The 57,671-nt window shown below is 37.1% G+C and carries 45 protein-coding genes (1 of these 45 running past the window's edge); 33 read left to right on the forward strand and 12 right to left on the reverse strand.

What is annotated here, in order from left to right:
- The first annotated feature begins 686 nt into the window (after nucleotides 1-686).
- The 3 genes from V6255_RS03330 to V6255_RS03340 all read left to right on the forward strand — a co-directional run bounded on the left by V6255_RS03330 (nucleotide 687) and on the right by V6255_RS03340 (nucleotide 5,258).
- Complete coding sequence (locus tag V6255_RS03330; RefSeq protein WP_341626870.1) at nucleotides 687-1,541, forward strand: hypothetical protein; 855 nt, start codon at nucleotides 687-689, stop codon at nucleotides 1,539-1,541.
- Nucleotides 1,541-4,051 carry a hypothetical protein gene (locus V6255_RS03335; protein WP_341626871.1) on the forward strand — a complete coding sequence of 837 codons (2,511 nt, stop codon included), beginning with the start codon at nucleotides 1,541-1,543 and terminating at the stop codon, nucleotides 4,049-4,051. The genes V6255_RS03330 and V6255_RS03335 overlap by 1 nt, the downstream gene beginning before the upstream one ends.
- A gap of 187 nt (nucleotides 4,052-4,238) precedes the next feature.
- Entirely contained in the window at nucleotides 4,239-5,258 is a 1,020-nt protein-coding gene (locus V6255_RS03340) for a hypothetical protein (RefSeq protein WP_341626872.1), read from the forward strand.
- Nucleotides 5,259-5,576: 318 nt separating this feature from the next.
- On the opposite strand, the gene V6255_RS03345 is transcribed toward V6255_RS03340, so the two are convergent.
- From V6255_RS03345 to V6255_RS03360, 4 genes are all read right to left on the reverse strand, one after another.
- The gene (locus tag V6255_RS03345) at nucleotides 5,577-6,737 is read right to left on the reverse strand and encodes an MFS transporter (protein ID WP_341626873.1); all 1,161 of its coding nucleotides are present in this window, start codon (nucleotides 6,735-6,737) and stop codon (nucleotides 5,577-5,579) included.
- A gap of 576 nt (nucleotides 6,738-7,313) precedes the next feature.
- Nucleotides 7,314-8,210, reverse strand: a complete 897-nt coding sequence (locus V6255_RS03350; RefSeq protein ID WP_341626874.1) for a hypothetical protein — start codon at nucleotides 8,208-8,210, stop codon at nucleotides 7,314-7,316.
- 8 nt (nucleotides 8,211-8,218) lie between these two features.
- Nucleotides 8,219-9,202 (reverse strand): DGQHR domain-containing protein, encoded by a 984-nt coding sequence (locus tag V6255_RS03355; protein WP_341626875.1) that lies wholly within the window; start codon nucleotides 9,200-9,202, stop codon nucleotides 8,219-8,221.
- 387 nt (nucleotides 9,203-9,589) lie between these two features.
- Nucleotides 9,590-9,787 (reverse strand): hypothetical protein, encoded by a 198-nt coding sequence (locus tag V6255_RS03360; protein ID WP_341626876.1) that lies wholly within the window; start codon nucleotides 9,785-9,787, stop codon nucleotides 9,590-9,592.
- Nucleotides 9,788-10,269: 482 nt separating this feature from the next.
- Between V6255_RS03360 and V6255_RS03365 the strand changes: the two genes are divergently transcribed.
- Entirely contained in the window at nucleotides 10,270-10,902 is a 633-nt protein-coding gene (locus V6255_RS03365; protein ID WP_341626877.1) for a hypothetical protein, read from the forward strand.
- Between the two features lie 1,256 nt (nucleotides 10,903-12,158).
- On the opposite strand, the gene ubiG is transcribed toward V6255_RS03365, so the two are convergent.
- Nucleotides 12,159-12,866, reverse strand: a complete 708-nt coding sequence (gene ubiG, locus V6255_RS03370) for a bifunctional 2-polyprenyl-6-hydroxyphenol methylase/3-demethylubiquinol 3-O-methyltransferase UbiG (protein WP_341626957.1) — start codon at nucleotides 12,864-12,866, stop codon at nucleotides 12,159-12,161.
- A 408-nt stretch (nucleotides 12,867-13,274) separates the two neighbouring features.
- Here ubiG and gyrA point away from each other — a divergent pair, with 408 nt between their 5' ends.
- The 12 genes from gyrA (at nucleotide 13,275) to tldD (ending at nucleotide 31,784) form a co-directional block, all read left to right on the forward strand.
- Nucleotides 13,275-16,019, forward strand: a complete 2,745-nt coding sequence (gene gyrA, locus V6255_RS03375; protein WP_341626878.1) for a DNA topoisomerase (ATP-hydrolyzing) subunit A — start codon at nucleotides 13,275-13,277, stop codon at nucleotides 16,017-16,019.
- 89 nt (nucleotides 16,020-16,108) lie between these two features.
- A complete protein-coding gene (gene serC, locus V6255_RS03380; RefSeq protein WP_025562444.1) occupies nucleotides 16,109-17,197 on the forward strand; it encodes a 3-phosphoserine/phosphohydroxythreonine transaminase in 1,089 nt (362 codons plus the stop codon).
- A 95-nt stretch (nucleotides 17,198-17,292) separates the two neighbouring features.
- Nucleotides 17,293-18,444 carry a histidinol-phosphate transaminase gene (gene hisC, locus V6255_RS03385; RefSeq protein WP_341626879.1) on the forward strand — a complete coding sequence of 384 codons (1,152 nt, stop codon included), beginning with the start codon at nucleotides 17,293-17,295 and terminating at the stop codon, nucleotides 18,442-18,444.
- 14 nt (nucleotides 18,445-18,458) lie between these two features.
- Nucleotides 18,459-19,751, forward strand: coding sequence for a 3-phosphoshikimate 1-carboxyvinyltransferase (gene aroA, locus V6255_RS03390; protein ID WP_341626880.1), 1,293 nt, complete (start codon nucleotides 18,459-18,461; stop codon nucleotides 19,749-19,751).
- 1,019 nt (nucleotides 19,752-20,770) lie between these two features.
- Nucleotides 20,771-21,808 (forward strand): rod shape-determining protein, encoded by a 1,038-nt coding sequence (locus V6255_RS03395; RefSeq protein ID WP_137297282.1) that lies wholly within the window; start codon nucleotides 20,771-20,773, stop codon nucleotides 21,806-21,808.
- A gap of 50 nt (nucleotides 21,809-21,858) precedes the next feature.
- A complete protein-coding gene (mreC, locus tag V6255_RS03400; protein ID WP_160060996.1) occupies nucleotides 21,859-22,740 on the forward strand; it encodes a rod shape-determining protein MreC in 882 nt (293 codons plus the stop codon).
- A complete protein-coding gene (gene mreD, locus V6255_RS03405; RefSeq protein WP_341626881.1) occupies nucleotides 22,724-23,206 on the forward strand; it encodes a rod shape-determining protein MreD in 483 nt (160 codons plus the stop codon). Before mreC ends, mreD begins: the two co-directional genes overlap by 17 nt.
- A complete protein-coding gene (locus V6255_RS03410; RefSeq protein WP_341626882.1) occupies nucleotides 23,206-23,775 on the forward strand; it encodes a Maf family protein in 570 nt (189 codons plus the stop codon). The genes mreD and V6255_RS03410 overlap by 1 nt, the downstream gene beginning before the upstream one ends.
- A gap of 1 nt (nucleotide 23,776) precedes the next feature.
- Nucleotides 23,777-25,249: a ribonuclease G gene (gene rng, locus V6255_RS03415; RefSeq protein ID WP_341626883.1), complete on the forward strand. Its 1,473-nt coding sequence runs from the start codon at nucleotides 23,777-23,779 to the stop codon at nucleotides 25,247-25,249.
- Between the two features lie 193 nt (nucleotides 25,250-25,442).
- Complete coding sequence (locus tag V6255_RS03420; protein ID WP_341626884.1) at nucleotides 25,443-29,423, forward strand: YhdP family protein; 3,981 nt, start codon at nucleotides 25,443-25,445, stop codon at nucleotides 29,421-29,423.
- Nucleotides 29,413-30,324 carry a carbon-nitrogen hydrolase family protein gene (locus V6255_RS03425; RefSeq protein ID WP_341626885.1) on the forward strand — a complete coding sequence of 304 codons (912 nt, stop codon included), beginning with the start codon at nucleotides 29,413-29,415 and terminating at the stop codon, nucleotides 30,322-30,324. Before V6255_RS03420 ends, V6255_RS03425 begins: the two co-directional genes overlap by 11 nt.
- Before the next feature lie 14 nt (nucleotides 30,325-30,338).
- Nucleotides 30,339-31,784: a metalloprotease TldD gene (tldD, locus tag V6255_RS03430; protein WP_341626886.1), complete on the forward strand. Its 1,446-nt coding sequence runs from the start codon at nucleotides 30,339-30,341 to the stop codon at nucleotides 31,782-31,784.
- 193 nt (nucleotides 31,785-31,977) lie between these two features.
- On the opposite strand, the gene yjgA is transcribed toward tldD, so the two are convergent.
- Nucleotides 31,978-32,487, reverse strand: a complete 510-nt coding sequence (yjgA, locus tag V6255_RS03435; protein ID WP_137297290.1) for a ribosome biogenesis factor YjgA — start codon at nucleotides 32,485-32,487, stop codon at nucleotides 31,978-31,980.
- Nucleotides 32,488-32,612: 125 nt separating this feature from the next.
- On the opposite strand from yjgA, the gene pmbA reads away from it, so the two are divergent.
- Nucleotides 32,613-33,938, forward strand: coding sequence for a metalloprotease PmbA (gene pmbA / locus V6255_RS03440; RefSeq protein ID WP_341626887.1), 1,326 nt, complete (start codon nucleotides 32,613-32,615; stop codon nucleotides 33,936-33,938).
- Between the two features lie 119 nt (nucleotides 33,939-34,057).
- Here pmbA and V6255_RS03445 read toward each other — a convergent pair whose 3' ends face one another.
- The 5 genes from V6255_RS03445 to rsfS are packed head-to-tail and all read right to left on the reverse strand — an operon-like array spanning nucleotide 34,058 to nucleotide 38,699.
- On the reverse strand, nucleotides 34,058-34,903 hold the full coding sequence (locus tag V6255_RS03445) for a septal ring lytic transglycosylase RlpA family protein (RefSeq protein WP_341626888.1): 846 nt from the start codon (nucleotides 34,901-34,903) through the stop codon (nucleotides 34,058-34,060).
- 4 nt (nucleotides 34,904-34,907) lie between these two features.
- On the reverse strand, nucleotides 34,908-36,011 hold the full coding sequence (gene rodA / locus V6255_RS03450) for a rod shape-determining protein RodA (RefSeq protein WP_341626889.1): 1,104 nt from the start codon (nucleotides 36,009-36,011) through the stop codon (nucleotides 34,908-34,910).
- A 2-nt stretch (nucleotides 36,012-36,013) separates the two neighbouring features.
- Nucleotides 36,014-37,900 (reverse strand): penicillin-binding protein 2, encoded by a 1,887-nt coding sequence (gene mrdA, locus V6255_RS03455; RefSeq protein ID WP_341626890.1) that lies wholly within the window; start codon nucleotides 37,898-37,900, stop codon nucleotides 36,014-36,016.
- 2 nt (nucleotides 37,901-37,902) lie between these two features.
- Entirely contained in the window at nucleotides 37,903-38,373 is a 471-nt protein-coding gene (gene rlmH / locus V6255_RS03460) for a 23S rRNA (pseudouridine(1915)-N(3))-methyltransferase RlmH (protein WP_137297295.1), read from the reverse strand.
- Nucleotides 38,373-38,699, reverse strand: a complete 327-nt coding sequence (rsfS, locus tag V6255_RS03465; protein ID WP_137297296.1) for a ribosome silencing factor — start codon at nucleotides 38,697-38,699, stop codon at nucleotides 38,373-38,375. Before rsfS ends, rlmH begins: the two co-directional genes overlap by 1 nt.
- Nucleotides 38,700-38,997: 298 nt before the next feature.
- Here rsfS and mraZ point away from each other — a divergent pair, with 298 nt between their 5' ends.
- The 16 genes from mraZ (at nucleotide 38,998) to lpxC (ending at nucleotide 57,337) form a co-directional block, all read left to right on the forward strand.
- A complete protein-coding gene (mraZ, locus tag V6255_RS03470) occupies nucleotides 38,998-39,459 on the forward strand; it encodes a division/cell wall cluster transcriptional repressor MraZ (protein WP_341626891.1) in 462 nt (153 codons plus the stop codon).
- The gene (gene rsmH, locus V6255_RS03475; RefSeq protein WP_341626892.1) at nucleotides 39,459-40,406 is read left to right on the forward strand and encodes a 16S rRNA (cytosine(1402)-N(4))-methyltransferase RsmH; all 948 of its coding nucleotides are present in this window, start codon (nucleotides 39,459-39,461) and stop codon (nucleotides 40,404-40,406) included. Before mraZ ends, rsmH begins: the two co-directional genes overlap by 1 nt.
- A complete protein-coding gene (gene ftsL, locus V6255_RS03480; RefSeq protein WP_341626893.1) occupies nucleotides 40,407-40,721 on the forward strand; it encodes a cell division protein FtsL in 315 nt (104 codons plus the stop codon).
- Nucleotides 40,718-42,547 carry a peptidoglycan D,D-transpeptidase FtsI family protein gene (locus V6255_RS03485; protein WP_341626894.1) on the forward strand — a complete coding sequence of 610 codons (1,830 nt, stop codon included), beginning with the start codon at nucleotides 40,718-40,720 and terminating at the stop codon, nucleotides 42,545-42,547. The genes ftsL and V6255_RS03485 overlap by 4 nt, the downstream gene beginning before the upstream one ends.
- A complete protein-coding gene (gene murE / locus V6255_RS03490) occupies nucleotides 42,547-44,133 on the forward strand; it encodes a UDP-N-acetylmuramoyl-L-alanyl-D-glutamate--2,6-diaminopimelate ligase (RefSeq protein WP_341626895.1) in 1,587 nt (528 codons plus the stop codon). The genes V6255_RS03485 and murE overlap by 1 nt, the downstream gene beginning before the upstream one ends.
- On the forward strand, nucleotides 44,130-45,635 hold the full coding sequence (locus tag V6255_RS03495; protein ID WP_341626896.1) for a UDP-N-acetylmuramoyl-tripeptide--D-alanyl-D-alanine ligase: 1,506 nt from the start codon (nucleotides 44,130-44,132) through the stop codon (nucleotides 45,633-45,635). Before murE ends, V6255_RS03495 begins: the two co-directional genes overlap by 4 nt.
- 48 nt (nucleotides 45,636-45,683) lie before the next feature.
- Nucleotides 45,684-46,766, forward strand: coding sequence for a phospho-N-acetylmuramoyl-pentapeptide-transferase (gene mraY, locus V6255_RS03500; RefSeq protein ID WP_160061014.1), 1,083 nt, complete (start codon nucleotides 45,684-45,686; stop codon nucleotides 46,764-46,766).
- A 1-nt stretch (nucleotide 46,767) separates the two neighbouring features.
- Nucleotides 46,768-48,096: a UDP-N-acetylmuramoyl-L-alanine--D-glutamate ligase gene (gene murD / locus V6255_RS03505; RefSeq protein WP_341626897.1), complete on the forward strand. Its 1,329-nt coding sequence runs from the start codon at nucleotides 46,768-46,770 to the stop codon at nucleotides 48,094-48,096.
- A gap of 2 nt (nucleotides 48,097-48,098) precedes the next feature.
- Entirely contained in the window at nucleotides 48,099-49,358 is a 1,260-nt protein-coding gene (ftsW, locus tag V6255_RS03510) for a putative lipid II flippase FtsW (protein ID WP_341626898.1), read from the forward strand.
- Nucleotides 49,351-50,418 carry an undecaprenyldiphospho-muramoylpentapeptide beta-N-acetylglucosaminyltransferase gene (murG, locus tag V6255_RS03515; protein ID WP_341626899.1) on the forward strand — a complete coding sequence of 356 codons (1,068 nt, stop codon included), beginning with the start codon at nucleotides 49,351-49,353 and terminating at the stop codon, nucleotides 50,416-50,418. Before ftsW ends, murG begins: the two co-directional genes overlap by 8 nt.
- 35 nt (nucleotides 50,419-50,453) lie before the next feature.
- Nucleotides 50,454-51,914 (forward strand): UDP-N-acetylmuramate--L-alanine ligase, encoded by a 1,461-nt coding sequence (murC, locus tag V6255_RS03520; RefSeq protein ID WP_341626900.1) that lies wholly within the window; start codon nucleotides 50,454-50,456, stop codon nucleotides 51,912-51,914.
- Nucleotides 51,914-52,834 (forward strand): D-alanine--D-alanine ligase, encoded by a 921-nt coding sequence (locus V6255_RS03525; RefSeq protein ID WP_341626901.1) that lies wholly within the window; start codon nucleotides 51,914-51,916, stop codon nucleotides 52,832-52,834. Before murC ends, V6255_RS03525 begins: the two co-directional genes overlap by 1 nt.
- A 3-nt stretch (nucleotides 52,835-52,837) precedes the next feature.
- A complete protein-coding gene (locus tag V6255_RS03530; RefSeq protein ID WP_341626902.1) occupies nucleotides 52,838-53,581 on the forward strand; it encodes a cell division protein FtsQ/DivIB in 744 nt (247 codons plus the stop codon).
- A 207-nt stretch (nucleotides 53,582-53,788) separates the two neighbouring features.
- Entirely contained in the window at nucleotides 53,789-55,033 is a 1,245-nt protein-coding gene (ftsA, locus tag V6255_RS03535; RefSeq protein WP_160061021.1) for a cell division protein FtsA, read from the forward strand.
- 70 nt (nucleotides 55,034-55,103) lie between these two features.
- Complete coding sequence (ftsZ, locus tag V6255_RS03540) at nucleotides 55,104-56,321, forward strand: cell division protein FtsZ (protein WP_425355901.1); 1,218 nt, start codon at nucleotides 55,104-55,106, stop codon at nucleotides 56,319-56,321.
- Nucleotides 56,322-56,407: 86 nt separating this feature from the next.
- Nucleotides 56,408-57,337, forward strand: a complete 930-nt coding sequence (lpxC, locus tag V6255_RS03545; RefSeq protein WP_341626904.1) for a UDP-3-O-acyl-N-acetylglucosamine deacetylase — start codon at nucleotides 56,408-56,410, stop codon at nucleotides 57,335-57,337.
- A gap of 179 nt (nucleotides 57,338-57,516) precedes the next feature.
- Here the strand turns inward: lpxC and V6255_RS03550 are convergent, their stop codons facing one another.
- A protein-coding gene (locus V6255_RS03550; RefSeq protein WP_341626905.1) for a DciA family protein crosses the window boundary here: on the reverse strand, nucleotides 57,517-57,671 show its 3' end. 379 nt of this gene lie beyond the right edge of the window; only the last 155 of its 534 coding nucleotides appear in the window; the start codon falls outside the window, past its right edge; its stop codon occupies nucleotides 57,517-57,519.

Below are 57,671 nucleotides of genomic sequence, written 5' to 3' on the forward strand. Positions count from 1 at the left end.
TTGTCGCAGCCACATTGGGTAAGAGATTATCGTAACTGATTGATATTTATTAATTTAATGAGTGGGTGTCCAGATCTATTACAGATCTATTACAGATCTATTAGAGGAACTTGTCGCAGCCACATTGGGTAAGAGATTATCGTAACTGATTGATATTTATTAATTCAATGAGTGGGTGTCCAGATCTATTATTGTAACTAAGGTTTTTGAGGTGCATTGGAGGCATTGTCGAGTGAGCTATCTTAGTTGAAAATGAAAAAGTAGATAAGCCATGTCATTAAATCTAAAAGAAACCGAAAATCAAATTGAGTTAAATTTTATTGTAACTATCTGATTTAGCTTATTTAAATTTGTGGGTGCCCAGTGTTTTTTAATGCAAAATGAAAGACTTGACCCCGTTGGTTTTTTTGCTGTGTCATTTCTGTGTCCAGCACTTTCACATGTGGCATGTTGCGAGTTAAAGCCGAGGAAAGATATAGCATGGTATCTCGTGGTATAAAATTGTATTATACTGAAATGCATATTCTATCTATAATGAATAAAATCCCACTCATGAAATTATATTCTTCTCATATTTATTTTAAGTAATAGATACATCTTTTTAATAAATGTTGTTTATTTCCAATGGTTTATTTTTGGTGTGGTGCAGAGTGTAATTATCAAAATAAAAGCAACAGGTATAAGTAATGACTACTGAAGAAGGGTTATGTAAAAGTTGTAATACACCTTTTAATAATTCCCGGACTTTGTGTGATGTTTGTCAATCTGATATAGGATTCCCAAATGTTAGAGCAGCTATAAAAAATCAAAAATTGTTGGATGATAGATTTAAACTAGTTATGGCTTCTATAAATTCTAGGCAACTTGAAGTAACAGCAAATAATTATAAAAATGCAGTAAATGATGCATCCGTTGTTATTGCTCGTTCAATGACTTCATTATTGCCTATGATTGATAATAGCAACGTGTTGTTATCTACTTTCCATCATCAAGTTGCAAGTAATGCGAGACTGGCTGAAAATAATGAGTTTGATCCAAAAAGGGAGGCTGTTGAATCGTTACTTCATCCTTTTTATTATAAAGATGTTCATTATGCGGCTCTTTCACTCGATAGTGTCGGAATAAAGTACTATGGTGATGTTCATATTCAGTTTAAAGATAATTTAATCAAGCATAGAACTTCATTTTTCGAAGAAAATCCTTTCAATTTTGTGAAAAAGCATAAAATAATAGTAGGGGAAAATATCCCTGGTGGTTATAGTGCTACTTGGGAAGAAAAATGGAAATTAGCTTTATGTAAATCTCATGCAAATTTAACATCAGATTTAAAAAGTAATGATGATTTTAAAAATATTTTAGTTGTAGAGTGTGAAAAAAATCCTGATTTTATAGAAGCTCATATTTTTGGGACTATTCATGTTGCTTGTATAAATAAGGTGACGATGTTTAGTGATGCTGACAAAACATCAATGCTATTATTTAATGCGAACAAAAGTAAATTTTCTACGTTGAATATAGATACAGAAGTTAGAGGTATGTAATGGAAGCTTATGTTTCAGGTTCAGCTGGCCTTGCTGCAATAGTAGTCGGAAACCATGCCAAGCTATATAAAGTTAATAGTACTGAGGTAATTGATGTAACTATCAATATCGTTCACCAACTTTTTTCATCTAATGATGATGTACTTGTCTTAAAAAATACTAATAAAAGTCAAACTATTAAAAAGCTTTATACTGAAAAAAATAAAGCAGACTGTTTGATTTTATTTTTATCTCTTTTGGATGATATGATTGATTTTGAATCTAAATATCCTTTAATTGAACACCTCAATGATATTTTTGACAAAGATCTCGAAGCTTATGATTATCTTTGTAATGTAATGTTTACTCGTCCACTACCTATAATTAACATTAAGTCGATTCTAGATGATTCGTTATTGTTAAATTCTAAAGTTCAATCCCTTCTAAGTTTATTATTTAATTCTCAAGATCAAATAAAAAAATGTAACGAGCTATTTAATTCTATTTGTGATCGAAGAAAATTATCTTCAGATAAATCTTCTTATGTAGAAGGTATCTTGATTAACAAGGGATTCTTTTATAATTTTGGTTCAAAACAAGCAAATAACCATTTCCTTCAGACAATTCAGTTTGAACTTATTGAAAAGCTAAAAAATTCAAATATAGATGATTATGTCAACTTTTCATCGTGTATACGTACAGAGTTTAGTTCGTTAACCACGGTAGGTAGTAATGAGGCTAAAATACATCTGCAAGAGATTGAAGAAGAAGGGCACAAGAGCGAACGTAAAAAAACAATTTATCAAGCTAAGGCTAAGAAAGAAAATAATAAAGATGCCTATGATAGAGTACAAGCACAAATCAAAAAGATTAGAGAACAGCTCCGTTTAAGGCTAATAGACCCAGCTAAACGAATGGCTCATGAGTTGATTGAATCCCAATTGAAAAATGGTGGAAATGAGTTTGCCGCACAATCTTTGTGCTCTATTTCTGAGTATGCAAAAAAACTTAATTTATTTGAGCTTCAATTAGAATGGTCTTTGTTAGCTTCAGAAAAAGCTCCTAATGATTATCGTACATATGGTCATATTGCTGACGCTTATGTTAATTTGGATGATATGAATGAAGCTAAAAAGTATTTTGAAATTTGTTTGAAGTCTATTGATAACAATCATCAAGTGTATGGCCAGACTGGTTTAGCTAGAATCGAGCGATCTAGAGGTAATTTTCCTAGAGCAATGGAGTTAATTGAGTTAGCTCTTGATGGTGGGGTAGATGATTCTGCACCATATATATTTAAAGCTGAACTATTAAGAGATCAGGGAATGCTTAAAGAAGCATTCGATATTTATGAACTAGTATCTAGAAACTATCCTGAGTTAGGTAGAGCTGTATGTGGGAAAGCGGCGGTGTTAGCTGAGCAGAAAAAATTCGATGATGCTGAAGAGGTTTATCGCTTTGCTTTAAAAAATTATAGAAGTAGTGAAGAACAGTGTTTTATATTTAGTTCATTGGGCTTCTTACTTGCAAGGTTAGGGAAGTTTACTGAATCTCATAAGCTATTAGATAAAAGCATTAATTTAAGTAGTTTTGAAGACGTAGTTCCACTTCTATCAAAAGCTAAAGCTTTTCAAATGGAAGGGAAGACTAAGGAGGCTGAAAAAGTGCTTCTTAAAACTTTCAAAGGAAGAGAGTCATTTAATGACGTTATTGAGCAATTATTAGATCTTTATATAAGCAATGGAGAGATTTCGAAAGCTTCAAATTTTTATACTAAGTTAAAAGAAGAGATGAAAGAGTCAGACATTGTTCAAATTAGACTTAGTCAACTTTTAAAAGAACAAGGTGAATATGAAGACTCGTTGCAAATCATTGATAAATTGAAAGCTAGAAGGCCAAAATACATACTTGCTTTAAATGAAAGAGCTTCAATTCTTAAAACTAAAGAAAAATATCGAGAAGCGCTATTACAATATAAAGCGGTTCTCGAAATCAATGTGTTTGACCGGGTTGCAAACTTGGGAGTTCAAGCTATGAATTTCGCTTTCAATAAAAGAGTTGATGAAAAATCTATTATATTGGACATCAATATATCCAATCCTAAGAGTATTGAAGATTATCAAGCAATAGGTGAACTTGGCCTTGTGAAGCTATCAATTGGTGAGACTGAGAACGGGAAAGAACTGTTATTACAAGTCAAAAATAGTAGCTTTAAAAGTCTTCATGCGAGGTTTAATGCTGCTTTGTCTTTAGCTGGCTTAAAGTTAGGTCAAGATAATGCAGCTTTGAAAGCAGTTAAAAAATCTAAAAATTCTGTTGGTTTTATTCAAAAAGCTGTTATTTATGGAATGCAAGGTAAAGTGAATTTAGCTAGAGAGAGTCTGAAACAAGCTGAACATCATCACCCACAGTATATGAATAAAGTTATTGAAATGGTTCGTAATACATACATCAATGCAGCAAATGATGCTATATATTCCCAAGAAGATATATATCATGAGCAATTAAAAGTGATGCTCATTGCTGCATAGAAATATAAAATAGCTCGTATTATAACGAGCTATTTTAAAGTGCATAAGCACTAAGCAGCCTTAATTACCATATGTTCAGCCAGTAAATTGGCTGGGGGAAATTGCGGACACCCATCTATTTGAATAATTGTAATGCTTAGACTATCTTTTAGAAATGCTTATTTCTGCATCTAGGAGGTAGTTCGTTATGACTCAATCTCGCCAATCCCAAGTATCGTTATCTGATACCCCTTATTACCATTGTATTTCTCGCTGTGTTCGTCGAGCTTATTTGTGTGGAGAAGATAAATACACGGAAAAATCATTTGAACATAGACGACAATGGGTTGTTGAGCGTATGCATTACCTAGCCTCTTTGTTTAATATCGACATTTGTGCCTACGCTATCATGTCTAACCATTATCACCTTGTATTACATATCGACGAAGCGCTTAACGAAAGCTTAAGTCATGAAGAGATTTGTTATCGTTGGTGTCAGCTTTATTCAAAACCTATACTCGTTGAGCGTTGGCAATCAGAGCAAATAGTCTCTGAGGCTGAAAACAAAGCTGCATTAGCTATTATCGAAGGATGGAGAGGAAGATTAGTGGATATTTCATGGTTTATGCGCTGTTTAAATGAATTCATTGCGCGTAAAGCCAATAAAGAAGATGAGTGCTCAGGACGTTTTTGGGAAGGTCGCTTTAAATCTCAAGCATTATTAGACGAAGATGCCTTATTAACTTGCATGGCTTATGTTGATTTGAATCCAGTGCGAGCAAAAATGACTGTCAGTGTAGAAACGTCAGAATACACATCTGCTTACGAACGCCTGTTACCTTGCAAAAAAGTTGGTGTTGCCCAACAGCAAGAAAAGCCACTAGAATACACTTTTACTAAAAAGCCCTTATTTGGCTTTGTGGGTGATGAGAGTCAACATAATAGTGAAAACAACATACCAGGTATCCCATTTTCATTATTAGACTATATTGAGTTAGTTGATTGGAGCGGGCGAATAATAAGGGAAGATAAACGTGGTGCTATTTCAAATCAACGACCTAGGCTATTATCAATGCTTGGTTTAGATGATGATACTTGGTTATCACTAGCCAGTAATTTTGGTAAAGATTATCACGGGGCAGTGGGGTCGTTAGAAGCATTAGCGACTTATGCAAGTAACACAGGTAAACGCTGGATAGCGAGTAAGAATCAATTACGACTGCATTAACCAGTACATTTTTCTATTCACAACATAATTAAATCCTCTATTAGCTACCGCTAAAGTTTTTCATATTTGAAAAAGCCATTATTTGCCTCAAGCGCCCTCAAATTTATATATCTTACGATTAAATAAACTATTTTCGTTATTACTTTTATTTTTGACTAATGAAAATGGCTTTGTTTTTGGTTGTTTAAATTAATGGATGTCCACGTTTTTCGCACAGTTTAAATTAATGGATGTCCGCATTTTTCGCGTTTTTATTGAGGATCTAATGTTTAATTGAGATGTTTAATGATAAAGGAAGTGTTGGACACCTATATATTTTTAAATCAAACGACGGTTCATAATTAATAACCAAAAAGATATTGTAGCTATACTAGAAAGTATCATTATCAACATAGTTTCACTTGGCTTAATTTGTGAACTGAATAAGCTGAGGAGGCTCCAAAAACCAATACAAATACAGCCTTGTAATGATGCTGCATAACCAGAGTAATAGTCGGAAAAAATTCGTAAAGATCTCGTCATAGCATTAATGAAAAATAGGCCACAGAAAATAGACATAAAACAGAGGTATATACTAATATCCCATACGGCATGAGGTGAAACTAATCGCTTAATAACGAAAGTTACGGCTAATGTTGCATTTGCCCAAATAGAAAAAGCGATTATTTTTTCTTCGGTGTAGAACTTAAGTAGTAGTATATTACTCACTGCAGATACAGCATAAAACCCTCCCATCACGAGAACAAATAGCCCATATTCATAAGTAGTAAACTCGAAGTCGTTCTGAAAAATATATGGGGACAGAAGGTGAGCAATGACCATTCCTCCCCAGAATAAGGCCATCATTAATGTCAGTATTGTAAATGTTGTGGTCTTTAACATACGCTTGAAAATCACTAACCGACGCTTCCAGTTTAATCGTTTTTTATCTATTTGTATCTTTTGCAGTTTTAACGTTAAAAGTAATAAAAGTACTTGGTACACCAGTAAAATTAAAAATATATTTTGCCATGAAGATATTGATACGATTGTAGCGCCGATATAGGGGGCAATAATGGGGGTTACCGAATAGAAGAACTCAAAACATAAGAAGCCCCATGTTAAATGTTTACCTTTATAATTATCCATTAAAATAGGCGTCGCTAAAATTGATGCGCTTAAGCCTATGCCTTGTAAAGCCCTGCCAGTTAAGAATCCAGTTGATGTCTCAAAGGATAAAATGATGACTGTACCCAACAAACTGATACATAAACCAATAATGATGATGTTCTTACGCCCTAATTGCTCAGATAAAATACCTGCAATTAATAAAAAAGCTGCGTTTGCACCCAAATACAAAATTAGCGACGAATTAGCTGCTATGTAGCTCATGTTAAGAGATTTCTGAATATCAGGTAATGCGACTAAATAAATATCAACAAAGACTTGATATGCAATACCGATAAGAACGGCAACAAGTAAAGGTACTATACGTGTCATATTTATTTAACCTTTAGTTCTTTATATATTAGAAGTTGTGGATACCCATTAGTTGAATACAATAAAATCAATCAATTACAATTTAAAGTCAATGGGTGTCCAGCACTTTTTTTTTTGACTAATGAAAATAGCTTTGTTTTTGGTTGTTTAAATTAATGGATGTCCGCGTTTTTAAGTTGTTCACAACATAATAAACTCGTCAATTAGCTACTGCTAAAATTTTTCATATTTGAAAAAGCCATTATTTGTCTCAAACGCCCTCAAATTGATATATCTTACGATTAAATAAACTATTTTCGTTATTACTTTTATTTTTGACTAATGAAAATAGCTTTGTTTTTGGTTGTTTAAATTAACGGATGTCCACGTTTTTAGTAACTGATTGATATTGTTTATATCAACAAGTGGATGTCCCGTACTTTTGTTTACTAAAAGCAATTAATGATTTGGGAAAGCTCAACGGTGGAGAGTTGTAGCCGCGTTGAGTTTCGATTTTATCATTAACTAATTGATATTATTGACTTCAATGTATGAGTGTCCGGTACTTTTCGACCATATATGTCCAGTACTTTGGTTTTATATAAATCCTAATCGATGATCAACAACTTGTAGGGCACATCTTAAACAATGATAAATATAGGCAATACTTGCAGTTATATTTGATTCGTGAGGCTGAATGTTGCGGTTATTTCCCCATGAAAAAGATGAAGATTGATCTTTGATGTTTTTGTAAAAAATATTTCCTAAATCACAGCCTGTTTCTCCGTAATAATTCGCAAACTTGTAGTTCCAGTCGTTTCGAACTTTACTTGGAATGTGCCACCTTTCATTTTTAATATCGCAAATGTTCAAAAATAAATTTTTATGCTGTAATTTGTTGCTATCAGTCACATTTAATTTATCAACAACTTCTGTTAAATTCTTCCAAACTTCAACATGAGGTCGAGGTGATTTAGGATAAAAAGACAACTTAACAAAACCATCATATTCTGAATGAGTTACTTTTACTTGATAGCTAAAATGAGATTGTTCTTGGTTTATAAATTTATCTGGGATTGGAGTATCAGATCTTGAAAATAGATTACTCATATCCGCGATACTGAAATTTGTTATATAAATCCCAAATAACTTTGAAATTTCATTAGACATGTAAAAAGTTGAATAATAGGCAGTAACAATAATCCAAGCTACCTGATTATTTTGTTCAATCAGGTTTTGAAGGCTGTTAATTTGCTCAACTATTCTAATTCGGCCAAAATAATAATCTGAAAAAAGTGCTTTTTTGTAAACTTCACATCTGATGTCTACTTCAAACGATTTATTATTATTAAATGAAAAGCTTAACTCCTCACCTACATCCAATAGCTTTTGTTTTATCGTGTCTTTAAATACGTAATTATCGCCAGGTATAGGAGATAGATTTAGCGCACTAATTTCTTTTAATAATGATTTAGCCAAGTCATCTTGAATCATCGAAGTAATTACCCTAACAGGTCATTTGGCTCATCTAAAGTCATAGAATGTATATCTAATAAAGTTTGTAATTCAATTGCCATTTGATTAATAGTTTGTTGATTCGAACCACTGTGCTTTTCAAAATCAATTTTTTGGATCCCTTCTAAAATATTTTGAAATGATGACTGTTTGTAATTTCTATAATATGTTAAAGCAGATGAACACACGTCCTCGAAAACTTTAAATATGGCTTGGAAGAAAGCAGAACTCGTAAGTCTTTTATCATTAGTTTCCATTTGAGTTAGTACTTCAGATATTGCTGATAAATAGTTTTTAATTAGAACTTTTTTCTTTTCATAGTCAAATTTACGAAGAGTTTTACCTTCGATTAAACTACCTAATGCACTATGAAATGGTACATGAGAGACTTTCCCTGGAACCGAAGTCGTTGCTGAAGTTCTATTGTATAAAGGAGAATCTATGTCTGCCCCTAGATCTTTGAAAAGCTTTATTAAAATTGCCTCTGATGATTCAGGTTCTGATAAGAATTTAAGTAACTCTATTCGTAAAGTTTTAGGGACACCTTTTTGGGTTGAATTAATATCCAAGAAATATTGCACTTCTTGTTTTAGCTCTAAACCAACAAAAATACAAACTGGAAGCAAAATATCATCTGGGCATAAACTTGAACCGTATAAACGGTGTTGGCCATCTATAACAAATAAGCCTGCTTTTGAAGTGTCGATATTAATTTTATTATTAGATGAGTCATACGTTATTTCACAACCTTCTTGTGCGCTCAATATTATGGAGCCAGGTATAATGTTGCCATCTGAAAGGTATTGAGCAATGTCTTCTGCTCTTTTTTTACTTAACAATCGCTGGTATCCCTCTTGAGGGTCCGAATCAACTCTTGAAACTTCTGAAATTTTAAATATTTCTTTTGATGGCATGACTGTGACGTAACATTTTGTTTCATCAGTACCAATATTCCAACCTAATAATTCCATTGTTATAACCTTTGTTAATAAACATCTGTTTAACATCATACATTTAATTTTAACGTTTAACAGATAGGAAATAGTGAATTTATTACTTTCTTCGACACCCAACGCGGCTACAACTCTCCACCGTTGAGCTTTCCCAAATCATTAAACCCTTTCAGCAACAGCAAACAGGACGTTTGCTGTAAGTTCATTCGGCGCATGGACGCGCCGTATGAACTGGTGCGTTAGGAAAGGGATTGATGGTTTGGATCAGAAAGCGAGTCGGTGTGCCTTTTTCTTTGGTTACTTTCTTTTGGGCACGCAAAAGAAAGTAACACGCCGTTAGGGCGGAAATCCAAAGCTGGAAATATCAATTCAACTTGATGAGCGAAGACGAACCAAAACTAAAAACTAAATCACCTTTGTACACTTCAACATATAATTCACATCCACATTCTTCGTGATCTTAAAATCACTAGTAAACGGACTATATTCAACACCACACAAATCATCACACTTTAACTGCGTTGCATCAATTGCATTCAACAACTGAGAAGGGCGAATAAACTTCTCATATTCATGCGTCCCTTTTATAGAAGTGTTGGACATATATGGACGCTCTCTCGTAGTCAAGACGAGTTAATACAGAACACGAAAATAGTTTCATATTCGTCAGACTTTATAACCTTAAATACTTCTCATTAACTCGCTTGCGATGACTGACTCAATGGGTTTATTGAATAAACCGTTCTAGTAGAAGTGTTGGACACCCATATATTGAAACTAGGGATATCAAAGAGCTAATGAAAACGATACTCAACGCGGCTACAACTCCTCACCGTTGAGCTTTCCCAAATCATTAATTGCTTTTAGCAAACCGAAACAGGATGTTTGCTGTAAGTTCATTCGACATTAACCTTATTGCTTATTTTCTCTGTTGGTAGATAAAAATAAAATAACCAACAAAGTTAAAAACCACTTGTAAATTAAATTAAACTCGTTGAATGAGAAGAGTCTTTACTTCTGATCCTCGCGCATAAAATAAACTAGCCTACAATTTCCTTAATATTCATTATTATCAAGGTTTTTATATGAAGATTATTAAGTATTTAGAGTCATTTAATAGAAAGGAACGTTTTCATCTTGTTGGTCAATTATTGGGCAACTCTGCTTTTAACCTTGATCCTAAAATATTACGTAATATTTTAGACTTATTAGGGTTAGAGTCAGAGACTCCAAAAGATTGCTTTTCTGCCATGGATTATCACTTAGATTGGATATACGCGAGCATTGTATTAGCTCATGATAAAAGTGAAGCGCCTTATCTGAGAAATAGTTTGTGTATTAGCGGTACCCAAGAAGATGTCGATTTTTTATTAGCTTTTGAAGATAAGCATGAAAATACCCACATTGTTATGATTGAGGCTAAAGGAGACACATCTTTCACTAATAAGCAGATTCAAAGTAAAGCTAATAGGTTAAATGCTATTTTTGGAGATGGAGAAAAATGGGAACATGTTATTCCTCATTTTTTAATCTGTAGTCCGCATGAACCCAAACAACTTAATCTAAATAATTTTCCTTGTTTTATGACGAATAAAGATAAGAAGCTTATTTGGTTTAAGTTAACCATGCCCGAAAACCAAAATAAACCCACTCGCTGTCATTTAGATGGCAAAGCGTCTAAAGAAGGTGAGTATTGGAAAGTAGATACTTTAAGATAATAGAAGTACAGGACACTCATATATTGAAGCTAGGGCTCTCAAATAGTTAATTAAAACGATACTCAACGCGACTACAACTCCCCACCGTTGAACTTTCCCAAATAATTAACGCATTTTAGTAACACCAAACAGGATGTTTGGTGTAGTTGAGGCTAGTGCATGGAGCTATTTATGCAAGAGCATAGTTATATGAGCGGGCTAAGCTCTGCGTGCCTTTTGCACGTTCGAAACGATAAGTTTAAAATACGTTAGTTGGTTGGATCAGAAAATGATTTGATGCCAGTCTCTTTGAATTCTTTGTAGGCATAGGTTCTCTGCTGGCAGAGAGAAAGTAAACTCGCCAACAGGGCGAAATAAATATAAATTAAAACGTTAATGTTCTGACGAGCGCAGACGAGAAATAACAAAACACAAAGTCAAAACAAGCAGGCTGAAGCCAGCGCCCCGAAACCCTATAATCCGTAAGCTAAATACTAAGTTAACAAACTGAACTCGCCGACAGGGCGAAACCACTGTGAATAAGTATAAAGCTGACCTGACGAGCGCAGACGAGAAATAACAAAACACAAAGTCAACAAGCTGAACTAACAAGTCTTGATTTAGCTGTAACAAAACCTTACTCAACGCGGCTACAAGAACTCCCCGTTAAGTTTTTCTGAATCAATCACTGCCTTTAGCAAGCTAAGGCATGGAGCGATTTATGCGACAGCATAGTGTTTGAGCGGACTAAGCTCTGCGTGTCCTTTGCCGTTGCTAGCTCAGTTCGCGACAGGGATGTCGCGTATGAGAGGTGCGTAAAGAAGGCAGTTATTTATTCAGATTAAAAAACGTATCGGGGCGATTTTCTTTTCCATATTACAAATATAGGTTTTCTTTGTTCGTATAAAGAATCTTGCTTATTCAGACTGCGAAACTACGTTTCGGTTCTTGAATCGCGTCTTAGTAATAAACGATACTCAACGCGGCTACAACTCTCCACCGTTGAGCTTTCCCAAATCATACATTGCTTTTAGCAAATCCAAACAGGATGTTTGGCTTAGGCTCGTTCTGGCCATGGATGGCCAGCAAGAGCCGGTGCGTTATAAAAGCAATTTATTATTTGGATTAGAAAGCGACTCGGTGTCAGTCTCTTTTGGTTACTTTTCTCTTCTGACAAGAGAAAAGTAACACGCCGTTAGGGCGGAACACGAAGCTGGAAATATCAAACTGACCCGACGAACGTAGATGAGCCTATCAACTCCAAATGAAACGAAAAACTAAACCGCTTTAGTACACTTCAACATATAATTCACATCCACATTCTTGGTGATCTTAAAATCACTAGTCAACGGACTATATTCCACACCACACAAATCATCACACTTTAACTGCGTTGCATCAATCGCATTCAACAACTGAGAAGGGCGGATAAACTTCTCATATTCATGCGTCCCTTTTGGTACCCAACGTAACACATGCTCTGCGCCTAAAATCATCATCAGGTACGCTTTCCATGTTTTATTGATGGTTGAGAAGTAAACTGTGCCACCTGGTTTAACTAAATCACAACAAGCTTGAATCACGGATGCTGGGTCGGGCACGTGCTCTAGCATTTCCATGCAAGTCACAACATCGAACGCTTGTGGATGCGTTTGGGCAAACTGTTCTGCGGTGGTTTTTTGGTAATCGACTTTGGTTTGTGTTTCTAATGCGTGTAAACGGGCAATTTGTAATGACGCGTGTGCCATGTCGACACCAACAACGTCTGCGCCTTTAATCGCCATGCTTTCCGCTAAAATACCGCCACCACAACCAACATCAACTACTTTTTTACCGAATAAACCTTCAACACCTTGTTCTATATAATCTAGGCGAGTTGGGTTCAATAGATGTAGTGGTTTGAAGTCGCCTTCTAGATCCCACCATTGCTCTGCCATCGCAGAAAACTTTTCAATTTCTTGCTGATCTACATTCGCTTCTAGCACATTGTCTTTTAATGAAGTTGCTTGTGGTTTGTTATTCTGTGATGGATTTTGTTCAGCCACGCTATTGTCATCCTATTTAGTTGCGGTTTTTATATGGTGGTTTGTAGAAAAAACAGTCGTTGTAGCGATCTTATTACGCTATTGATTACCTGACCAAATTGAGAACAGCGATTATAACGTGATAATAATAATGATGGGGGATTAATTTTGCGATTTTAAGGGGCTTTAAAATATCTCTTTGGTTGTATGAAAAGTAGGCGGTTAGTTAATAAATGCCTCATATTGTCCCATAAAACGATTCTCAGGCGATTTTGCTCATTAAAACGCTTCTGCCAAGGTGCATTTGTGCTACTATCGACCCCTTACTAAATTCAGTCTGTTTCCACTAATTTAAGGATTTAAGTTTCTATGAGCGAATTTGCTTCTGACGTTTCCCCAATTAATATCGAAGATGAATTAAAGAATTCTTATCTTGAATATGCAATGAGCGTGATCGTAGGACGTGCATTACCAGATGTACGTGATGGTCTAAAACCAGTTCACCGTCGTGTTTTATTTGCGATGAATGTTTTACGTAATGATTGGAACAAACCTTACAAGAAATCAGCACGTGTTGTTGGTGATGTAATCGGTAAATACCATCCACATGGCGACACTGCGGTATACGATACAATCGTTCGTATGGCACAAGATTTCTCATTACGTTACATGTTGGTTGATGGTCAAGGTAACTTCGGTTCTGTTGATGGCGATAGTGCGGCGGCGATGCGTTATACGGAAATCCGTATGCAGAAGTTAGCACATGAGTTATTAGCTGACTTAGAAAAAGAAACGGTTGATTACGTACCTAACTATGATGGTACTGAATTCATTCCTGAAGTGTTACCGACTAAAATTCCTAACTTATTAATTAATGGTTCATCGGGTATTGCGGTTGGTATGGCAACGAACATTCCACCTCATAACTTAGGTGAAGTGATCAGTGCTTGTTTAGCGCTAATTAAAGATGAAGATATTACGATCAATGAGTTGATTGAGCACATCCCTGGCCCAGATTTCCCAACAGCGGGTATCATTAATGGCCGTAAAGGTATTATTGAAGCTTACCATACGGGTCGCGGTAAAATTAAAGTACGCGCTAAAGCGGACATTGAAGTTAATGAAAAAACCGGTCGCGAAACGATCGTGGTTCATGAGCTACCGTACCAAGTTAACAAAGCACGTTTGATTGAAAAAATAGCGGAATTTGTTAAAGATAAAAAAATTGAAGGTATCAGCGCATTACGTGACGAGTCAGATAAAGACGGTATGCGTATGGTCGTTGAAGTTAAACGTGGCGAAGTGGGTGAAGTGGTTTTAAACAACCTTTATGCGCAAACGCAAATGCAAGTCACATTTGGTATTAATGCGGTTGCACTTGACCACGGTCAACCAAAATTATTCAACCTAAAAGAGATGTTAGAAGCGTTTATTCTACATCGTCGTGAAGTCGTGACACGTCGTACGGTATTTGAATTACGTAAAGCGCGTGACCGTGCACATATCCTTGAAGGGTTAGCGATTTCATTGGTTAACATTGAAGCTATCATTGAAATGATCCGTAAGTCTCCAACACCCGCTGAAGCAAAATTAGCGCTACAGTCTCGTGGTTGGGATTTAGGTGCTGTTGCTTCAATGCTTGAAGCAAGTGGTGTTGATGCTGCTCGTCCTGATGGTTTAGCGATTGAATTTGGTATTCGTGATAATCAATACTTCATGACTGAAATTCAAGCACAAGCGATTCTAGATTTACGCCTACACAAGTTAACGGGCCTTGAGCACGAGAAAATTTTAGGTGAGTACAAAGAGCTATTAGAAATCATTGCTGCATTATTATTTATTCTTGAAAGCCCTGCGCGTTTGATGGAAGTGATTGAAGAAGAATTAGAAGAAGTACGTGATAACTTTGATGATGAACGTCGTACTGAAATCACTGAAAGTGAATCTGATTTATGTATGGAAGATTTAATCGTTGAAGAAGATGTGGTTGTGACACTTTCTCACGAAGGTTACGTTAAGTACCAACCGTTATCAGATTACGAAGCACAGCGTCGTGGTGGTAAAGGTAAAGCTGCAACTAAGATGAAAGATGAAGACTTCATTGAGAAACTGTTAGTTGCAAGTACGCATGATACGATTTTATGTTTCTCTACACGTGGTCGTTTGTACTGGCTGAAAACATTCCAACTGCCATTAGCATCTCGTCAAGCACGTGGTCGTCCGATTGTGAATATCTTGCCGCTCGAAGAGGGTGAACGTATTACAGCTATCTTGCCAGTACGTGAATACGAAGATGATAAATATGTGTTCATGGCAACGGCTAACGGTACGGTTAAGAAAACCGCATTAAGTGCTTACAGTCGCCCACGTTCAAGTGGTTTGATTGCGATTAACCTAAATGATGATAATGAGCTAATCGGTGTAGCATTAACGGATGGCACTAATGAAATCATGTTGTTCTCAGATGCAGGTAAAGTGGTTCGCTTTAAAGAAGCGGAAGAAAGCCAAGTAACTGATGAAGAAGGTAATGTTGTACTTGATGAAGAGGGTAACCCTGAGATTAAATTCAAAGGTGTTCGTCCAATGGGTCGTACGGCAACGGGTGTTCGTGGTATTAAATTAAACGAAGGCGGTAAAGTCGTTTCATTAATCGTACCTAATGCAACGGGTCATATATTAACAACGACTGAAAATGGTTACGGTAAACGTACGCCATTAGATGATTACTCATCTAAGAGTCGTGCTACGCAAGGTGTTATCTCAATTAAAGTGAGCGAGCGTAACGGTAAAGTAGTTGGCGCGGTACAAGTCGATGATAACGATGAAATCATGTTGATCTCTAACCGTGGTACGTTAGTACGTACACCTGTTAGTGGCGTGTCAATTGTGGGTCGTAATACACAAGGTGTTACATTGATCAAAACACGTGATGATGAAAAAATCGTGGCATTACAACGTATTGAAGAAATCAAAGATGTGCCTGTTTACGATGAAAATGGTGAACTAGTCATAGAAGAGCCTGCAGTATTAGAGGCCGTTGAAGGTGAAACACAAGAAAGCGAATCAGACGCAGTAGATAATGCGGATGAGCAGCCAACTGATGCACCTGAATAACGATTAGTTACGATTTAATAAGCGGCAATAGCCGCTTATTTTGTTTTAAAAGAGTCAACTTATTACTTAAATTCAATAGAGAGTTAGCAATGACAAAAATATATAACTTTTGTGCTGGTCCTGCGATGTTACCTGAAGCAGTAATGCAACAGGCACAAAGTGAATTTTGTAACTGGCAAGGTTCAGGCGTTTCTGTAATGGAAGTCAGCCATCGAAGTCCTGAGTATGTTGCAATGGCAAAACAAGCTGAGCTTGATTTGCGTGAATTGATGGCGATTCCTGATAATTATAAAGTGTTGTTTTGTCATGGTGGTGGACGTGGTCAATTTGCTGCGGTTCCATTTAACTTATTAGGCGACAAGCTAGACGCTGACTACATTTTAACAGGGCAGTGGTCTAAATCTGCGGTAGTTGAAGCTAAAAAGCATGCACGCATTCATGAAACCAATATCATGCGAACGACTGAAGACGGCAAAATTGGTGTTAAATCTTCTGATGATTGGAATGTGAATGCAGGTTCAGCTTATGTTCATTATTGCCCGAATGAAACCATTGAAGGGATTGAAATCTTTGATGTGCCTGAAACAGGTGTAGTGCCATTAGTGGCTGATATGAGTTCAACTATTTTGTCTCGTCCGATTGATGTTTCAAAATTCGGTGTTATCTATGCTGGTGCACAGAAAAATATCGGTCCATCGGGTTTATCGATTGTGATTGTTCGTGATGACTTAATTGGTCATGCTCGTCAAACTATCCCGTCTATTTTTGATTACCAAGTACAAACGGACTTTGATTCGATGTACAACACACCGCCAACGTACTCATGGTACTTAGCAGGTTTAGTGTTTAAATGGTTATTAGCACAGGGCGGTATTGCAGCGGTTGAAAAGAATAATATTGCAAAAGCTGAGTTACTTTATAACGCTATCGATAGCTCTTCATTCTATTCAAACAATGTTGATGCAAGTGTCCGTAGCCGTATGAATATTCCATTTACATTGGCTGATGATAGCTTAAACGAAACCTTTTTAAGTGAATCTAAAGCGGCTGGTTTAGTGACCTTAAAAGGCCACAAGTTAGTAGGCGGTATGCGTGCGAGTATTTATAACGCAATGCCTATTGAAGGTGTGCAAGCGCTAGTGGACTTTATGGCTGTTTTTGAAAAGAAATACGCTTAAGCATTGTTGATAAACACCGGTTATAAAAGGCGCTTTTATATTACCTTTTTATAAAAGCGCCTCTAAAGAATAGTGATTCATTGTAAGGAACTGGAATGAGTAATGATTTTTTAAGTTTGGCTAATACTGGCGTACAGAAATTACGTCCGTACCAAGCAGGTAAACCCACTGATGAATTAGAACGTGAACTAGGTATTACGGATATCGTTAAACTCGCGTCTAATGAAAACCCATTAGGGTTAAGTGAATCAGTAAAATTAGCATTACTGAAAGAGTTAACGGAATTAACTCGTTACCCTGATGCTAATGGTTTTTATTTAAAACAAGCGCTAGCGAGCAAGTATGCGGTTGACGTTAATCAAGTCACTTTAGGTAATGGTTCTAACGATTTATTAGAATTGATTGCACGTGCATTTGTTGAACCAACGAATGAAGTGATGTTTGCTGAACATGCATTTGTTGTTTATCCATTAGTAACACAAGCGATTGGCGCGCAAGCGGTGGTGGTTAAAGCAAAAGATTACGGTCATGATTTGCCAGCAATGGCAGCTGCTATCACAGGCAATACTAAGCTTATCTTTATTGCTAACCCTAATAACCCAACGGGGACGTTTTTAGAGCAAGCTGAGTTGAAGGACTTTTTAGCAAAAGTGCCGGCGACTGTCTTGGTCGTATTGGATGAAGCTTACTTTGAATATGCCGCAAGCGAACGTCGTGGTAATGCCATTGCGTGGATTGCTGAGTTCCCTAACTTAATCGTTTCACGTACTTTCTCGAAAGCTTATGGCTTAGCGGGTTTACGTGTGGGTTACAGTATTTCACATCCTGATATTGCGGATATTTTAAATCGTGTTCGTCAGCCTTTTAACTGTAATGCATTGGCCTTAAAAGCCGCTGAAACGATTTTACAAGATGAGCAATACCTCGCTGATAGTGTGGCGTTGAATAATGCAGGCATGAAAGATTTAAGTGCTTTTTTTGATGCGAATAATTTAGAGTATATCCCATCAATGGGTAACTTTATTACTGTGAATGTTAGTAACCCTGCCGATAAGAAGATGGTTGATGACAAGACGGCTGATAACAAGACGGGCGACGAGGTGTACCAACAGTTACTACTTGAAGGCGTGATTGTACGTCCGATCACAGGATATGGTTTGCCGAATCATTTACGTATCAGTATTGGTACTGAAGCGGAAAATCAACGCTTCAAACAAGCACTAACTCACGTTTTAAATTTGCAATAAGAGAAACGAAAACAATGGAACAGTTATTATTAAACCCGATTAAAAAAGTCGATGGCGAAATTAATTTACCGGGATCAAAAAGCCTGTCAAATCGTGCCTTATTATTAGCGGCATTGGCATCAGGTACCACGACATTAACTAACTTATTAGACAGTGATGATATCCGTCACATGTTGAATGCATTAACTAAATTGGGTGTTAACTACCAATTGTCTGCAGATAAAAAACAGTGTGTTGTTGAAGGGTTAGGCCGTGCATTCAATACCCAAGAGTTGGGTGATATTGAGTTGTTTTTAGGTAATGCGGGCACGGCGATGCGCCCATTATGTGCAGCATTATGTTTAGGCCAAGGTGAATATACGTTAACGGGCGAGCCGCGAATGTTTGAGCGTCCAATCGGATCTTTAGTGGATTCTTTAAAGCAAGCGGGCGCGGATGTTACTTATTTAAAAAATGAAAACTACCCACCATTAAAAATCAAAGGGACTGGTCTTAAAGGCGGTACTATTACGATTGATGGTAGTGTTTCAAGCCAATTCTTAACGGCATTTTTAATGTCTGCTCCAATGTCGTCTGAAGATACAACAATTAACATTGTTGGTGAATTAGTATCAAAACCTTACATCAAAATCACGTTGCAAATTATGCAAGATTTTGGTGTTGAAGTAGATAATGTTGGTGGTGAGTACCAAAGCTTTGTGATTAAAGGCGGACAAACTTACCAAGCGCCAGGCAACTACTTAGTAGAAGGTGATGCTTCATCGGCTTCTTACTTTTTAGCGGCAGCAGCGATTGGCGGCGGCAGTATTAAAGTAACAGGTATTGGTAAAAAATCAGTGCAAGGCGATATTCAATTTGCTGACGCATTGGAAGCTATGGGCGCGAATATTGAATGGGGCGATGATTACATTAAAGCGAGTAAAGGCGAGCTTAAAGCCATTGATATGGATATGAACCATATTCCTGATGCGGCGATGACGATTGCAGTAGCGGCTTTGTTTGCTGAAGGCACTACGAAAATCACTAACGTTTATAACTGGCGTGTGAAAGAAACGGATCGTTTATATGCTATGGCAACTGAGCTGCGTAAAGTCGGCGCTGAAGTGGTAGAAGGCCATGACTTTATTGAAGTGACGGCACCTGCTCAAATCAAGCATGCTGAAATCGATACTTATGATGATCATCGTATTGCGATGTGTTTCTCATTAGTGGCGTTAAGCGGTACGCCTGTGACGATCAACGATCCCAAATGTACGTCTAAAACATTCCCTGATTACTTTGAGAAACTAGCCTCCGTTAGTTTTTAACTGTAACAGCTTACCTTAACGTTTTAGCCTTAAAGGTTATATTGTTAGCTTAAGACTGCTTTATTCGTATTACTAAACCTACTTCGGTAGGTTTTTTTATCACTTTATTTTTGTGATTGGTAGATAACCTCAGCGCTGAATAAGCAAAGCGGTACAACACCGCTATTTATGCGGATCTCTGCATTAAATTATCTCTCAATAACCGGTTATTGCTTCAATAATACGCCTTGAACTACGCAAAACTAACGGCACTGAATAGTTAAAAAGCATAATCTTATGATTTTAAAAGTAACTCGGCTTTCATTGACCAGAATTGAGGTGAGATAAGAAACAGATAAAAAATAATCTTATTAACGAACCTCCTTTCTGAATAAATAAAGCGATATAATACCAATCTAAGTAATTATCTAGTTATTTATGCTTGTTAAAATGACTCCTAGATTCACTGTCGATTTTGTAATGAGAATACTAGTGACTGCAATCAACGCCTTGCTATCATTGATTTTCCCTAGCGCCTAAATAGATCATTTATTTATCCAGATTAGTATTAATACCAAAAGAATTAATAAGGTGATCATTCTTGCTGGTTAAAATTACCCCTAACTGCGTTGTGAGTTTTGAAGTGAGAACAACTATCTCCTACAACTCACGCCTTATTAGTGTTAATTTTTTCCTGCGCAATAACTGATCACTTATTTAATTCCATTGGTATAACTAAGCGCTTGAGTGTTTTAGTTGTTTTTTATTGAACAGGTTTTGACTCCCTTCTCAGAGTAAAGTTAACGTTATTAAAGTGCCCTGAAGCTGTGTTATTAGCGGATTAAATTATTAGCACAATGAAAAACGTTAAATTTTATGCCCATAAATAAATACAAATAAATATCAATAAATTATTAAAATTATCATTTCATCAATAGTATGGGTCTTAAAGTAAGCTTTTCACTTTCTTTTCTTGCTGTATTTTTGGTGGGTTGGTAGAGTACGCGGATTACTTTTATTCGCTTCTTTTGGAAATATTCATGTTTAAAATGTTCCGCGGTATGTTTTCTAACGATTTATCAATCGATTTAGGAACTGCAAATACCCTTATTTATGTTAAAGACCAAGGTATTGTACTGGATGAGCCCTCTGTGGTTGCAATCCGAAAGGATAAAAATGGCAAAAGAGTTGCCGCCGTTGGTAGTGCTGCAAAGCAAATGTTAGGAAAAACACCTGGTAATATCGAAGCTATTCGTCCAATGAAAGATGGTGTGATTGCTGACTTTTATATTACTGAGAAAATGTTACAACACTTTATCAAGCAAGTGCATAACAATAGTTGGATGCGTCCAAGCCCACGTGTTTTAGTTTGTGTACCTTGTGGTTCTACACAAGTTGAGCGACGCGCTATTCGTGAATCTGCAATGGGTGCTGGTGCGCGTGATGTATTCTTGATTGATGAGCCTATGGCTGCAGCTATCGGAGCTGGTATGCCGGTTTCTGAAGCAAAAGGTTCAATGGTTGTTGATATCGGTGGTGGTACCACTGAAGTGGCTGTTATTTCATTAAACGGTATTGTTTATTCTGCATCTGTACGTATTGGTGGCGATAAGTTTGATGAAGCTATCATCAACTATGTACGCCGTAATTACGGCTGTACTATCGGAGAAATCACTGCTGAACGTATTAAACATAGCATTGCTATCGCTTACCCAATCGATGAAATTAAAGAGATTGAAGTGCGTGGTGTTAATGTTGCCGAAGGTGTTCCTCGTAGCTTTACATTAAACAGTAATGAGATTTTAGAAGCATTGCAAGAGCCATTGAGCGGCATTGTTTCAGCGGTTATGTTAGCGCTAGAAAAAACACCACCTGAGCTTGCAGCAGATATTGCAGAGCAAGGTATGGTACTAACTGGCGGTGGCGCATTATTATGTGAGCTTGACCGTTTGTTATCTGAAGAATCTGGTATTCCTGTTATTGTTGCCGATGATCCTCTCACTTGTGTTGCTCGTGGCGGCGGTATGGCGTTAGAGATGATCGATACACATGGTGGTGATGTCTTTAACGGAGATTGATATCAATTAGCGCGGTTTAATCACTGTGCTAACATTCAATAAAAACATCCATGAAACCAATTTTTACCCGCGGTCCCTCTTTTACATTAAGGCTATCCATTGTGATAGCCTGTTGTGTTGGTTTACTGATAGCCGACAATAAATATAATCTCTTTTCTCCCGCACGTGTTTATTTAAACTCTATTGTTGCCCCTATTCAATATATTGCTGATGCGCCACAAAAGCTGTTTGGTTCATTCTCTGAAAACTTGATGACCAGACAAGCGCTAGTTGACCGTAATCAGCAGCTTGAAAAAGATAATCTACATTTAAAAGCAGATCGTCTTTTATTAGGACAATTGCAAAATGAAAATAAGCAACTTCGTGAATTATTAAACTCGGAAAAAAAATTCAAATATAAACGTATGATCACTGAAGTAATGAGCTTACGTTCAGATCCCTTTACACATCAATTATTGATTGATAAAGGCGCGTTAAATGGTGTTTATTTAGGGCAACCTGTGATCAATGAACAAGGTGTGGTTGGACAAGTTTCGCAGGTTGGTAGTACTACTAGCCGTGTTGTATTAATTGTTGATGCTACCCATGGTATTCCGGTGCGTGTTCAACGTAACGATGTGATTGCCATTGTTCACGGTAGTGGCGCTTGGGATCAATTAAAAGTGCCTTTTGTGCAAAGTAATGCAGATATAAAAGAAGGCGATTTATTAGTGACCTCTGGTTTAGGCGGTCGTTTTCCTGCCGGTTACCCGGTTGCTAAAATCAGTCGTTTTGAGTACCAAGAAGGTGAGTTGTATGCAACGGTGACGGCTACACCTGTCGCTGATCTAGATAGAAGCCGTTATTTACTCTTATTATGGAATGATGATCCGTTAGCTGATGCTGATTTAACGTTAGATTCACCGGAATTATTCGATGTCCCTGTTCAATAGTTATAAAATAATTTATCTGTCTTTTTTATTCTGTCTTGTGGCTGCCATTTTTCCATTACCGATCATGTTTAATGCTTTTAGGCCCGATTGGATGGTATTAGTACTTTCTTATTGGGTGATGGCGTTACCGCATCGAGTTAATATCGGACATGCGTTTATATTGGGGTTGTTATTAGATTTATTATTAGGCTCTATTTTAGGAATGCACGGATTATTATTTGCGTTGTTAGCGTATTTTACGAGTATTAATTTCCAACGTTTTCGCAATTTCACGTTAGTACAAACGACGTTATTATTAGGGTTATTTATTTTTTTAGCGAAAGTAGGCTTATATTGGATAGCATCAAGCATGCAAGAAATTACCTTACATCGACCTTACTTTTGGTCTATTTTTACTTCTATGCTTATTTGGCCTTGGTTCTTTCTGTTTATGCGTTTTATACGTCTTCGTTATAGGGTTAGTTAATGTCTATTCAATTATTTTTGGCTTCAAATTCACCACGCAGAGGTGAGTTGTTATCGCAAATTAATGTTCAATATGAACGTATTAGTGCGTCTATTGACGAAACAAAAATAAACACAGAAAGCAGTGAAGAGTATGTGCAGCGTTTAGCCTTAGAAAAAGCATTGGCTGGGTTAGTTAAAAATAACCAACAAGGTTTAGTCTTAGGCGCTGATACAATTGTTGTATGTGGTGATGTAGTGATGGAAAAGCCATTAGATAAACAACACGCACAACAAATGATGGCGTTGTTATCAGGTAACACACATCAAGTATTGACGGCTGTCGCATTAGTCACTGAACAAAAACAAGTTGTAAAGTTGGTCATTACTGAGGTCACGTTCAAAAACTTAACAGAACAAGAAATTTCGGACTATTGGGAAACAGGAGAACCACAAGATAAAGCGGGTGGTTACGGTATCCAAGGGATTGCAGGTCAATTTGTAACCCATATTTCAGGTAGTTATAGTGCAGTAGTAGGGCTTCCTCTCTATGAAACAGCGCAACTTATTAAACGCTTTAAAGAGGCCTAACATGTCCGTTGAATTATTAATGAATATCACTCCTACTGAGACTCGTGTGGCTTTAATCGAGGGTGGTGTTTTACAAGAGTTGCATATTGAACGTCAAGTGAGCAAAGGCATTGCTGGCAATATTTATAAAGGTAAAGTGACCCGTGTTTTACCGGGGATGCAAGCGGCTTTTATTGATATTGGTTTAGAAAAAGCAGCGTTTTTACATGCTTCAGATATCGATTTACATGCAGAATGTTTTACTGGACCTGATAAAGATAAATTTAAAGTTGCGGATATTTCAACCTTAGTAAGACCTGGCCAAAATATCATAGTGCAAGTGGTCAAAGATCCATTAGGCACTAAGGGCGCACGTTTAACGACGGATATTACGTTACCTTCTCGTTATCTTGTTTTTATGCCTGATACTAAACATGTTGGTGTGTCACAACGTATTGAAAGCGCTGAAGAAAGAGAACGTTTAAAAAGTATCACTGAATCTTGTGTTGATGAATTGGGTGGCTTTATTATTCGAACTGCTGCAGAAGGTGCTCCTGAAGTCGAATTAAGAAATGATGCGGCTTTTTTACAGCGCGTTTGGCGTAAAGTGATCACTCGCAAACAACGTACTCAATCAAAAAATAAAATGTTATATCAAGATCTTAGTTTAGCATTTCGTATTCTACGTGACTTTGTCGGTACAGAGATTGATCGTGTTCGTATTGATTCAAAACTTAGTTTTAAAGAACTGTCCAATTTCAGTACTGAGTTTATTCCTGAATTGGAAGGCAAGGTTGAATATTACGATGGTGAAAGCCCTATCTTTGATTTGTTTGATGTTGAAAATGAAGTGCAACGTGCTTTAAATCGTAAGGTCGAGCTGAAATCGGGTGGTTATTTAATTATTGACCAAACGGAAGCTATGACCACTGTTGATATTAATACGGGCGCTTTTGTTGGACATCGTAACCTTGAAGAGACTATTTTTAATACTAACGTTGAAGCAACATTAGCGATTGCTCGTCAATTACGTTTACGTAATTTAGGTGGCATTATTATCCTTGATTTTATTGATATGAAATCAGTAGATCATCGACGTCGCGTATTTAATAGTTTGGAACAGGCATTAGCTAAAGATCGTGTTAAAACACATATTAATGATTTTTCACCGCTTGGTTTAATCGAAATGACGCGCAAGCGTACTCATGAAAGTCTTGAACACATTTTTTGTGGTGAGTGTACAACGTGTAATGGCCGCGGTTACGTTAAAACGGTTGAAACAGTGTGTTATGAAGTCTTACGTGAAATTTTACGTGTAGACCGCGCTTACTCTGCAGAACGTTTTGCTGTTTATGCCTCTGTATCGGTTGCTGAAGCCCTCAAAGGGGATGAGTCATATAACCTAGGTGAATTGATTGTATTTATGCAAAAGCGTGTGGAAATTCATCCTGAACCTTTATATGGGCCTGAACAGTTTGATGTGGTTATGATGTAGTTATAATGTGGCTTCCCGTCACTATGGTCTAAAAAAGATGAAGTTAGTAAGTTGATTGTATTTATATAAAAGCGTATTAATAGTTTTTAGGTGATTGAAAATTGATGCAATAGCATTGTGATATTATGAAAGGGTGGTAAATGGGTTTTCATTTTTGAAATATTTTACTTTTGGGTGTTTAAAGTGTTTATTAATGTTAGCAGTCATTACATTGATTCTTATTGCAGTATTATTGACGGCTGCCCGTTTTGCAATAAATAGTGTTGATGATTATAAAGAACAACTCGTAGAGTGGGTTGCTGCTGAACATGATATTAATGTAAATGCAGATAAAGTCACTGCTGGAGTTGATTTCTCTGGCTTAGTGCTGACGCTAAAAAATGTAACTTTTACTGAAACCGAAGCCTTACCTTTTGAATTAAAAGTAGATAATCTTTTTTTACATTTTGATTTTTTAGAGAGCCTTCGACAACAACACATTACGTTTAATGATATATCATTAAAAGGAGCTGATTTACTTTTAAAGTCACCTATTGATACAGAGGAAATTGAACAGTTAGAATTATCTGAAACAGACGAACCTCAATCTCAAAGTACGCTAGATGCGCTTAAAAATATATTTCTTCTTCGTTTAAGCTCCTTTTCCATTACTGAAAGCCGCATTAACTTTACCGACCATCTTTACAATAAAAAAACAGTTTTAATACAAGATTTAAGTTGGATTAACGATGGTGAACATCATCAAGGCGTCGGTAAAGCCTCACTCCCTAATACATTGGACGATAATAGTTTAGAATTTATCATTGATATAAAAGGCGATGCTGAAGGATCAAACGAACAATTAATTGGTAGTCTTTATGCTCATGCTGAAAATTTAAATGTAGCTGAGTATATTAGGCCACAAATCAATCCATTAGCAGAATTAAAAACCGCGACTATGTCATTCAAGTTATGGGGTGAGTTTGATTTTAATGGCCCTAAAAATATGCAATTAGAATGGGGAAATTCTGAGATAGCTTGGTCAATGTTGGATCAATTGCATGATTGGCAAATAAACCATGGTTCGTTACAGTTTACCTATCAAAACGATTATTGTTTGTTTGATAGTTATGACTTAAATATCACTCATAATTATATTCCTTTTAGTGATGTGAAAGTCTCTGCTGAGGGAACATTAGGCCAATTTGGTGGATTTGATTTAAACGGTATTGATGTCAGTTCTATTATGCCATTTGGGCTTTTATTTTCGTCTCTTTCTGAAGCTGATATTAACTATATTTCAGCGTTAGAGATTGGCGGGAAATTGAATAAAATAGGTTTGAAGGTCGAAAAACCAGGTGAACTGACCGTTAATGCTAATATCGATGCTTTTAATAACCAAGCTGTTGGCGTTATTCCTGGTGTTAGTGATGCCAATATATCGGTAACATCGAATCAACAGTCAGGGCATGCGACTATAAAATTAGGGCAGCAGGAAATCCATTTTGACGGGCAATTTAATCGCCCTATGCCTTTACAACAGGGTGATTTTGAATTCAATTGGACGAATAATGAAGAGGGGTTCGAACTTGTTAGTAAAAAAAGCTTACTAGTTACTGATGAGCTTAATAGTCTCTCTCAGTTTTCATTGTTTTTTCCTAGTGAAAGCGCCACCGATACTAGCCCTATCCTCAATCTTTATGCTTATGCTTCTCTCAATGATGCCAGTAAAGCACAACATTACTTTCCTGTTCATGCGATGGGCGAGGATGTTTTTGACTATTTACAACCAACACTTAAAAAAGGCACGGTAACGGGCGCTAAGGTTTTATGGAGTGGACGTCTCTCTGACTATCCATTTACACAAAATCAAGGTGTATTCCAAGCATATGTGCCAGTAAAAGATGCTGAGTATGATTTTTACCAAGGTTGGCAAGGGTTAAGCGATTTAGATCTTAATTTATTATTTGAAAATGATTCATTAATCATGAAAAGTAATAAAGCTAAGTTAGGTGATATTAAAGTAGATAAGTTGGTTGCAGATGTTGACCATTTGAGTTCTGAAGGTATTTTAACGGTTAATGTCGATCTTGAAGAGAAGTCTAAGTCGATTGTTAAATATCTTATCGCATCGCCATTAAAAGACAGTGTGGGTAAGGCTGTACAATCAATTCATATTAATGACCGTCTACAAGGCAATTTGACGCTGACTATCCCATTAGCTGAAGATAATGATGATACTCAAGTATCGGGAGAATTTAACCTTAATAAGAACAATGTTGACCTTGAGCTTGGTAGTGACTATATACTGCCATTAAAGAATGTGAAAGGTACCTTTAGTTTTATTAATGGTGACTTAGAAGCTGATGATTTAACGGCTACATTATTTGGGCAACCTGTTAATTTTTCTTTCTTTAGTAAAGAGTTTTCCGATAAATATGAACTCAAAGCCAGTCTTTCTGGTGAGTGGGATGTCGCTAAATTGAGCGATCATCAACAATCATTATTACCTTTACAACTAAGCGGTAATTTGGATTGGCAAGGGCAAATGAGCTTCACACAAAGTTTAAATCAAGATTATAAGTTTGGTGTGCATTTAACCTCTCAATTACAGGGGATGAAGATTGGACTCCCTGCTCCATATAATAAAAATGCATTACAAACTTGGCCAACAACAATCAATATTAATGGCAACCAAAATAGTATGCGTTGGGATGCATTGATTACTGGTAAGTTAACATCAGCTGGCGAATTAGCATATCCAAAACAACAAACATCTATTAAGTATCTTTATCTGGGATTAGGCAAAGACACTGGTACCAATATTGATAAGACAAAACAAGTCGTACGTGTTAATCAAGATAAAGTTAACTTAACGCCTTGGGTGGAAATTTTAAATGAGCACTTTGTCGAGCAAGCTGCAGTAGCAATTAACACAGCAACAAAAACCACGGAAAGTTTAGCGGCAGTTGATACTAATACTTTGATAGACCTAGACGCATTTTATCTTAATATCAAACATGCAGAGTTATTCGAACAACCTTTGATTAACTTGAGCTCTGAGATAATACAAACAGATGAAAAACTGACTGTTAATATTAAAGGTGATGATTTATTGGCGAATATTGAATATCGACAAGGTATTCCTGACCGCTATGACATCAGTATTAAACAAATGAATTTTCAGTTATTAGATATGGATGCACTACAAGCAGTCTTCTTTAACGAAGAAAATGATACGTTAACGGAATACAGTGATAATTTACGTGAAGACTACCCTGAAGTGTTTTTAGAATGTTTATCCTGTATTTATAAAAAAATGGATCTTTCACCTTTAAAAGCGCATGTGTTTCCTAGCCAATCTCGCTTTAGTATTGATTATTTGCAATTAGGTGAAGAAGACCAGGCTACAAATATTTCAGGTGTTTGGGATCAGCGCCGTACTAATATTATTGTAGATAGTCGTGCGAGTAGTGAAACCAGCATTGTTCATCGTCTAGGTTATGATAGCCCAATGAATTTTCAAGACGCTCAGTTAAATGGTGCATTTAATTGGATTGGTGCACCATGGCAGTTTAATTTTGATTCTTTAAATGGCGATTTCTCCTTAGACGTTGAAAATGGTCAAATCACCGAAGTTGATGACAAAGGCGCACGTTTATTAGGCTTTTTGAGTCTTGATGGAATTCGACGTAGTTTGAACTTAGAGTTTGATGATGTTTTCTCTAAGGGGCTAGGTTTTGAGGAAATGTCGCTTTCTGCAAATATCACCAATGGTATTCTAAAGAATGATGATTATTATCTGTATGGCTCAGCAGGAAAAATTTCCGGCGATGGACTGGTTGATTTACCAAATCTTAATGTGAATTACCGTTTTAGTTATAGCCCTGCGGTAACCTCTAGTTTGCCCGTGTTAGCGGCTTTTGCGATTAACCCATTAACCGGTGCTGCGGTATTAATGTTAACTAAAATACTAGAGCCTGTAGTGGACACCATTATACGAGTAGACTTCTCGGTAAAAGGTGCGTTGAACGATCCTGAAATTAAAATTGAAGATAGGTTAAAAGGCAAAGTAAAACTGCAAAATAGTGAAGTGCTAGAAGAAATTGAAGACCAACAATTAGACAGTAATCCATTACAAGATATTTTGCTGAACGAAGAATCAATGGATGAGGAGCTGGAAGATGAGTTCTAAAATACATGACACACAAATAAAAAAAACTGATATTAAAGAATCGGGAATATGTAAATTAACCGCCATTCAAATTATTAGTAATGACAATGTTGACGATAATTTTTCACAAATAGAAACGCAACTTAATGCTTTACCGGCAAGTACAGATGCAACAAAACACATTGTGTTATTACCTGAAAATGCACTTTGCTTTGCGAATAGAGAGCATTACTTAAGCGTTGCTGAGCGCTTAGGTGATGGACCGAATCAAACACGGTTAAGCAAACTTGCTAAACAACATCATTGTATTTTAATCTGTGGTAGCTTCCCTATTCAAAGTGAGCAAGCAGATAAAATATACACGACTAGCTTGGTTTATTCAGAGAGTGGTAAGCTGCTTGAGTCGTATCATAAAATTCATTTGTTTGATGCTGATGTTGCCGATACACAAGGTGCATACAAAGAGTCAGATACCTTCATTTCAGGACAAGAAATAAAACTCGTTGATTGTGGCTTTGCTAAAATTGGTTTAGCTATTTGTTATGATTTACGCTTTCCTGGTTTATTTCAACAACTCGCTGAATGTGGTGCTGATATTATATTATTACCGGCTGCTTTTACTAAAGTGACGGGGCAAGCACACTGGCAAGCTTTGTTACAAGCGCGCGCTATTGAAAATCAGTGTTATTTTATTGCAGCAAATCAAGGTGGTGAACATTTTGTTGGTCACGACACTTTTAGCGTGCGTGAAACCTACGGGCATTCGATGGTTATTAATGCGTGGGGAGAAGTGCTGAGTCAATTAACAACGGGAAATGGCTTTGCACAAGCAGACTTCGATAAAGAGGCTTTAAATAAAATCAGAAAAAAAATGCCAGTAAAACAACATAATCAATTTAATAGCACTCAAAAATTTAAATAAAATAAGGATCTTTAATGTCTTTTCAACAAGTTGTAGACAATTTTTTAGCCCCTGCAGATATGCAAATCAGTGATTTAGAATCACAGCTTAGCCAAATTTCTGGGGCTCACATTGACTACGCAGATTTTTATTTTCAAGCGAGTCGCCATGAATCTTGGTTATTAGAAGATGGTATCGTGAAGGAAGGTAGTTATAACATAGAAAAAGGCATCGGTATTCGAGCGGTTTCTGGCGAAAAAACCGGCTTTGCTTATTCAGACCATATCTCTAAAAAAGCGATATCAGAAGCAGCAAATGCGGCTAAAAGTATTGCTAACTCTGGCCAAGAGAAAACCATTAAATTGGTTATGCCAACACCACAACCTATTTACTATGGCTGCTCTGATCCTTTAGAAAGTATGAGCCGTGATAAAAAAATTGAATTATTAAAGCAAGTTGATACTTTTGTTCGTGCTTTAGAGCCATCAGTAAGTGAAGTGACTGTGTCATTAAATGCGGTTTATGAAGAAATCCTAGTGGCGGCAACTGACGGAACATTAGCATCAGATATTCGCCCTCTAATCCGTTTCGGTTGTTCTGTCTTAGTTGAAAAAAATGGTAAGCGTGAACGCGGTAGTTCAGGTGGTGGTGGTCGTTTTGATTTAGATTATTTTACTGATACACAGGAAGGTGAATTAAAAGCTTTCTCCTATGCTCGCCAAGCCGTACGCCAAGCATTAGTTAATATTGATGCTATTGCTGCTCCAGCTGGCGCGATGCCAGTTATTGTCGGTGCTGGTTGGCCGGGTGTGTTATTGCATGAAGCAGTAGGACATGGTTTAGAAGGTGACTTTAACCGTAAAGGCTCTTCAGCATTTTCTGGAAAAATAGGACAACAAGTGGCTTCTAAGCATTGTACTATTATCGATGATGGTAGTATTGCCGATCGTCGTGGTTCAGTGAATATCGATGATGAAGGAACGAAAGGACAACGTAACGTTTTAATTGAAAATGGTATTTTGAAAGGTTACATGCAAGACAAACTCAATGCACGATTGATGGGCGTTGATCCAACAGGTAATGGCCGCCGTGAGTCTTATGCTGATTTACCAATGCCACGTATGACGAATACTTTTATGTTGAATGGTGAGTATGAGCATGAAGAGTTAATCGAAAGTGTTAAAAAGGGCATTTACGCGCCTAACTTTGGTGGTGGGCAAGTGGATATTACGTCAGGTAAATTCGTATTCTCGGCATCAGAAGCTTATTTAATTGAAGATGGTAAAATTACCGCTCCCATTAAAGGTGCAACTTTAATTGGTAACGGGTTTGATGCAATGCAACAAATCTCTATGGTCGCGAATAACATGTGCTTAGATGCGGGTGTTGGTGTTTGTGGTAAAGAAGGGCAAAGTCTACCTGTTGGTGTTGGGCAGCCTTCGTTGAAAATTGATCAGTTAACAGTTGGCGGCACTAACTAAACTTACTTTTTTATTGTTTTATGTTTATTGTTTTATGTTTTTTACTTTCTATTACGATAGGTTTCATTTATAGAACTTTTTATTTATATCGTTTTTTATAAGTAAGAAGTTGTATTAATATCAATACAAAAAAGCCAGATTAGTTAAACTAATCTGGCTTTTTTGTTTGTCGTGTAGCTTATTTACTAGAGACTTATAAACAATTCGTTTTTAAGTAAACAAATAATTCTTTTGCTGTTTTAGCTGGTTTCTCTAATTTCTTTTCTTTATTTGCTTGGCGTATTAATTGGCGAAGCTTTTGGCGCTCTAGTTGAGGATACATGTCTAACGTATCATTTACTTTAGGGTCACCTAGTTCAATGAGTTGTTCAGTTAATAACTCCAAATGCGCTATCGCATGAGTACGTTTACGATTGTTGTCATTTAAAATATCAAGCTTAGCAGTGATTTTTTCCATGTCTTCAGTACGTAATACTTTACCAATATATTGATATTGTCTACGTAACGCTTCATGTTTAGTGGCAATTTTATGTGCAACCTTGATGCCTTCCATCAATGTATCACTGGCAGGAATTTGGGCTAATTGCTTCGCATTTAAGGCGACTAACTGGCGGCCAATCTCTTTTAAAGCTTCAGCTTCACGTTTGATTTGCGACTTACTAATCTCTTCTTCTTCAGAGATTTCTTCAACTTTTTTATTCATGGCTTATGGTCTATCACGTTAGGGATTAAATAATTATGCGCATCATACCATCATCGCAAGATGCTTACCTTAATCCATGTTATTATTTGTTATCTTAAATTTATTTTACATTGTGGTGATTAAACATGATTGAACAGAAACAGATGCTAGAAAATGCCGTGAATACGGCGCTTAATATTGCTAATGATTTAGGGGTTACCCAAGCTGAAGTTGCATTAGGTAAAAGTGCTGGTATTTCTGTCAATACCCGTTTAGGTGAAGTAGAGAATATAGAGTTCAATCATGATGGTGCAATGGGCATCAGCGTTTATGTTGATCATCGTAAAGGCAGTGCATCTACAGCTGATTTAAGTGAAGAAGCGATTGCCGCTAGTGTTAAAGCTGCAGTAGACATTGCTAAATATACTAGCCAAGACCCTTATGCGGGATTATTGGATAAACGTTACTTAGAAGAAAATCCAATTGATTTAGATTTGTACCATGCAAGTAACAAAAGTACTGAGGATTTATTAGCGTTAGCAAAACAATGTGAAGATATTGCATTGAGTTTAGATAAGCGAATTGTTAATTCTGATGGTGCGGGCGTTAATAGTCACACAAGTTTACAAGTGTATGGCAACAGTAATGGCTTTTTAGAAAGTTACGGTAGCAGCCGTCACAGCTTGAGTTGTGTATTGATCGCACAAGAAAATGATGAAATGCAACGTGATTACAGCTATACCAGTGCGCGTGATATGAATGAATTACTATCGCCTCAATGGGTAGCTGAACAAGCGGTGAAACGCACTGTAGAGCGTTTAGGTGCACGTAAAATAACCACCCAAGAAAGCCCTGTTCTTTTCTCTCCAGAAATGGCGAGTGGCTTATTTGGACATTTAGTCAGTGCTATCAGTGGTGCAAGCTTATATAAAAAGTCTTCTTTCTTACTAGATTCTATCGATACACAAATCTTTCCTGATTGGATGTCAATATCAGAAGATCCACATATTATCAAAGGTATTGCGAGTTCTCCTTTTGATAGTGAGGGAGGGCGTACTGTTAAACGTAATATTATTGATAATGGCTTCTTACAGACTTATCTACTGACCGGTTATGCGGCACGTAAAATGGGGTTAGAAAGTACAGGTCATGCTGGTGGGATTCACAATTGGTTTGCGAAAGACGGTGGTTTAGATTTAGCTGGTTTATTAAAAGAGATGGGAACAGGATTATTTGTGACTGAATTAATGGGACAGGGCGTTAATATGGTGACGGGTGATTATTCTCGAGGCGCTGCTGGCTTCTGGATTGAGAATGGTGTTATTGCTTATCCTGTTCACGAAATAACGATTGCTGGTAATTTAAAAGAAATGTTCATGGATATCAGCGCGATTGGTTGTGATACTGACCCAAGAAGTAGTTTGAAAACGGGTTCTATTTTAATTAAAAAAATGAAAATAGCAGGTGCGTAATATTTTTTATTAAAGCATTACTTAATAAAAAAGCCGCTACTTTAATTTAGTTAAAGTAGCGGCTTTTTTAATTACATTTTTATAAGTAAAGCTTAGTAAATAAACTAAGCAGATAAACGCTATTGAGCTTTATGAATGATATAAGCTTTAGGGTAATCTAACTGTACCGATTTTAGTAATGCTTCTGTTTTAGATTCACTCGAGAAAGGCCCAACACGTAAATAATAGAGGTTATTTTTTTGCTCAATAAAGCTATTTACTTTATATTGTTTGGTTAATTTTTCTGATAGTAACCCCGCTTTTTCTGCGCTTGATGTCACTAAGTATTGAATACTAAAAGTACCGTTAAGGTTTTCTTGCTCATTTAATATCGTGACACTTTCATCTTCAGGGAAATGTAATAGTTTAATTTCAACTTGGCCTGTGCCTGCTTTAATAATATCAAGCTTGCTCGCTGCAGCATAAGAAAGATCAATGATGCGACCTTCATGAAACGGTCCCCGATCATTTACTCTTACAATAATTTTCTTTTTATTGGCTAAGTTTGTGACTTCTACATAACTTGGTAAGGGTAAGTTTTTGTGGGCTGCACTCATCGAAAACATATTATAACGTTCACCATTAGAGGTTAAATGGCCATGGAATTTATTACCATACCAAGAAGCACCACCTTTTTCGGTTAGCTTTGTAATATCTCTCCATACTTTGTAATCGACACCGCGCACGGTGTAATCTTTATTGCCACCACGAGAATAAGGTTCATAACGAGGCGTTACATTTTCAATATGTTCTAATGATGGAATCTCTGTTGGTGCATGATCTTGGCTGTATTTATAGCGCCCATAATTATCTGTATAAACAGGTTCTTCTGTCTTCTTACCAACGTTATCATGACCGTTATTGTTGCTACTACAAGCCGTTAAAAAAATGCTTATGAAGCAGAGTTGGAGTATATTTTTAAGCATAATTTTACCGTTTTATATTAAATCGTTTATGAGTATGGATAGACATTAAAATACCAAATCCTGCAAGTAAAGTGACAATAGAGGTACCACCAAAACTAACAATAGGCAGCGGTACTCCTACCACGGGTAATAAACCACTTACCATACCAATGTTTACAAAAACATAAACAAAGAAAGTAAGAATAATACTACCCGCAATCAATTTAGTGAAAGCATCCTGTGCTTGGTTAGCAATCCACAATCCACGACCAATAATTAAAAGATAAATACTTAACAATAATAAGACGCCAATAAACCCAAATTCTTCGGAGAATACGGAGAATATAAAGTCGGTGTGACGCTCAGGTAAAAACTCAAGCTGAGATTGCGTTCCCTGCATCCAACCTTTGCCCCATAAACCGCCGGAACCAATGGCTATTTTAGATTGAATAATATGATAACCCGCGCCTAAAGGATCTGCCTCAGGATTAAGCAGTGTTAGAACTCGACCTCGCTGATAATCAAGCATCAGGAAATACCATAAAATAGGGGCAAAAGCTAACACAGCCGCTAGAGCAAGACCTATATATAACCAAGAAATACCCGATAAAAACAGTACAAATATACCTGAAGAGGCCACTAAAATAGAGGTGCCTAAATCAGGTTGTTTAGCGATTAATAAAGTTGGGATAACTACTAGTAATAAGGCGATAAAAGCTTGTTTAAAACGTGTAGGTAAGGTGAACTGACTTACATAATAAGCCACCATTAATGGCATAATTAACTTCATGATTTCAGAGGGTTGAAATTTTGTAAACCCTAAATCTAACCAACGTTGAGCACCTTTGCCGGTGTGCCCCATCACTAATACGGCAATCAATAATAATACGCAAATTAAGAAGATAGCAGGGGTCCAACGTTGATACCATTCTGGTGGTATTTGAGCGATAAAAATCATTGCCGTCAATGCGATTGCTAAACGTGTTACCTGACGATATAGCATTTCATACCCACCAACGGAATACAAAATGGTCAAGCTAATGCTCATTAATGCAAGCAACCCCAATAATAAGTAAGGGTCAATATGCAACCGATAGAAAATGCTTTTTTGAGCTTGTGTACTGACCATAATTATAAACCCGGTTCCGGTGTTGAAGCTGCTAAGGTTTTCTCTTTAAAGTACTCATCAAATAATTCACGAGCGATTGGCGCGGCATTACTACTACCACCACCTGCATTCTCTAATACAACAGTCACTACAATCTCAGGAGACTCGAAAGGTGCAAACGCAACAAACATAGCATTATCTCGATGACGCTCGCTTATTTTATCTGCATCGTATACTTCATCTTCTTTAATATTAATAACCTGTGCAGTTCCTGATTTACCTGCGACGGTATACGGAGCATCACCAAAAGTACGGTAAGCTGTCCCTCTTCTTTTACTAGTTACGCCTTGCATTGCTTCTAATGCGACATCCCAATAGCGTTGACTATGTAATTTAACCGCTTGTTTTACTTCATACTCAGGTGTAATAGTCTCTTCCGCAGAGATAATAGAATTTAATATATGTGGTTTAATATTTTGACCACGTTTCGATAACATAGCCGTTGCCTTAGTTAATTGGATAGGAGTCACTGTCCAATAACCTTGCCCGATACCAATTGAAATCGTATCACCATCGTACCAAGGTTGATTGAACCGCGTACGCTTCCAATCTCGTGATGGCATAATTGCTTTTGTTTCTTCTGCGATATCTAAACCACTGTATTCACCAAAACCAAACAGGCGCATGAACGGTTCGATACGATCAATACCTAATTTATATGAAGTATCATAGAAAAAAGTATCGCAGCTTTGCTCTATTGCATGGAATACATCCACTAAACCATGTCCCCAGCGTTTCCAGTCACGGAAACGACGTTTGGAGTTCGGTACAACCCACCAACCTGGATCGAATATTTTTGTTTCTTCTGTAATGACTTTTTCATCTAATGCTAATAAAGCCATTTGTGGTTTAATGGTTGAAGCGGGTGGATAACGACCTTGTGTAGCACGATTAATCAGCGGTCGATCTTTTGACTCTAATAGTTCTTGGTATTTTTTCTGGCTGATCCCAGTTACAAATAAATTAGGATCGTAACTTGGCGCTGACACAAGACTTAATACCGCGCCATTTCTAGCATCCATTAAAATAATGCTACCACGGTTATCGCCTAACAGTTCTTGTGCTTTCAATTGTAAGTTAATATCAATATTAAGTTTGATATCTTTACCTGGCACAGGGGAAGTGAAGCTTAGTGTTCTGATTACCTTACCCCAGCTATCAACCTCTACTTGGCGTTGACCTGGTTGACCATGTAAAATATCTTCGTAATATCTTTCAATACCTAATTTACCAATATAGTGCGTGCCTTGATAGCGAACACGTTCACCGCGTTCTTCGATTTTTTCTAGATCGCGGCTATTAATTTTGGCGATATAACCTAAAACATGTGTAAATGCATTACCGAATGGGTAATAACGCTTGAGGTTAGCTTGAATTGAGAAACCTCTGTATAAATGCTGATTAACGGTGAATTTTGCGACTTCTTCAGGTGTTAGTTGATCACGGATCGTAATTGCTTTAAAAGAACGAGAATAGCGACTTTTACTTTTGAAATCGCTTAACTCATCTTCGGTCAGTGAAAGTAGAGAAGCTAAACGTTCAATATCATCTTGTAAGTGTTTTGTTTTATTGGGGATAACTTGCAAACTGTATACAGGTCTGTTTTCAGCGAGGATCACACCATTACGATCGTAGATTAAACCGCGATTCGGAGGGACGGTTTGCACACTGATCCGATTCGCATTGGATCTTGTTTTATAGGTATTGAAAGAGTTAATTTGTAGGTAATACAAATTAGTGATTAAAATACCTACTGTAAATAAGATCCCTAAAAAAACAACAATCGTTCTGCGCATAAATAAAGCAGACTCTGCGCTGTGATTACGAATGCTATTACGTTTTATCTTCACCTTTATTCTCTGTGGTAGGGGTGATTAATAGTGAGTGTAAAGGCGCGATATAAGCTTTCTGCAACGATGATACGAACCAGAGGGTGCGGTAACGTTAATGCAGAAAGTGACCATCGTTGTTCAGACTGTTCAATACATTCTGGTGCTAGACCTTCAGGGCCGCCGATCAATAGGCTAATATTCCGCCCATCATGCTGCCACTTTGTCATTTCATTGGCTAATTGTTCAGTTGTCCACGATTTACCTGTCACTTCTAGCGTGACAATTTTGTTACCTTTTGGAATCGCTTCTAAGGTTAACTCACCTTCTTTTTTTAAAATACGCTTAATGTCTGCGTTTTTTCCACGTTTACCTGCGTTAATTTCTAACAACTCAAGTTGCATTTCTTTTGGGAAACGCCGTGCATATTCTAGGTAACCTTTTTCAACCCAGTCTGGCATTTTAGTGCCCACTGCAATTAGCTGAATTTTCATTATGCAGTTTCAGTCCATAATTTTTCTAGTTGGTAAAATTGACGCGTTTCGTCTTGCATAACATGCGCGACCACTGTACCCATATCAATTAATACCCACTCGCTACCTTCAAGGCCTTCAACGCCTAGCGGCACTTCACCTGCATTTTTTGCTGCTAGCGCAGTTTGTTCAGCGATTGAACGAACGTGGCGTTTTGAAGTACCTGTACAGATGATTAAAGTGTCAGTCACATCTGATATTCCAGCAACATCAATCGTAACGATTTCTTTTGCTTTCATGTCTTCAAGTTGATTAATGATAAATGCTTTTAATTGTTCGTCTTGCAAGGGAATTTCCTTCCGAGTTTATTGATTAAATTGTTTTAAGCGGCGGAGTATATCACGCAACTTATTAATTGGACGCATTTTGAGATTAATTTCACTTTTTTATTAACTGATAAACCATATAAATAAAATGGCTACCAGATAAAAATGTGATTTAGATCTCTATTTAAAAAGATCCATCACTTGCAAAAATATTGAACTTTATTAGACTGGGTGGTCAAAAGTGGGGAAAAGTGTCAAATTGTGGATCTTTTTCTTAGAAAGTGGATCATTCACCCACAAAAAATGGAATTGAATAATCATGTTGCGTGGCGCAAATGCAATAAATCTGGACACAAAAGGACGTATTGCGATACCAACTCGGTATCGTGATTGGCTGACTGACAATTGTCAGGGGCAGTTCGTGTGCACGATCGATTTTCAATCTCAGAATTGTTTATTACTTTATCCATTACATGAATGGCTATTGATAGAAAATAAATTACGTGGTTTATCCAGTACCAATCCACAGGAAAGACGTATACAGCGACTCATTCTAGGTCATGCCAGCGAGTGTGAATTAGACAAAAACGGACGTACGTTGATCGCGCCAACACTACGTCAACATGCAAAATTAGATAAAAAAATTATGTTAGTAGGTCAATTGAATAAATTTGAAATTTGGGATGAAGAAGTGTGGCATCAACAGGTACAGCAAGATCTGGAAAGCGATATGTCGTTAGGCATGGAATTAAGTGATTCTCTCAAGGAGTTCTCGTTCTAATGAGTGAGCATGTAACCGTATTATTAGATGAAGCAGTAGATGGCCTAGCTATTAAGCCTGACGGCATTTATGTCGATGGCACTTTTGGTCGTGGTGGACATTCTCGTCATATTTTATCAAAACTTGGTCCAAATGGACGTTTGATCGCTATTGATCGTGATCCTCGTGCAATCGCAACTGCTGAAGCATTAAAACTAGAAGACAGTCGTTTTGAGATCGTTCATGGACCTTTCTCTGGTTTAGCTGAATATATTAAAGATCTTGGATTAGCTGGAAAAATCGATGGTGTTTTATTGGATTTAGGTGTGTCTTCACCACAACTTGACGAAGCTGAACGTGGTTTCAGTTTTATGCGTGATGGCCCATTAGATATGCGCATGGATCCAACGTCTGGAATTAGTGCCGCTGATTGGTTAGCTAAAGCTGATGTAGATGATATTGGTTGGGCGTTAAAAACCTTTGGTGAAGAAAAATTCGCTTATCGCATTGCTCGCGCAATCGTCGCAGATAGAGTGGAAACACCCTTTACACGCACTTTACAGTTAGCACAGTTGATTGAGCGTTTATGTCCTAAACGTGAAAAGAAAAAGCATCCTGCAACACGAAGCTTCCAAGGTATTCGTATTTACATTAATAGTGAATTAGAAGAGATCCACAAAGTATTAGATGGTGCGTTGGATATTTTAGCGATTGGCGGTCAACTTTCTGTGATCAGCTTTCATTCGTTAGAAGATCGTATTGTTAAACGATTTATTCGCAAAGAAGAGAAAGGTCCTGAATATCCACCGGGTTTGCCATTAACCGATGCACAGATGCAAGATGGAAAGAACTTGAAGTCAGCAGGTAAAGCTATTAAACCAAGTGCAAAAGAGGTTGAGGCTAATCCTCGTTCTCGCAGTTCGGTGTTACGCGTAGCAGTAAAAATCAGACAGCCAGAGGTTAAGTAAGTGGTTGATTCTCGAGATAGTTTGCTGTTGCTTATCCTAGCTGATTTACGCCAAAATGCGATTTTGGTGGTATTAGGTATTGTTATACTGATCAGTGCTTTATATAACATTTACATCACTCATGAAACGCGTGAGTTAGTGACTAAAAAAGAATATTTGTCACAGCAAAAAGACAATCTAATGATCGAATGGAGAAACTTGTTGATCGAAGAGCATACGCTTGATGAGCATAGCCGGATTCGTTCAGTTGCAGGTAATCAATTATCAATGTCACAGCCAACTAAGAATAATAGTGTATTAGTGGAAATTCGATGAACAGAAAACGGACTACATCAAGAACCAAGGCGGGTTCACAAACACGTAAGAAGAAAATATATCTGACTTATTCTTCAGGTAGATATATTTTTGTTGCGGTAACGATCACTATGATCGCTATTGCTCTAATTTCACGTCTTGCATTTATCCAAGTCCTTGAGCCTGAATACCTTACAAATGAAGCTGATAAGCGTAGTTTACGTGTCACTAGTTCTGTTGCTCACCGAGGTAATATTGAAGATCGAAATGGTGAAGAGTTAGCTATCAGTGTGCCTGCTTATGCAATTTGGGTCGATCCTAAAGAAGTTAAAAAACATTTTGTATTTACCCGTGAAGAATGGGCAGATAGTGCAGTGGTTAATCCTAAAACAGGATTAGAAAGACATACTAAAAAGTATTTTTATGAGTCTAAAAAGTGGCCTGCATTAGCTGAAGTACTTGATATTAAAATGGAAGATCTTGCCCGAGCAATCCAAAAACCAAACTCTCGGTTTGCTTACTTAAGACGACAAGTAAATGATCCTGTGGTGCAATATGTAAAACAATTAAGGCTATCTGGTATTTCAAGCCAGTTAGAGTCACATCGTTTTTATCCTACTGGAGAGATCAATGCCAATATTTTGGGGTTAACTGATCTTGATTCACAAGGAATTGAAGGAATAGAAAAAAGTTATAATGCTTACTTGGAAGGGCAAACAGGTAAAAAGCGCGTACGTAAAGATCGTTTAGGTAATGTTATCGATAATATCGAAGTACTTAGAGAGAAAAAATTAGCGGGTAATTTACAGTTAACAATAGATCAACGTATTCAAGCAGTGGCTTATAGTGAATTAAAACGTGCTGTTAAAATCAATAATGCGACTTCTGGGTCTATTGTTGTGATTGATATTCACAATGGTGAAATTTATGCGATGGCTAATTACCCGTCGTTTAATCCTAACGATCGTAATCAATATCAAGCGTATAAATTACGTAACCGTGCCATCACGGATACTTTTGAGCCAGGTTCTACAGTTAAACCATTAGTGGTTGCTAGTGCATTAATGAATCATAAAAGTGATTTAGATGAGATCGTCGATACATCACCGGGTTGGATGAATATTGGTGGTCGTCGAGTGCGTGATGGTCATAATTACGGAAAAATGGATTTAGCTAAAATATTAAAGAAATCGAGTAACGTTGGCGTAAGTAAACTGGCATTACGATTAAAACCAGAGCAATTACAACAAACTTTTGCTGATTTTGGTTTTGGTAATGACACTGGTATTGGACTGATTGGTGAAAGTGTGGGTCGTTTACCGATTCGTCATCGCTGGTCTGACTTTGAATTAGCAACGATGTCTTTTGGTTATGGCATTACAGCAACCACATTACAACTTGCTAAAGCTTATGGGATTTTAGGTAGTGGTGGAATGCAATATCCAATTTCTATTATTAAAGGGACACAACAGCCTGGTGAACAAGTTATTCCTAAAAAAATTGCACTTGAAGTTGTTGCAATGATGGAAGGTGTCAGTGAAAAAGGTGGAACAGCTCCAAAAGCAAAAGTCGATGGTTATCGCATTGCTGGTAAAACAGGTACCTCTAGAAAAGCGGAAGCAGGTGGCTATGGAGATGATTATGTGGCGGTTTTTGCTGGTTTAGCACCGGCAACACGTCCACGTTTTGCAATCGCAGTAATGATCAATGAACCACAGGGCGATCGTTATTATGCGGGTGATGTTGCTGCTCCTGTGTTTTCTGAAGTCATGAAGAGCACGCTATTACTAACACATGTTTTACCGGATGGTGGAGATGAAAGCTACACCTACCTGGAGGCTAAGTAATGACCAATAAAGCTGAGCTAACACAACATAGTTGTATGCTTTCTTGGTTATTAACCCCATTTTTTAACAATGCAGATATTAATCCTGTTAACTCTTTAGAAGAAATCACCATTAAAGGCATGACTCTAGATAGCCGCGTTATTAAACAGGGTGGTTTGTTCGTTGCGCTGCAAGGTGCAATAAGTGATGGACGTACCTTTATTGGTAACGCAATCAATGCGGGTGCTTCAGTCGTGCTTTCAGAAACAAAAGATAAAATAGTACATGGCAATATACGCTTTGAACAAGATATCCCAGTTATTGACGTTTTTGAGTTAAATAAGCACCTAAGTGCAATCGCAATGCGATTTTACTTTCCTAGCTCGAACCTTCATGCAGTCACGGCCATTACTGGCACTAATGGTAAGACAACTATTGCAAGTTTATTAGCCAATAGTTACATGCTGTTAGGTCAGCAAAGTGCGCAGATGGGTACCATAGGAAATGGCTTATATGGTCAGCTTGAAACAAGTTTAAATACGACGTTAGACGCTATCTCAGTATGTCGTGAATTATCACAATACCAATGCCAGGGTACTCAACATACGGTGATGGAAGTTTCTTCTCATGGTTTAATACAAAACCGAGTGGCTGCTATACCTTTTAAAACCGCTATTTTTACTAATTTAACGCGTGACCACCTTGATTATCACGGCACTATGCAAGCTTATGCCGATGCTAAAAAAATACTATTTGAAGAATTTCCATTACAACATCGTATTATCAATGCCGATGACTCAGTCGGTAAAGCGTGGCTAGCTGAGTTTTCTGATGCAATTGCCTATGGCTTTAATGTAAAACCTCATTCAGCAACGCAACAATACTTTAGTGTTACTAAGGTTCAGTATTTAGCACAGGGGTTGGCTTTTGACTTTATCTCTAGCTGGGGCGAGGGTTTCATAGAAACACCATTTTACGGTGACTTTAATATTTCGAATATCGCAGCAGTGAGTTGTGCATTATTAGCTGATGGCTTTTCGATTCAACAAATTCAAACGGTAATCGCTCAATTAACCGTGGTCCCTGGGCGAATGGAGCAATATGTATTTGAACAGCAAAAGCTAACGTTTGTTGTTGATTATGCACACACTCCAGATGCGTTAAAGAATGCATTGCAAGCATTACAAAATCACACACAACAAGGTCGTATTATTGCCGTGTTTGGTTGTGGTGGTGATCGTGATAAAGGTAAGCGCCCTGAAATGGCTAAAGCAGCTGAGAAAGGTGCTGACCAAGTCGTGATTGTTGATGACAATCCACGTAGTGAAAATGCACAAGAAATTGTTGAAGATATTAAAAAGGGATTAACTGATCCTGAAAAAGCGTTAGTCATACATGATCGTAAACAAGCTATTTTACATTTATTAGCAACAGCAAATGAAAACGATATTATTTTGGTGGCGGGTAAAGGCCATGAAGATTATCAAATCTTTGGCGATAAAAAAGTTCATTATAGCGACCGAGAATGTTTGAGTGAGTTAATCGAATCCTCACAAATAGAAAAATCTGAATTAGAAAGTGAAAAAGCACAGGAACAAAAGCGATGATCACACTCTCAGTTGAGCAATTATGCAATGCAACGAAAGGTAACCTAAAAGCAGGTTATGCATCGCTATCACAATCTGCTGCTATAACTTTTAATAATGTCAGTACCGACACTCGCACGATTAAAAATAATGATTTGTTTATTGCATTAAAAGGTCCATCTTTTGATGCACACCAATTACTGCAAAGCGCGCTTGATAAGGGCGCTTCTGTTTTATTAGTCGAAGCGAATAGCACATTAACGATTCCAACTGACAGTCTTGTCGTTGAAGTTGAAGATACGCGTATTGCATTGGGCTTATTAGGTCGTTATATAAAACAGCAGATTACTGGATTAAAATGTGCAGCGATCACTGGCAGTAATGGTAAAACCACGTGTAAAGAATTATTGAGTGCGATATTAACGGCACACAGCGGTAATGCAGATAAAGTATTAGCAACCGCTGGTAACTTTAATAATGATATTGGGTTACCGTTAACGTTATTGAGGTTAGAAAAACAACATCAATTCGCAGTGCTTGAATTAGGGGCAAATCATATTGGTGAGATTGCTTATACCGCTGCCTTGGCAAAACCTGATGTTGCATTAGTTAATAATATTATGCCTGCGCATTTAGAAGGATTTGGTTCTTTAGAAGGTGTGGCGACTGCAAAATCTGAAATTTGGTCTAGTTTAGCGTCTGATGGTGTTGCTGTGGTTAATTTAGATGCGAATTTTGCTAATGACTTTATTGAACAACTACAGAATAAACAACAACCACTTATCACTTTTTCTAGAGAAACTGAGACCAACAGAACGGTCGATGCAGATCTATTTGCCACTGAACTCCACAGTAATGAGTTAGGTCAATCAAGCTTTATATTGAACGTTAAAACATCAATGCTCTTCGCTCAAAAACAAGCTCAGAATGAATCGGCTAATTCATTACAAAATATTCAAATTCAGTTGAACCTTCCTGGTAAGCATAATGTCAGTAATGCATTAGCGGCAAGTGCGATGGCATTGGCATTAGGCTGTTCATTAAATGACATTCAGCAAGGTTTACAAACATTACAACAAGTCGCAGGACGCGTTAATTGTGCTGTGGTTTCTGACATATTAACTGTGATTGACGACACTTATAATGCGAACTCTGCATCAGTAAGTGCTGGTATTGATTTATTAGCTCAATATCCATGTGAACGACTATTAATTTGTGGCGATATGGGCGAATTGGGCCGTTATGCAGAACAAGAGCATCAAACTATTGGTGAGTATGCCCAACAACAAAATATTAATAGATTATTTACAGTTGGAAATTTGAGTCAACAAGCAACAAATGCGTATAATGCGGCCTCTAAAAATGCAGGGGCAGAACACTTCTCAGACAAACAACAACTTAAATCAGCTATTAGCGCTTATTTAGGAAGTCAACAATCTAAAGTTGTGGTGCTTGTAAAGGGCTCTCGAAGTGCAAAAATGGAAGAGATTGTCGCTTTCATTAAACAAGAGTTCGGTGCGTAAGTCTTCATCATCTGCTGGTCAACAGCTTTATAAAATAGGATTTTAAAAATGGTAGTCTGGTTAGCGGAATTACTTTCAAGTCATTATACGTTTTTCAATGTATTGACATACTTATCCGTGAGAATGGTATTAGCCGTTCTGACTGCATTAGCATTTTCTTTGTGGGCGGGGCCTAAATTAATACGCTTTTTACAAAGTCAGCAAATTGGTCAAATAGTCCGTGATGATGGTCCTGAATCGCATTTCAGTAAAGCGGGAACACCAACAATGGGTGGCGTTTTAATTCTAGCCGCTATCGTATTAAGTACTTTATTATGGGCAAGATTAGATAACTTCTATGTGTGGGTTGTCTTATTCACAACCATTGCTTTTGGTGCGATTGGTTTTATGGACGATTACTTAAAAGTCGTACGTAAACATCCAGATGGGTTGATTGCTCGTTGGAAATACTTTTGGCAATCATTAACAGCCTTAGTTATTGGTGTTGTTTTATATATGACGGCACAAGGCGATGCACAGTTAACACTTGTTGTTCCATTTTTTAAAGAATACATGCCTTACCTCGGCCTACTGTTCATTCCACTGGTTTACTTTACCGTTGTAGGTAGTAGTAATGCAGTTAATTTAACCGATGGTTTAGATGGGTTAGCTATTATGCCAACGGTGATGGTGGCAGCGGCTTTTGCCTTAGTTGCTTACTTAACAAGTCACGTTAATTATTCTCATTATTTATTTATCCCTTATATTCCACAAGCAAGTGAGTTAGTGATCATTTGCGGCACTATTGTTGGGGCTGGTTTAGGGTTTTTATGGTTTAACACTTATCCTGCTCAAGTATTCATGGGCGATGTTGGTTCACTTGCACTGGGTGCTATTTTAGGCGTGATTGCAGTATTGGTTCGCCAAGAATTTTTGTTAGTGATCATGGGTGGTATTTTTGTACTGGAAACCGTATCAGTTATTTTACAGGTAGGTTCTTACAAAATGCGTAAACAGCGTATTTTCAGAATGGCACCTATTCATCATCATTATGAGAAAAAAGGGTGGCCTGAGCCTCGCGTTATTGTACGTTTTTGGATCATCACTATCGTATTAGTATTAATTGGTTTAGTTACATTGAAGGTTCGTTAATATGGCAGCTACTAAGCGAGTCGCTATTATTGGATTAGGTGTCACAGGGTTATCCTGTGTCACCTTTTTTCGTCAAAAAGGCATTAATGTCACTGTCTTCGATACTCGTTTGGTACCGCCAGGCCAAGATAAGCTTGATGCTAGCACCAAACTGGTGATTGGCCCGTTATCTGCTCCATTATTGTGTGAGTTTGATACGTTAGTTGTTAGCCCCGGTATTGCCATTTCTACCCTTGCGATTAACGCTGCAATTGAAGCAGGCGTTGAAGTGATTGGTGATATTGAGTTATTTGCTCGAGAGTTAAATACAGCACAATATCAACATGCAAAATTAATCACTATTACTGGATCAAATGGTAAAAGCACGGTGACTAGCCTATTAGGTGAAATGGCTGCGGATGCTCATGTTAATGCTGGTATGGGCGGGAATATCGGTGTACCTGCTTTAGATTTATTAAGCCCAGATAAAACGCTTTATATTTTAGAGTTATCAAGTTTTCAACTGGAAACCACTGAATCATTAAATGCAACTATTTCAACTATCTTAAATGTGAGTGAAGACCATCTTGACCGTTACGTAAGCTACCAAGCTTATAGTCAGGCTAAGCATAAAATATATGCACAATCGAAAACTGTCTTAATTAACCGTGATGACCCATTAACGTTTACCGATAAACAACCACAAATCAGTTTTGGTTTTGATCAACAGCAATATGGATTGATTCAACAACAAGGTGAGCATTACCTTAGTGTTGATCAACAACCTTTATTAAACTGTACTGCACTTAAATTAAGCGGCAAACATAACTGGATGAATGCACTCGCTGCCATCGCGTTAGGAAAGCAAGTTGATCTGCCAATGTCTTCAATGCTTGAAACCTTACAATCTTATTCAGGTTTGAAGCATCGCTGTGAATTTGTCAAAGAAGTGAATGGCGTACGATGGATCAATGACTCCAAAGCAACCAATATCGGTGCTACGCAAGCAGCATTGTTAGGACTTTCTGATACAATTTCAGGAAAAGTACACATTATATTAGGTGGCGATGGTAAAGGTGCAGATTTTACTGAATTAGCACCTGTATTAACAGAGATAAAAGGGCAAATTGTGTGCTTTGGTCAAGATGCTAAATTAATTGCATTGCAGCATCCTGATGCACTTATTGTTAATAACTTAGAGCAAGCCGTACAACATATTAACCAATACGCCGTTGCCGGTGATTTAGTTCTTTTAACCCCAGCTTGCGCCAGTTTAGATATGTATAAAAACTTTATGGCGCGTGGTGATCATTTTATCGAATTAGTTAATGCTTTGGTTGGAGAAGTCTAATCATGTTGCAAGTTGTGACTAATAAGCTAGGTAAAATATTTAAGCGCTTAACTGTTGAATCAGATTCACATGCCTACGATCGCTCTCTTTTGGTATTGGTTTTTACTTTAATGGGGATTGGATTAGTGATTGTTGCTTCTGCGTCGATGCCAGAAGGTATTGCTATATCAGCCGATCCTTTCCAGTTTTTAAAGCGACATCTTATCTATATTATTTTATGTCTATTTGTTTTAGCGGCTGTGGTTTCTGTGCCAATAGATGCCTGGCACAAATATACGCCTTTAATTTTATTGCTTTCAACATTAGGATTACTTGCTGTATTGATTGTTGGTACAGAGGTTAATGGCTCACTTCGTTGGTTACGATTGGGCCCACTTAATCTTCAACCTTCTGAGTTTGCGAAGCTTTCTGTTGTTTTGTTTATTGCTAGTTATCTTATTCGTCGCCAAAAAGAGGTGATTGATACGATCAAAGGGTTTATTAAACCTTTAGCGATACTCGCTTTAATATCAATGCTTTTATTATTACAGCCCGATTTGGGATCAACCGTTGTGATCGTGGTTATCATGATGGGAATGCTATTTATTGCTAATGCACGAATGATATCGTTTGTTGGTATTGCGGTTGCAATGTTATCGGTGATTATTTTATTAATCGTGACGTCTCCTTATCGTATGGCAAGGGTATTTGGATTTTTAGACCCATGGGCAGACCCTTTTGGTCGAAGTTATCAGCTAACTCAATCACTAATGGCTTTTGGGCGTGGCGGTTGGTTCGGTCAAGGTTTGGGAAATTCAGTTCAAAAGTTAGAATACTTACCGGAAGCACATACAGATTTTATTATGGCGATTTTGGCTGAAGAGCTAGGTTTTATTGGTGTAAGTATTGTTATCATTTTAGAGTTTGTTTTAGTTTATAAAGCGTTTTCTATTGGTAAAAAAGCATTAGAGAAAAACCTTATTTTTGCTGGCTATGTTGCCATAGGTATTGCTATTTGGTTTGCATTTCAAACCGCCGTTAATATAGGTGCTGCATCAGGTATTGCGCCAACTAAAGGCTTAACATTACCTTTGATTAGTTATGGAGGTTCGAGTTTAATTACTATTGCGATTGCAGTGGGGTTAGTGTTGCGTATCGATTTTGAAACACGTATTAATTCAGGCCAAGTACGAATTACTAAAAAAAATAAAAAGACTAAAAAATTAACATCTGAGGCAGCAGATGATTCAACAGAAAAGATAAAGGTTGAGAATAATGAGTAAAAATAAAACCTTATTAGTGATGGCGGGGGGTACAGGTGGACATGTCTTCCCTGGATTAGCCGTGGCAGATAAATTAAAAAATGAAGGTTGGCAGGTAAGTTGGCTAGGTACAGCTGCAAGAATGGAAGCAAAGTTAGTACCTGAGCATGGTTACGAAATTGATTTTATTGATGTTGCTGGTATCAGAGGCAATGGTTTAAAACGTTTATTAGCAGCTCCTTTTCAAATATTAAAGTCCATTTTCCAAGCACGTAAAGTATTAAAAAAGAGAAATGTTGATTTAGTCTTAGGCATGGGTGGATTTGCTAGTGGCCCTGGCGGGATTGCTGCTTGGACGTTAGGTATTCCTGTGGTGTTACATGAGCAAAATGCAGCAGCTGGCATGACCAATCGTTTATTAGCACGATTTTCGAAAAAAGTATTAATGGGCTTTAGTGATGCATTTACTGGCGAAAAGGCTGTTTTGGTCGGAAATCCCATCAGAAAAGATCTATTGGCTTTAACTGATAAAAGTATCTCTGCACCGGGGGCCGCCTTAAAAATATTGGTGATTGGTGGAAGTTTAGGTGCTCGAGTATTAAATGAAACGGTACCTCAAGCACTTATGAACTTCAAAGCAAGCGAAGTGTCTATTTTGCATCAAACAGGGAAGGGTAATTCTGAAACTGTTTTAGTTGCTTACAAAGAAACTGATTTTGAATATCAAGTTCATGATTTTATTAGTGATATGGCTACAGCATATGATTGGGCTGATGTTATAATTTGTAGAGCTGGAGCGTTAACTGTCGCAGAAGTGGCAATAGTAGGTTTACCCGCTATCTTTGTTCCTTTGCCACACGCAGTAGATGATCATCAAACAAAAAATGCAATGAGCTTAGTAAATGCTGATGCTGCGATGTTAATCGCTCAAAAAGATTTGAATCCTGATAAATTAAGTGAATGTTTGCTTACATTAAGTCAAAATAGGCAATTGCTTAATAAAATGAGCCAAAACTGTAAAAAAGTAGCAATTAGAGATGCAACGGAGCAAGTGGCTGCGGTTTGTAATTCTTTAATTTAAAACCTAGTTTAAAAATATAGTAAAAGTGAATTCCGATGATAAAAATTGAATTAGCAGAAATTCGTACCATGATCCCTGAAATGCGTCGCGTAAAACAGATACATTTTGTTGGCATCGGTGGTGCGGGAATGGGTGGTATTGCTGAAGTATTAGCCTACGAAGGTTACAAAATCACTGGTTCCGATATCGCTGAAAATACGGTGGTTAAAAGACTGCGTTCAATTGGCGTTGAAATTTTTATCGGACATGCCCAAGAAAATATATACGGTGCATCAGTGGTGGTTGTTTCAACAGCGATTAACCCTGAAAACCCTGAGTTGTTAGCGGCTAAACAAGCGCGCATTCCTGTTGTTCGTCGTGCAGAAATGTTAGCCGAGTTGATGCGCTACCGTCATGGTGTTGCAGTGGCTGGAACTCATGGTAAAACGACAACAACGAGTTTAATTGCAAGTATTTATCGAGAGGCTGATTTAGATCCAACATTCGTGATCGGTGGATTGTTAAACAGCGCTGGTACTAATGCTAAATTAGGACAAAGTCGTTACTTAATTGCAGAAGCCGATGAAAGTGATGCATCATTCTTACACTTACAACCAATGGTATCAGTAGTCACCAATATTGAAGCTGACCATATGGATACTTACCAAGGTGATTTTGAAGTATTAAAAGATACTTTTGTGCAGTTTGTTCAAAACTTGCCTTTTTATGGTACGGCCGTTGTTTGTTTAGACGATAAAGTAATAGAAGAGTTAATTCCACGTTTTGCCCGTCAATGTGTGACTTATGGTTTTAATGAGCAGGCTGATGTTCGAATCTCTAGCTTTAAGCAAACGGTTAGCAGAAGTGAGTTTATTGTTCACCGTGTCAATCGCCCTGATTTAGTGATCCATCTGAATTTGCCAGGTAAGCATAATGCATTAAATGCCGCAGCTGCTATTGCAGTGGCGATGGAAGATGATATCGAAGATGCTGCAATATTAACGGCATTAGAAAGTTTTGAAGGTATTGGTCGTCGCTTTGAACAATATGGTGAATTTGAAACTGGACGTGGTAAAGCGATGCTTGCCGATGATTACGGACATCACCCAACAGAGGTTCAAGCGACGATTAATGCAGCTCGTGAAGGATGGCCTGAAAAACGTTTAGTGATGGCTTATCAACCACATCGTTATACGCGTACACGTGATTTATATGAAGATTTTGCACATGTGTTATCGCAGGTTGATCAATTGTTACTGCTAGATGTTTACGCTGCAGGTGAAACACCAATTGCAGGAGCTGATAGTCGTTCATTATGCAGAACTATTCGCCAACAAAGTGGTAAAGAGCCAATTTTTGTGGCTTCTCCGGAAGCTTTACCTGCCGCGCTTGCAAAAGTGTTACAAGGCGGCGATTTAGTGTTAACTCAAGGTGCTGGTAATATCGGCGCAGTAGTAAAAACTTTAGCTGATTTCAAATTAGATATTGAGAAAATGCAACAAGAGAGCGCAAAGTAATGGCGACAAATTTTGGAAAAGTAGCAGTTTTGTTTGGCGGAAATAGCGCCGAACGTGAAGTATCATTAAAGTCCGGTAATGCAGTTTTGAATGCGTTACTACGACAAGGTGTAGATGCACATGCCATTGACCCAAAACATGATGATATATCACAAATTAAAAAATTAGGCTTTGACCGTGCATTTATTGTTTTACACGGTCGAGGCGGTGAAGACGGCACTATTCAAGGTTTCCTAGAAACATTAGGAATTCCTTTTACTGGAAGTGATGTTTCAAGCTCAGCGATAGGTATGGATAAAGCAAAAACCAAGCAAATTTGGCAAAGTTGTCTACTTCCTACTGCTGACTATCAAATTATTGTCAAAGAAAACTTTGAACCATCAAGCGCTAACGATATACTAAACAGCTTATCAGGCACTGTCATGGTAAAACCAGTACACGAAGGCTCAAGTATTGGCATGGCTAAAGCTGAAAATGCAGGGCAGTTAATTAGTGCATTAGAAGAAGCCTTTAACTTTGATAGCAAAGTATTGTTAGAATCATGGATCACAGGTGATGAATTCACTGTATCAATGCTAAATGGAGAAGCATTACCTGCTATTAGTATGAAAACAACTAATGTATTTTATGATTACCAAGCTAAATATCAATCCACAGATACGCAGTACTTATGTCCTTGTGGATTATCTGATGATGAATTAGCCGAACTTAATCGTTTATCTGTAGAAGCATTTAAAGCTATTGGTTGTAGTGGTTGGGGGCGTGTTGATTTTATGCGAGATAGCAATAAAAACTGGTATTTATTAGAAGTAAATACAGTGCCGGGTATGACAGAAACAAGTCTTGTACCAAAGGCCGCAAAACAAGTAGGTATTAGCTTTGATCAGTTAGTGTTAGATATCTTAAAGCAAACTATATAATTTATGTGGCAAAAGTTAAAAAAAATCAAAATCAGTAAATGGATTAGCTTCTTTGTTTTTGTACTTTTAATTTACGCGCTACAAGATGGATTTTTTAAATTAAAACACTGGTTAACTGACGAAAAGTCTTTGCCATTAACTGGTCTAGTGCTGACTGGAAACAGAGAGCATGTGACAGAAGATATGGTGAGAGCTGTATTAGCAAAGCAAGAAGATAAACTTAATTTTTTTACGTTAAAAATTTCTGAAATTCAAAAACAATTAGAAGATAAACCATGGGTCTATTCTGCGTCAATTCGAAAGCATTGGCCTGATACATTAAAAATACATATTGTTGAACAAACAATTGTCGCGTCATGGAACGGCAAAGCATTACTTAATCGTTTTGGTGAAATAATAGATGTAGTGCCAACTGAACAAGATGAATTTATTGCACTTTCTGGTGATGATAAACAATCAGAGGATGTGCTTAATACTTATTTACAATTAAATCAGTTACTAGAGCCTAGCCATTATCGTATTGCCGCCTTATATAGTGATAAACGTAATGCAACTGAGCTTGAGTTAAAAAATGGTATTAGTTTGAATTTAGGTAAAGAACAAAAATTAGAACGTATACAAATGTTTTTAAATGCATTCCCTAGGATTGTACAAAAGTACGATATTAATATCATTAAATATGTTGATCTTCGTTATGACACTGGGTTAGCTATTGGATGGAAAGAAACAGAAAAAAACAAAAAGTAATGTGATTTTAATGATAGCAGGTGCGAGAAAATATAGCGTAAAGAAGTAGAAAAATTAATCATCAAAACTTAGCAATATCAGCCTTTTATGTTCAAGTTTTAAGTGCTTAATTACTCACTTTAGGTAATTTACTCAGTACAGCAATATGATTAGTATTACATAGAGTTAATTCTTCTCTCTTAAATTAGAGAAAATGGTGATAAACGAATGGAAAGTAATTACACAGTTGGTTTAGACATTGGTAGTCATAAAGTTGTTGTCTTGATCGGTGAATTATTAGCAAATGATGCGATTAATATAGTGGGTGTAGGTTCTGCACCTTCTAAAGGTGTTGATAAAGGGTCTGTGACCAATTTAGATTCAGTTGTTGAATCAATTACACAAGCTTTGAAACAAGCTGAAGATATGGCTGACTGCCGTGTTTCATCCGTTAATTTATCTGTTTCAGGCTCACATATCGAGTCAATTAATGAAACGGGTACTTGGGCGATAGAAGCACATGAAGTCAGTACTTATGATGTTGAATGTGTTATTCACAATGCGCGTTCAGTAAAAATTCGAGATGAGCAACGTGTATTACACGTTATTCCACAAGAATACTCTATCGATTCTCAAGGACGTATTAATAACCCAATTGGTTTGTCAGGTGTAAAATTAAAAGCAAATGTACATTTAATCACCTGCCATAATGATTTAGTTAAAAATTTAGAAAAAGCAGTTGAACGATGTGGATTAGTTATTGACCAACTAACATCGTCTGGTGTTGCATCAAGTGCCGCTACGCTCAGTGAAGATGAAAAAGAGTTAGGTGTGTGCATGATTGATATGGGAAGTGGTACAATGGACTTATCCATTTATATCGCAGGCTCTTTGCAACATAGTATGGTACTTGATTACGCTGGTAACTCTGTAACCAATGATATCGCTATTGCATTCAGTTCACCGCCAACTTCTGCTGAAGAAGTGAAAGTTAAATATGGTTGTTTGGATCGTTCGTTAGTGCAAGACGATGAAATTATTGAGTTACCGAGTGTTGGTGGGCGTCCTGCACGTAGCCTGCAACGTTCTATTTTAGTTGATGTTATTGAACCACGTTATAGTGAATTGTTAACATTAGTTAAGAATGAAATTAATAAATTAAATGATAAATTTGCCCGTGAAGGTTTAAAGCAACAATTAGCTGCTGGTGTGGTTATAACAGGTGGCGCTGCACAAATTGAAGGATTAGTTGAGGTTGCCGAAGAAGTTTTTGGTAATATCCAAGTTAGAATTGGTAAACCACAACATATTCAAGGTTTAGCAGATGATGTAAACTCTCCTGCATATTCAACAGCAGTTGGTTTATTACGTTATAAAAATGATGAGTTTGCAGGTGAAGAAGAAGTAGAGCCTGAAAACCGTATTACAAGTTTTTTCAGTAAAGTAAAAAACTGGATTAAAAAAGAATATTAGTTATCAAGTTTCATGGATTGGGTGGTAACAAACGATGTCACAAGAAGTTAATAGAGTGGAAGAGAGTCAAATGTTTGAAATAATCGATGATGAAGACCATTCAGCACAGGCCGTAATTAAAGTTATTGGCATAGGTGGTGGTGGTGGTAATGCGATCAATTATATGATCGAAAAAGGCTTAACTGGTGCTGAATTTATTGCAATGAATACTGATGCTCAAGCATTACGTTCATCTAAAGCAGATATTCGACTGCAACTGGGTGCTAACATTACCAATGGTTTAGGTGCTGGAGCAAATCCAGAAATTGGTTACAAATCGGCGCTTGAAGATAAAGAACGAATTCGTGAAATTGTTACAGGCGCAGATGTAGTATTTATTGCTGCAGGTATGGGGGGCGGTACAGGCACAGGGGCTTGTCCTGTTGTTGCTGAAATTGCTAAAGAAGAAGGCGCGTTAACTATTGGTGTTGTTTCAAAACCTTCAATGTTCGAAGGCCGTAAGCGTATGAATTACGCAACCCAAGGTATCGCTCGTTTGTCGGAAAATATTGATTCTTTATTAATTATTCCAAATGATAAATTACAAAAATCATTACCTCGTGGTATCACTTTCTTAGACGCACTTCGTGCTGCTAATAGTGTTCTTTATGATGCAGTTTCTGGTTTTTCTTCTATTATTAATAATGAAGAAAGTACTATTAATATTGATTTCGCCGACGTTCGTACTGTTATGACTGAAGCGGGTACAACGGCTGTAATGGGAATTGGTGTTTCATCAGGTGAAAACCGTGCTGAAGAAGCTGTAGAAGAAGCTATTTCATGCCCATTATTAGAAGATGTTGATCTTTCTGATGCACGAGGCGTATTGGTACATATTGTTGCTGGTATTGACTTTAGTTGGGATGAATACCATACCGTCGGTGATGCACTGAAACAATTTGCTTCTGAAGATTCACAAAACATTATCGGTGTAACGGTTGACCCAACACTTGATAGTGGTGAATTACACGTGACAGTTATTGTAACAGGTATCGGTGAACGTAAATCAGAACTTAATGTAGTTAAAAACCCAACATTAAATAAGACAAAAAGCGCTAGTGATACTGCAGAAAAAACAGTTAATGCCGATAATTCTACTGATAATGTAGAAGCAGAAACTCAAACATCTGAAGACACTACTGAGGCTGAGACTGAAGTAGTAGAACCTATTGCTGAAGTTAAAGATAAAAAAAATGCTGAGAGTTATTTAGATATTCCTGCTTTCTTAAGACGTCAAGCAGATAATTAAATTAACTATAAAAATATAACAGTTTGTGATCTATATCTCAAACTGTTATACTTGGTAATAGATATCATCGTATTGGAGATCATTTAATGATTAAACAAAGAACATTAAAGAAGAGTGTTAAATCAACTGGTATTGGTTTACATTCGGGGAATAAAGTAACTATCGAGTTACACCCTGCACCTGTTAATTCAGGTATTGTTTATCGTCGAATCGATCTTGATCCGGTGGTGACTTTTAAAGCGCATGCTCAAGCGGTGCAAGAAACGCTTTTGTGTACTTGTTTAGTTAATGATCAAGGACAAAAAATTTCTACTGTTGAGCATTTATCAGCAGCACTTGCTGGTTTAGGTATTGATAATATTATTATTGATGTTGATGCACCAGAAATTCCAATTATGGATGGTAGTGCAAGTCCTTTTATTTTCTTATTACAATCAGCAGGCATTGAAGAACAAAATGCAGCTAAAAAATTCATTCGTGTTAAAAAAACAATACGAGTCGAAGATGAAGAAGAAGGCAAGTGGGCTGAATTACAACCTTCTAACAATGGTTTTAGCTTAGATTTTAAAATTGATTTTGATCATCCTGTATTTGAAGGTCAAAACCAACACGTTGAAATGCAATTTTCTGGTGACTTGTTTGTTAAAGAAATCAGTCGTGCTCGTACTTTTGGATTCATGAAGAGTGTTGAATATCTTCAATCAAATAACTTAGCGCTAGGAGCAAGTTTAGACAATGCAATTGGTCTAGATGAATTCCGTGTATTAAACCCTGAAGGTTTACGCTACGAAGACGAGTTCGTAAAACATAAAGTATTAGATGCTATCGGTGATTTATACTTATCAGGATTTACTATTTTAGGCCATTTAAAAGCATTTAAAACAGGTCACGCATTAAATAACAAACTATTGTGTGCGTTATTAGCAGATGCTGAAGCATTTGAAATGGTGACATTTGAAGAACCTGTTAGCGAGTCTCCAATACAATACATTGAGCCATTATTTGTTCCTGCTTAATGAACGCTAAATTGAGTGTGTTTATTTAAATACATTCAACATTAAATAATAGTTAAACCACTTTATGTAAATAAAGTGGTTTTTTTTTAGGTTTGGAATGTAGAATTATAAGTGGTTTAATCATTGCGGCAGTAACTGAATAACAAGTTTACGTCAGGATATTATTTTTAGTGCTTTATTTACTCACTTTTATTAGTTGAAAATTTAGCTAGCGACTGTAATGCTTTTTTTAATTTCGGGTCTGCATTTTCTGCTAATGCTAAGAAAGAATCAGCAATATCTTTACTCATTTTTTGAGCTCGTTTTTTGACAGGTTTATTCTTTTTAATCAATG

The sequence above is a fragment of the Psychromonas arctica genome (assembly GCF_038155225.1).
GTDB classification, from domain to species: Bacteria; Pseudomonadota; Gammaproteobacteria; order Enterobacterales; family Psychromonadaceae; genus Psychromonas; species Psychromonas arctica_B.

Bases quoted from the DNA above. Each gene is read 5' to 3' on its own strand.
- murE (WP_341626895.1), top strand. From the start codon at position 42,547: ATGACCAATAAAGCTGAGCTAACACAACATAGTTGTATGCTTTCTTGG.
- mraZ (WP_341626891.1), top strand. From the start codon at position 38,998: ATGTTGCGTGGCGCAAATGCAATAAATCTGGACACAAAAGGACGTATT.
- V6255_RS03530 (WP_341626902.1), top strand. From the start codon at position 52,838: ATGTGGCAAAAGTTAAAAAAAATCAAAATCAGTAAATGGATTAGCTTC.
- V6255_RS03350 (WP_341626874.1), bottom strand. From the start codon at position 8,210: ATGATTCAAGATGACTTGGCTAAATCATTATTAAAAGAAATTAGTGCG.
- hisC (WP_341626879.1), top strand. From the start codon at position 17,293: ATGAGTAATGATTTTTTAAGTTTGGCTAATACTGGCGTACAGAAATTA.
- V6255_RS03525 (WP_341626901.1), top strand. From the start codon at position 51,914: ATGGCGACAAATTTTGGAAAAGTAGCAGTTTTGTTTGGCGGAAATAGC.
- rlmH (WP_137297295.1), bottom strand. From the start codon at position 38,373: ATGAAAATTCAGCTAATTGCAGTGGGCACTAAAATGCCAGACTGGGTT.
- lpxC (WP_341626904.1), top strand. From the start codon at position 56,408: ATGATTAAACAAAGAACATTAAAGAAGAGTGTTAAATCAACTGGTATT.
- murG (WP_341626899.1), top strand. From the start codon at position 49,351: ATGAGTAAAAATAAAACCTTATTAGTGATGGCGGGGGGTACAGGTGGA.
- pmbA (WP_341626887.1), top strand. From the start codon at position 32,613: ATGATTGAACAGAAACAGATGCTAGAAAATGCCGTGAATACGGCGCTT.
- V6255_RS03345 (WP_341626873.1), bottom strand. From the start codon at position 6,737: ATGACACGTATAGTACCTTTACTTGTTGCCGTTCTTATCGGTATTGCA.
- gyrA (WP_341626878.1), top strand. From the start codon at position 13,275: ATGAGCGAATTTGCTTCTGACGTTTCCCCAATTAATATCGAAGATGAA.
- ftsA (WP_160061021.1), top strand. From the start codon at position 53,789: ATGGAAAGTAATTACACAGTTGGTTTAGACATTGGTAGTCATAAAGTT.
- V6255_RS03355 (WP_341626875.1), bottom strand. From the start codon at position 9,202: ATGGAATTATTAGGTTGGAATATTGGTACTGATGAAACAAAATGTTAC.
- V6255_RS03410 (WP_341626882.1), top strand. From the start codon at position 23,206: ATGTCTATTCAATTATTTTTGGCTTCAAATTCACCACGCAGAGGTGAG.
- ftsZ (WP_425355901.1), top strand. From the start codon at position 55,104: ATGTTTGAAATAATCGATGATGAAGACCATTCAGCACAGGCCGTAATT.
- V6255_RS03395 (WP_137297282.1), top strand. From the start codon at position 20,771: ATGTTTAAAATGTTCCGCGGTATGTTTTCTAACGATTTATCAATCGAT.
- V6255_RS03425 (WP_341626885.1), top strand. From the start codon at position 29,413: ATGAGTTCTAAAATACATGACACACAAATAAAAAAAACTGATATTAAA.
- V6255_RS03365 (WP_341626877.1), top strand. From the start codon at position 10,270: ATGAAGATTATTAAGTATTTAGAGTCATTTAATAGAAAGGAACGTTTT.
- mraY (WP_160061014.1), top strand. From the start codon at position 45,684: ATGGTAGTCTGGTTAGCGGAATTACTTTCAAGTCATTATACGTTTTTC.
- murC (WP_341626900.1), top strand. From the start codon at position 50,454: ATGATAAAAATTGAATTAGCAGAAATTCGTACCATGATCCCTGAAATG.
- ftsW (WP_341626898.1), top strand. From the start codon at position 48,099: ATGTTGCAAGTTGTGACTAATAAGCTAGGTAAAATATTTAAGCGCTTA.
- V6255_RS03330 (WP_341626870.1), top strand. From the start codon at position 687: ATGACTACTGAAGAAGGGTTATGTAAAAGTTGTAATACACCTTTTAAT.
- serC (WP_025562444.1), top strand. From the start codon at position 16,109: ATGACAAAAATATATAACTTTTGTGCTGGTCCTGCGATGTTACCTGAA.
- V6255_RS03485 (WP_341626894.1), top strand. From the start codon at position 40,718: ATGAACAGAAAACGGACTACATCAAGAACCAAGGCGGGTTCACAAACA.
- V6255_RS03495 (WP_341626896.1), top strand. From the start codon at position 44,130: ATGATCACACTCTCAGTTGAGCAATTATGCAATGCAACGAAAGGTAAC.
- yjgA (WP_137297290.1), bottom strand. From the start codon at position 32,487: ATGAATAAAAAAGTTGAAGAAATCTCTGAAGAAGAAGAGATTAGTAAG.
- rodA (WP_341626889.1), bottom strand. From the start codon at position 36,011: ATGGTCAGTACACAAGCTCAAAAAAGCATTTTCTATCGGTTGCATATT.
- V6255_RS03445 (WP_341626888.1), bottom strand. From the start codon at position 34,903: ATGCTTAAAAATATACTCCAACTCTGCTTCATAAGCATTTTTTTAACG.
- aroA (WP_341626880.1), top strand. From the start codon at position 18,459: ATGGAACAGTTATTATTAAACCCGATTAAAAAAGTCGATGGCGAAATT.
- murD (WP_341626897.1), top strand. From the start codon at position 46,768: ATGGCAGCTACTAAGCGAGTCGCTATTATTGGATTAGGTGTCACAGGG.
- rng (WP_341626883.1), top strand. From the start codon at position 23,777: ATGTCCGTTGAATTATTAATGAATATCACTCCTACTGAGACTCGTGTG.
- V6255_RS03335 (WP_341626871.1), top strand. From the start codon at position 1,541: ATGGAAGCTTATGTTTCAGGTTCAGCTGGCCTTGCTGCAATAGTAGTC.
- tldD (WP_341626886.1), top strand. From the start codon at position 30,339: ATGTCTTTTCAACAAGTTGTAGACAATTTTTTAGCCCCTGCAGATATG.
- V6255_RS03420 (WP_341626884.1), top strand. From the start codon at position 25,443: ATGTTAGCAGTCATTACATTGATTCTTATTGCAGTATTATTGACGGCT.
- V6255_RS03340 (WP_341626872.1), top strand. From the start codon at position 4,239: ATGACTCAATCTCGCCAATCCCAAGTATCGTTATCTGATACCCCTTAT.
- rsmH (WP_341626892.1), top strand. From the start codon at position 39,459: ATGAGTGAGCATGTAACCGTATTATTAGATGAAGCAGTAGATGGCCTA.
- mreC (WP_160060996.1), top strand. From the start codon at position 21,859: ATGAAACCAATTTTTACCCGCGGTCCCTCTTTTACATTAAGGCTATCC.
- V6255_RS03360 (WP_341626876.1), bottom strand. From the start codon at position 9,787: ATGTCCAACACTTCTATAAAAGGGACGCATGAATATGAGAAGTTTATT.
- mreD (WP_341626881.1), top strand. From the start codon at position 22,724: ATGTCCCTGTTCAATAGTTATAAAATAATTTATCTGTCTTTTTTATTC.